The sequence below is a fragment of the Stenotrophomonas sp. JAG2 genome, from assembly GCF_041080745.1.
Lineage (GTDB): Bacteria > Pseudomonadota > Gammaproteobacteria > Xanthomonadales > Xanthomonadaceae > Stenotrophomonas > Stenotrophomonas maltophilia_AA.
The window spans coordinates 56,094-112,593 of the sequence record NZ_JBEUMH010000008.1; the positions used below are offsets into that span (position 1 = coordinate 56,094).

The window sequence follows — 56,500 nt, forward strand, 5'->3', positions numbered from 1 at the left end:
GATGCCCCAGAAGCCCGCGTACGAACCGGTGACCACCAGGCGGTGGCGCGGCGCGCCGTTGGAGCGGATGGTCGGATAGTCTTCGATCAGGCCGCGGTCGAACGCGTACTTCTCGTTGATGTCACGGTTGTGGCGCGCGGTGGTCCAGGTGTAGGCCACCGAGGTGCCCCAGCCGCTTTCCTGGGTGAACGGCTTCTGCGCCGACAGCAGGACCTGGGTCGCACGGGTCTTGATGCCCTGCTGGCCGATGATCAGGCTGCCGAAGCCCGGCACGTTGCAGCTCCAGGCCTGGCCCAGGCCCGGCTCGGTGCCGCCGCACAGGCGCGGGTCATCGAAGAACTGGCCGGTCGGGTAACGGTTGCCCAGGGTGAAGGCGAAGCCGTCGTAGCTCAGGGTGCGGGAAATGGTCGCATCGGTCAGCCAGTCACCGACCTGGTTGCTCATACCGAAGCTGAACTGATCCGAGTACGGCACCTTGAGGTTGTTGTTCAGCAGGTCGACTTCCAGGCCGGCATTGCTGGTCGAACCGACCAGGGCCTGCAGGTTGCCGATGCCGTTGAGCAGGTTCGGGTTCCAGTCATAGCAGGCGGCCTGGCCGTCGATGCAGGTGCCGGTGCCCGGGTTGCGGAAGTAGATGGTCGGCTGCGGCAGGGCCAGCTTGGTGGTTTCCAGCTGCAGGTTGTCGAACAGATCGCGGTCATACGAACGACCGGCGCCACCGTGGAACACGTGCTGCTCGTCGGCGTTGATGTCATACGAGAAGCCCAGGCGCGGCTGCCAGGCATCCTTGAACGCCTTGCGGTTGTGGCCGTTGCTGATGTAATCGCCGATGTTCAGGCCACCCAGCGCCAGCGAATCGGCGTAGGTCTGGCCAGCGGCCGCACGCGGATCCTGCGAGTAGATCGCGTCGACCACCTGCTGCGGGGTCACGAAGTCCAGGTAGGACGGAGTCTTCTCGTAATCCCAACGCAGGCCGAGGTTCAGCTGCAGATGGTCGTTGACCTGCCAATCGTCCTGGATGAACAGGCCGATCTGCTTGGACTTCGAGCGCACTTCGCCCGACACGCCCGACACGCCGGTCACCGGCTTGACGAACTGCGCCTTGTACGGAATGGAAGACGGGAAGTCCGGATCACCCAGGCTGTAGGTGAAGGTCGGGTTGATCTGCGCGGCATCGGATGCGTACAGATCAATCTGCTTGTACTTGGCACCCATCTTGATGGTGTGGTCGCCCTGCCACTCGATGCCGTCCAGGGTCAGGTTGTCTTCGATCGACCAGCCCTTCTGGCCCTTCACCTGCGAATCCAGCGCCGATGCGCCACCGATCTTCACCACGGTGCGGTCTTCGGTGCCGTCCGGTGCGGTGTAGGTGATGCCGTTGGCCAGGGTCAGCGGGGTCGGGTTGTTGAACGAATCTTCGTGGGTGACCATCAGTTCGTTGTAGTAACGCTCGCCGCTGTGGTTCCAGCGCAGGGCGTAACGACGGTCGGTGTTGACCACTTCACGGCCGGCTTCCGGCGCGGTCTGGCCACTGAACTGCGACTGGGTTTCATCGCGGTCCTGGAAGGTCAGCTCGATGCGATCGTTGTCGGTCGGCTCGAAGTCGATCTTGCCGAAGATCAGATCCTGCTGGAACGGCTGGCTGGCCGGGCCGAGGCCTGCGGCGCCGTCGGCCGGCAGCAGGCCGGCGGCACTGGTCACCGCGCCGTCCGGCGCGATGGTGACCGGCAGGTCGAAGCGCTTGGCTTCATAGGTCACAAAGAAGTGCGCCTTGTCCTGGATGATCGGACCACCCAGTGCGAAGCCGTATTCCTTCTCGGCCGAGACCATCTTGTCCTTGCCGCCCTGGCGCTCGGCCGGGGTCTTGGCACGCATGTCTTCGTTGGTGTAACGGTAGAAGGTTTCACCCTTGAACTCGTTGGTACCGGACTTGGTGGCCGCGGTCACGGCCGCGCTCGACACCTGGCCGTACTCGGCCTTGTAGTTGCCGCTGATGACCTTGTATTCACCGATCGCCAGCTGCGGGAACGGGTTGCCGGCGCTGCCGGACTGGCCGGCGACGCCGCCGCCCTTGACATAGCTCTTCTGGCCCACGCCGTCGATGTAGACGTTGGTGCCGTCGGAGTTGGTGGCACCGCCACGCAGGGAGGTGTTGCCCTTGGCATCACGGGTGAAGATCAGGCCCGGAACCGCGTCGGCGAATTCCAGGAAGTTGCGCGACACCTGCGGGGTGGTCTGGATCTGCTGCAGGCTGACGGTCTTGCCCACTTCGGAGGTGCGCACTTCCTGCAGCAGGGTCGGCGCGATGACGTTGACCGTGTCCAGGTTGGTGGCGTTGGCGGTGCTGCCGTTGGCCGGCGCGCCGCTGAAGTTCAGGGTCGCGGTCGAGGCCACGGTGACCGTCACCTTTTGCGTCTGGCCATTGGCCACGACGTTGTAGGTGCCCGGGTCCAGACCCATCAGCGAGTAGCTGCCATCGGCACGGGTGGTGGCGCGGCGCACGCTGCCGCTGGCCACGTTGGTGGCGGTGACTTCGGTGCCGGCGGCAGCCTCGGCGACCTGGCCGCGCAGCGACGAGGTGGCCGACTGCGCCATCACGGTCGGGGCGGCGCCCAGCATCAGGCAGGTGACCAGCGCGCTGGACAACAGACTGCGTGCGGGCGCGCGGTTGCGGTGATTGGAATACGTCATGTAACTCTCCGGGTGGTGGTGGCCGTCTTTGCGGCCCCTGTCATTGTTTTTTTACAGCGTGGTTTGAATGCGTCACGACCAACGGTCGTGACCTACAGCTCGCTTCTGGGCTTGCTTGAATCACGCACGATCAGGGTCGGCACGAGCGTCTGCTTGTCGCCGGCCCCTTCTGTGTTGTTGCCATCCATCAACTGCAACAGGCGCGTCGCGGCCTTATCGCCGAGGTCGGCGATACTCACCTGCATCGTCGTCAACGACGGGTGAACGAAACGTGCCAGCGGAATGTCATCGAAACCCGCCAAGGCGACATCGGTCGGCACACGGACACCTGCCTGCGCGAACGCATACAGACACCCCAGCGCCATCATGTCGTTGGCGGCGAACACCGCATCGGGCAGCGTGCCGGCTGCCAGCAACTCCTGTCCGGCGCGATGGCCGGAAGCTTCGTCAAAGTCACCGGGCAACTCGATACCTTGGGCAGCATCGCCGAAGGCCGCCAGCGCATCGCGGAAACCGCGCAGGCGCTCACGGGCGTCGTAGTTGAGGTCCGGACCGGAAATGAAGGCGATGCGCCGATGCCCGACATCCAGCAGGTGGCGGGTCATCGTCATCGCACCGGCATGATCATCGATGCTCAGCACCGGATGATCCTGCTCGGGCAGATAGGTGTTGATCAGCACCGTGGGCAGCGACTGCGGCAGGTTGTCGGTGAGGAAGCCCGGGCTCTCGGCATACGGCGAGAGCACCAGCAACCCATCGACACGACCGCGCATGGCACGCAGGGCCGCGCCCTGCTGCTCCTGGTCACCGTGGTAACTGGAGACGAGCAGATGCTGGCGACGCTCGCGGGCCACCCCGTCGATGCCGCGCATCAGTTCGGAGAAGAATTCGCCATAGAGATCGGGCAACACCACGCCAATGGTGTTGGTCCGTCGGCTGCTCAGGCTCCGGGCCGCTGCGTGCGGGGTGTAGCGCAGTCGCGCCGCTACCTCCAGCACCAGCTTGCGCACGGGCTCGGCAACATTTTCATGGCCATTGAGTGCGCGCGAGACCGTGGCAACAGAGACACGGGCCTCACGGGCGACATCTTTGATAGTGATCGCTGCCTTGTTCACTTCGCCGCCCTCCACGGCTTAGAGATCTGGGCTTGGCGCGGAATGTAAGCGTTTTCAAACCCGGATGTAAACACTACGTTAGCCTCATGTCGTACGGCGGTAACCAAAAGCTGTCCATGGCGGCCCCTTTCGGGACTGGCCAGGACAAGGCGGGACAAGGGTTTCAGCGGTTTTTGACCGGTGTCTCGGCACGGATGGACAACGCGTGGATATCGGTCTCCATCATCGTCCCCAGGGCCGCATAGACGGCCCGATGGCGCGCCAGCGGCAGCTTTCCTTCGAAGGCCGCGCTGACCACGTGCACCTTGAAGTGCCCCCGGCCGTCACGTGCGCCCTCATGGCCGGCGTGGCGGTGGCTGTCGTCCTTGACCTCCAGCAGTTCCGGATCCAGCGCCTGCTGCAGCGCCTCGCGGATGCGCTCGACCCGGTTCATGGCAGGACCTTGCGGAACGGGCGGACCTGGACGCGCACGTAGACGCCCGCCTCTACATAGGGATCGGCGGCGGCCCAGTCCTGGGCCTGGGTCAGCGAATCGAACGCGGCGATGACCACGCTGCCGCTGAAGCCGGCCGGGCCGGGGTCTTCACTGTCGATGGCCGGGCACGGGCCGGCCAGCAGCAGCCGGCCTTCATCCTGCAGGGCCTGCAGCCGGGCCAGATGGGCCGGGCGCGACGCCAGACGGGCGGCCAGCACATCGGTGCCGTCATAGCCTTCAATCACATACCACACGGGCAACTCCGAGGTCTTGTTGAATCGAACCCGGGCATTCTAGCGGGGCTGGCTGGACACTGGCGCGGCAACCCCGTAGTCTTATGTCCATTGCACGTGGCTGGACGCAGCGCCCCGTCGGCACCCGGCTCCACCGCCAGCCGACGACCGACCCACTGCCCCAGACCAGCACACGTAGACGACCTCCCCGTAGTTCTGTCGCTGCCCATCGCGGCGCGCCTTGCTGTTTGAAGTGTGGAATCGCGCCGACCAGGCGTGTCATGGCTTGCCATCCTGCCGCCCGGCACCGTTCCGGACGCTGGCATGGTGCGGCGACCGGTCCGTTGCAATACTGACGTCTATTTGATGACTGCCGAACTCGCGCTCGACGCGAACCCGCCAACCCGAGTGCCCGCCCCACAGCAGCAGGAAATGCCGCTGGCCGTGGTGCATGGACAGCCGGTCCTGCAGATTCCGCAGGACCTGTACATCCCGCCGGACGCGCTGGAAGTCATCCTGGATGCCTTCGAGGGTCCACTGGACCTGCTGCTGTACCTGATCCGCCGGCAGAACCTCGACATCCTGGACATCCCGGTCGCCGAGATCACCCGCCAGTACGTCGAGTACATCAACGTCATGCAGGAGCTGCGCTTCGAACTGGCGGCCGAGTACCTGGTGATGGCGGCGATCCTGGCCGAAGTGAAATCGCGGATGCTGTTGCCGCGGCCGCCCAGCATCGAGGGCGAGGAAGCCGATCCGCGTGCCGAGCTGGTGCGCCGGCTGCAGGAGTACGAACGTTTCAAGCAGGCCGCCGAAGACATCGACAGCCTGCCCCGCCAGGACCGCGACACCACCGTGGTCCACGCCTTCGTCCCCGACCGCGCGGCCGTCAAGCTGCCGCCGCCGGTGGACCTGAAGGAAATGCTGATGGCGCTGCACGACGTGCTCAAGCGCGCCGAGCTGTTCACCGGCCACGCGATCAAACGCGAGGCGCTGAGCGTGCGCCAGCGGATGGGCGATGTGCTGGGTCGTCTGGAAGACGGCAGGTTCTACCGGTTTGAAACGCTGTTCACCGCCGAAGAAGGCAAGCTGGGGGTGCTGGTCACCTTCCTCGCCCTGCTCGAACTGGCCAAGGAACAGCTGCTGGACATCGTCCAGGAAGCTCCGCTGGCGCCGATCTACGTCAAGTCCCTGGCCGCCGGCAACACCAACGAACCGCTGCAATTCAACAGCGAGTTCGACGACAACGACGCCGCCAACGAATCCGACTGAGCACCCGACCCACGCATGGATCAACCGCTGATCAACCGTATTGTCGAAGGCGCCCTGCTGGCGGCCAGCGAGCCGTTGACGCTGGCGCAGCTGCAGGGCCTGTTCCCGGAAGAGGAACCGGCCCCGCCGGGCAGCATCGAACGCGCGCTGGAACTGCTGCGCGACGGCTGCCAGGACCGTGGCGTTGAACTGGTCGAGGTGGCCTCCGGCTTCCGCTTCCAGGTCACCAGCGAAGTGCATGGCTACATCACCCGGCTGTGGACCGAACGCAAGACCCGCTACACCCGTGCCACCCTGGAAACGCTGGCGCTGATCGCCTACCGCCAGCCGATCACCCGCGGCGAGATCGAGCAGGTGCGCGGCGTGGCGGTCAGCAGCAACATCATCCAGGCACTGGAAGAGCGCGAATGGATCCGCGTGATCGGCCACCGCGACGTGCCCGGCAAGCCGGCGCTGTTCGGCACCACCAAGGGCTTCCTGGATTATTTCGGGCTCAAGCGCCTGGACGAACTGCCGCCGCTGTCCGAGCTGCGCGACCTGGGTGAGCTGGAGCCGCAGCTGCCGCTGGACAACGAAGGTCAACTGGCCGGTCGCCTGGCGGCCGGCGCTGCGGCACCGGATGCCGAGCTGGACAGCGACGCGGCCAATGACGATGCCACTCCGGCGCCGGCGGAGCCGGTAGATCCTGCAGGCCCGGTGGACCCTGCAGATCCTGCAGACCCGGTGGACCCGGGCGCCGCCCGGCTGGCTGCCCGCGTGGCGCTGGCCTCGGCGCGACTGGCGGAGCAACCGGCAGAACCGGACAATAACGAGGCTTCCGCCGATGCGGACGCCTTCGACACCCCATCCCATGCGCCGTTGTCGCTTGCCGACGACGACGCGGATACGACCGCCAGCGATGGCGAACCCGATACCGCGCCGGGAGAGCGCGCGGCGCCCCAGAACGAAACCGAAAACAACGCCGTCGCGAAGACGACCGTGGCTGTTGACGAAGCCGATCCCGAACCAGAGGCCGACGCACCCGTTGCCGGCCGGAGCCAAGTAAATGAGTGACACCCCCCGCAAGCCATCGTTGAACAAGCTTTCGCTCAAGCGCGAAACCGCCTCCGAACAGCCCAAGCTCGAAGAGCGCCTGCATAAAGTGCTGGCGCAGGCCGGCCTGGGTTCGCGCCGCGCGCTGGAACAGCGCATCGCCGATGGCCTGGTCAAGGTCAACGGTGAGGTCGCGCAGACCGGCCAGTCGATCAAGAGCGGCGACAAGGTCGAGCTGGACGGCCGTGGCTTCGTCGCCACCGCGCTGACCGAGACCTCCCGCGTGCTGGCCTACAACAAGCCGGAAGGCGAAGTGACCACGCGCGAAGATCCCGAAGGTCGCCCGACCGTGTTCGAAGCGCTGCCTGCCCTCAAGGGCGCGCGCTGGATCGCGATCGGCCGCCTCGACATCAACACCACCGGCCTGCTGCTGGCGACCACCGACGGTGAGCTGGCCAACGCGATGATGCACCCCTCCTACGAGGTCGAGCGCGAGTACGTCGTGCGCGTGCGTGCACCGGAAGGCGAAGAGAAAGTGCCGGACAGCATCGTCGACCGCCTCGCCCGCGGCGTGGCGCTGGAAGACGGCCCGGCCAAGTTCGACGAGATCGAACGCATCGGCGGCACGGATTCGCACGACTGGTTCCGCGTGGTCGTCAAGGAAGGCCGCAACCGCGAAGTCCGCCGCCTGTGGGAATCGCAGGGTTGCCAGGTCAGCCGCCTGAAGCGCACCCGCTACGGCAAGGTCAGCCTGCCGCGCGAACTGCTGCGCGGCCAGTCGGTCGAGCTGCCGGCCAAGCAGGTCGAAGCCCTGCGCGCCGAACTGAAGCTGGAAGAAGGCGCGCCGTCGGCGCTGACCCTGCAGCCGGTGATCGGCCAGCGTCGTGCCGCCAAGACCACCGTGCGCGTCTCGCGCGACGGCGGCCGTGGCAACGCCTACGTCAACGGCCACAACTCGGCCGATGAAGGCCGCGAACTGCGTCGTTTCGACAACGTGCGCGAAGAGCGCGGCCGTGGCCGCGGTGGCAAGGGTGGCGGCTTCAAGGGTGGCCTGACGGTCAGCGGCGAAGCCGCTGCCAAGCAGTCGCAGCGCCCGTTCAAGGCCCGCCCTGACAAGGGCAACCGCGCGCTTCCGGAAGGCAACCCGGCCGCGTTCCGCAGCTGGTACGTGCCGGACGGTGTCAGCACCGGCCCGAGCGGCCATCGCAATGCCGGCCCGGGTGCTGCCCGTGGTCCCGGCGCGCGTGGTCCGGGTGCCGGCGCCGGTGCCGGCGGCCAGGGCCGTCCGTATGGCAAGCCGAAGGGCCCGGGTGGCGCAGGCGGCCCGGGGCGTGGCAGCTACGGCGGCGGCGCTGAAGGTCGCGGCGGCTATGCCGGCGGTGGCGAAAGCCGCGGCGGTTACGGCGGCCAGGGCCGTCCGGCCGGTCCGGGCGGCGGTGGCAACCGCGGCGCTCAGGGTGGCCAGGGTCCGTCCCGCCATCCGTACGGCCATCCGGGCAATGCCCCGAGCTTCCCGTCCGATCACGCCAACCCGGGCGCCAGCCCGTACGGCAGCGCGCGTCCGGCGGGCAACCGCGGTCCGGGCGGTCCGGGTGGCAACCGTGGCCCGGGTGGTCCCGGCGCACGTGGTCCGGGTGGCGCCAGTGCGCGCGGCCCCGGCGGTCCCGGTGGCAACCGCGGTCCGGGTGGTCCGGGCGGCAACCGTGGCCCGGGTGGCCCCGGTGCTCGTGGTCCCGGCGGCCCGGGTGGTCGTCCCGGTGGCAATCGCGGCCCGGGTGGCGGCGGTCACCGTGGTGGCGGCCCGCGCGGCGGCTGATCGCTGATACGCTGAGATCAAAAAACCCCGGCTCAGGCCGGGGTTTTTCGTTGGGTCCACGCGGGCCGCGATCAACCCGGTCGTGTAGAGCCACCTCATGGGTGGCTGCGCGTCACGGGGTGGCTCTACCTTTCAGCGTCGTTCGATGGTGAAGCGGCCCACACCCACACCCAGGTCCCAGCCCTTGCCGGTGCCCGCCAAGGCGAGCGAGATATCGCCCTTGGTCATCACCTGGGCATTGCTGGATTTGTCGGCACCCGCGTGCGCTTCGACGGAGGCATAGGAACCGATCAGGTCGTTGACCGAGTAGGCGCCGGAGAACTTGCCCTTGCCGTCGACGATCTTGGACTTGCCTACGGTGAGGCCGCCGCCCTTGGCGGTGATCTTGACCGGAATGCGCGCGCCGTTGTCGCACTGGATGGTGCCGGTACCGGAAGCGGTCTTGTACAGCACCGACCAGCCCGCCAGGTTGTAGTGCAGCTCGCAATCAATATTGCCGGCGGCCTGCGCGGCCGGGACGGCCGAGATGCCGGCCAGTGCGATCAATGCCAGGGAGAACTTTTTCATGCAGGTCCGCTCGTACGCAGTGGGAACGCGCCGAATCTAGCAGCGTGCGCGTGTGGCGCGGATGATGCGCATCGCACGCATCCTGCGTCCGTTCAGCCCGAGCGGCCCGGGTAGTGCCGGCCGCTGGCCGGCTCCAGACAATCCTGCAACGCCCATGAGCGCCGGCCGCTGGCCGGCAGTACGCACCGCCAGCAGCGTGCAGAGCCGGCCGGCGGCCGGCACGACCGCTTCAGCTGCGTTCCTGCAGGCTGAAACTGTCCGCATCCAGCATCGCCGGGAAGCGCGCACGGTGGGCGGCCAGCGCCGCGGCGGAGATGGTGGTGGTGACCACCTGCTCGCGTTCGCGCACTTCCACCTGCGGCTGGCCGAGGAAATCGATCACGGCGCTGTCGCCGGCGTAGTGCAGGTCATTGCCGTCGACACCGATCCGATTGACCGCCGCCACATAGCAGAGGTTCTCGATCGCGCGCGCGCGCAGCAGCGTCTTCCACGCATAGGCGCGTGCCGACGGCCAGTTGGCGACGAAAATCTGCAGATCGAAATCCAGCTGGTCGGCGCGCTCCACGTTGTAGCGGTTGCGGCAGAACACCGGGAAACGCAGGTCGTAACAGACCTGCGGATTGATCCGCCACCCCTTCCACTCCACGCTCAGGCGCTCGCTGCCGGCGGCATAGCGCTCGTGCTCGCCACCGTAACGGAACAGGTGGCGCTTGTCGTAATACCGCAGCTCGCCATCCGGGGTGGCCCATAGCAAGCGGTTGTAGACGCCCTCGCCCACCCGCAGCTGCACGCTGCCGGTGACCGCCGCGCCCAGGCGCACGGCCTGCTCGCGGATCCAGGCCACGGTCGGGCCGTCCATGCCCTCGGCCTTGTCGATGGCGTCGTTGGAGAAGCCACTGGTGAAGGTCTCCGGCAGGATCACCAGATCGGTCTGCCCGGCCAGCGGCGCCAGCAGCGCGCCGTAATGCGCGCGGTTGCCGGCCGGGTCGTGCCAGCGGGTATCGCCCTGGACCAGGGAAATGCGCAGGTCCTGAAGATCGGTCGCGGTGCGCATCACAGGGCCCGCAGTCGTTCGATCGCCGCGTCCATCGTGGCGTCGTTCTTGGCGAAGCACAGGCGGACCAGACGCTGGCCCGCGGGCGCGGTCTCATAGAACGGAGACAGCGGGATCGCCGCCACGCCCTTCTCGATCGTCAGCCATTTCACGAACTCGTGGTCGGGCAGATCGCTGATGGCCGAGTAGTCCACCAGCTGGAAGTAACCGCCGGGCACCGGCAGAGGCTTCAGGCGCGTGGTCAGCAGCTGCTCGCGGAAGCGGTCGCGCTTGGCCTGGTAGAACGCGCCCAGTTCAAGGTGGTGTTCGGGCTCGTCACGGATCATCGCGGCGAAACCATACTGCGCCGGGCCGAAGCTGGTGAAGGTGTTGTACTGGTGCACCTTGCGGAACTCGGCGGTCATCGCCGGCGGCGCGATCGCGTAGCCGATCTTCCAGCCGGTGCAGTGGTAGGTCTTGCCGAAGCTGGAAATCACGAACGCGCGCTCGCGCAGCTCCGGATGGCGCAGCGAGGATTCGTGGCGGCGGCCGTCATAGATGATGTGCTCGTACACCTCATCGGAAATCAGGTAGATGTCGGTGCCGCGCAGCACATCGGCCAGCGCCTGCATGTCGTCGGCGGTCAGCATCGCGCCGGACGGGTTGTGCGGCGTGTTGACCATCAACAGCCGGGTGCGCGGGGTGATCGCGGCACGCACGCGATCCCAGTCGACCGCGAAGGTCTGCGGGTCCAGCGGCACGTGCACGGCACGCGCACCGGCCAGGTCGATCGCCGGCTCGTAGCAGTCGTAGGCCGGATCGAGCACGATCACCTCCTCGCCCGGGCGGACCACGGCGTGGATGGCGTTGAAGATCGCCTCGGTGGCGCCACTGGTGACGGTGATCTCGGTGTCCGGATTCACCTGCGCGCCGTACAGATCCAGCGACTTCTGCGCGATGGCCAGGCGCAGCGGCGCCACGCCGGTCATCGGCGGGTACTGGTTGAGCCCGCCCTGCATCGCGGCGATGGTTTCATCGATCAGCCGCTGCGGTGCGGAGAAATCCGGAAACCCCTGTCCCAGGTTGACCGCGCTGTGTTCGGCGGCGAGCTGGGACATCACGGTGAAGATGGTGGTGCCCACCTTGGGCAGCTTGGTTTGCGGTTGCATCGGCAGGCAGGATCGAGGGGGTGGATGACGAAGTGTACGAAATCCCCCGATGCGAGGTTGCCGGCCAGCGGCCGGCACTACGTCGCCTGTCCCCGATACAATGAACACTCCTCCCGGTGTGAAGCCTGAGCCCTTTGAACGCCCCTCCGTTGCTGGCCGCGCATGGCCTTGGCTTCAGTCGCAACGACGAACCCGTCTTCGGCCCGCTGGACCTGCACGTCGATGCCGGTGAAGCCCTGCTGGTGCAGGGCGACAACGGTGCCGGCAAGACCACCCTGCTGCGGGTGCTGGCCGGCCTGCTGCGTGCCGAGAGCGGGCACGTCGAGATCGATGGCAAGCGCGCCGGGCACAAGGAACGGGCGAACTACGTGGCCTACCTGAGCCACCTGCCCGCGTTGAAGCCGGACCTGGACACGCTGGAGAACCTGCATTTCCTGTGTGGCCTGCACGGTCGCCGCGCCCGCCAGATGCCCGGCAATGCGCTGGCGATCGTCGGCCTGGCCGGGTATGAGGACACGCTGGTGCGGCAGCTGTCGGCCGGCCAGAAGCGCCGCTTGGCACTGGCCCGCATCTGGCTCTCGCCCGCGCCGCTGTGGCTGCTCGACGAGCCCTACGCCAATCTCGACCTGGAGGGCATCAACCTGGTGAACCGCATGATTTCCGCGCACCTGCGCAGCGGCGGCGCTGCGCTTGTCACCACCCACGGTGCCTATGCCGCCCCGCCGGTGCGCACGCGCCTGCTGACCCTGGGCGTGGCGGCATGATCGCGCCGGGTACCGAACCGGGTCTGTGGCAGACCGCACGGGCGCTGGTCGCCCGCGACATGCGCCTGCTCTGGCGGCGCCGTGGCGATGCCCTGCAGCCGCTGCTGTTCGCGCTGCTGGTGGTGGTGCTGTTCGCGCTGGCGCTGGGCCGCGATCCGGAGGCGATGGCGCGCGTGGCCGCGGCGGTGATGTGGCTGGCGGTGCTGCTGGCCGGCCAGCTGGCGATGGATTCGCTGTTCCGCAGCGATGCCGAAGACGGCTCGCTGGAGCAATGGTTGCTGGCCCCGGTGCCGCTGGCCTGGCTGGTGCTGGTGCGGGTGCTGGTGCACTGGGTCACCACCGCCCTGCCGCTGATCGTGATGTCGCCGCTGCTGGCGGAAATGCTGCATCTGCCGCATGACCAGTTGCCGATGTTGCTGGCATCGTTGCTGCTGGGCACCCCGTTGCTGAGCCTGATCGGCGGGGTGGTCGCCGCGCTGACGGTCGGCATCCGGCGCTCTGGTATTCTCGTGGCGCTGCTGGCGCTGCCGCTTTACGTGCCGGTGCTGGTGTTCGGCGCAGGCAGCGTGGCGGCGGTCGCCCGCGGGCAGGACCCGATCGGCGCGCTGCTGATGCTGGGCGCCGGGCTGGTGGTCGCGCTGGTGCTGGCCCCGCTGGCCACGGCCGCCGCGATCCGCATCTCGCTGAGTTGAGCGGTATGGCGTACTGTCGGTGGCGTGAGCTGCGTTGTGAGCGTCACCTGCATCCGCGTCACCCGTTGCCGAGCCACTCCACGTCCGTTCCATCGTCGCCCTTCGTTGGATAGCCACTGCCGCATGCACCCGATCGTCCGCTGGTTCCACCAACTCGGTTCGCCGCCTACCTTCGACCGCTTTGCCGCGCGCTGGTCGCGTGTGTTCTACCTGGCGGCGGTGCCGGTGCTGCTGGTCGGCATCTGGCAGGCGCTGGCGGTGGTGCCGGCCGATTCCAAGCAGCTGGACAGCTTCCGCATCCTCTACATCCACGTGCCCAGCGCGTGGATGAGCCTGTTCGTGTTCGCACTGATGGCGCTGTACGCGGCAATCGCGCTGATCTGGCGGATCAAGACCTGCGAAATCCTGGCGATGGCCTGCGCCCCGCTCGGCGCCGGCTTCACCCTGATCACCCTGCTTACCGGCAGCATCTGGGGCAAGCCGACCTGGGGCACCTGGTGGGACTGGGACCCGCGCATGACCACCGAGCTGATCCTGCTGCTCCTGTACCTGGGTGTGATCGGCCTGTATTACGCCATCGAGGACCGCCGCAGCGCCGCGCGCGCGGCCGGCCTGCTGTCCATCGTCGGGGTGAGCCTGCTGCCGGTGATCCGCTATTCGGTGGAATGGTGGGGCAGCCTGCACCAAGGCCAGACCATCCGCCTGTTCGGCGACTCCACCCTGGATGCCAGCATGGCGCTGCCCCTGTGGCTGATGGTGATCGGTACCAAGCTGTGGTTCGCCGGCTCGCTGCTGGCCAAGGCCCGCGCCGACAACCTGCTGCGCGAGGCGGGCAAGGCCTGGGTCGCCGCAGGGACCCGCGCGCCCCTGGAGGACAGCCGCGCATGACCCACCTTCCCTATGTGATCGCCGCCTATGCGGTGTTCGTGCTGGTGCTGGGCAGTGATGCCATCGGCTCCTGGCTGCGGCTGCGCTGGGCACGCCGCCTGGCTGCACGCCGCCAGCAGCGCCAACAGGCCCGCGCGGCGGCGGGCAGCACGCCGCCAGTGGCGCCGGAGCTGACCCGATGAATCCGGTCCGGCGTCGCCGCCTGCTCTGGGTGATGCTGCTGGTGCTCGCCTCCGGCCTGGCGACCGCGCTGGTGGCGATGGCCCTGCAGCGCAATATCGCCTACCTCTACACCCCTTCCGAAGTGCTGCGCGGCGATGCCGGCGATCACGCCCGGTTCCGCCTCGGCGGCATGGTGGTCAAAGGGTCACTGCAGCGCGCGCCCGGTTCGCTGGATGCGCACTTCGTGGTCACCGATGGTGACGCCACGCTGCCGGTGATCACCTCCCGGATCCTGCCGGACCTGTTCGCCGAGGGCACCGCCGTGGTCGCCACCGGACGCCTGCAGGACGGTCGATTCGTCGCCGAGGAAGTGCTGGCCAAGCACGACGAGACCTACATGCCCAAGGAAGTGGCCGACAAGATGGGCCAGGCACATACCAAACACGATGTGCCCGTGCCGGCACCGGAGACGTACTGAGTGCTGCCGGAACTGGGGCAGATCCTGCTGGTCACCGCTCTGCTGATGGCACTGCTGCAGACGGTGCTGCCGCTGTGGGGTGCCCATCGCGACCGCGCCACGTGGATGGCGGTGGCACGTCCGGCCGCCTATGCCCAGCTGGCGTTGCTGCTGGGCGCGTTCGGCGTGTTGACGGTGGCCTTCGTGACTCAGGATTTCTCGGTGCGCTATGTCGCGGAGAATTCGAACTCGCTGCTGCCACTGGCGTACCGCTATTCCGCGGTCTGGGGCGCGCACGAAGGCTCGCTGCTGTTGTGGGCGCTGGTGCTGGCGATATGGTGCGGCGCGGTGGCACGGTGGTCCAAGCGCCTGCCCGCCGTCGTCTCCGCGCGCGTGCTCGGCGTGCTCGGCATCATCAGCATCGGCTTCCTCGCCTTCCTGATCTTCACCTCCAATCCGTTCGCGCGGCTGATCCCGGCGCCGCTGGAAGGGCGCGACCTCAACCCGCTGCTGCAGGATCCCGGGCTGATCATCCATCCGCCGATGCTGTACATCGGGTACGTGGGCTTTGCGGTGCCGTTCGCATTCGCGATCGCCGCCCTGCTGGAAGGCCGCGTGGATGCGCGCTGGCTGCGCTGGACGCGACCATGGACCAACGTGGCCTGGGGCTTCCTGACCATCGGCATCGCGCTGGGCAGCTGGTGGGCGTATTACGAACTGGGCTGGGGCGGCTGGTGGTTCTGGGATCCGGTCGAGAACGCCAGCTTCATGCCGTGGCTGGCCGGCGCCGCGCTGATCCACTCGCAGGCCGTCACTGAAAAGCGCGGCAGCTTCGCCAGCTGGACGCTGCTGCTGGCGATCGCCGCATTCGCGCTGTCACTGCTCGGCACCTTCCTGGTGCGCTCGGGCGTGCTGACCAGCGTGCATTCGTTTGCCGCCGATCCCTCGCGCGGCACCTTCATCCTGATCTTCCTGGCCCTGGTCATCGGTGGCGCGCTGCTGCTGTATGCGCTGCGGGCCGGCGCGCTGACCAGCGAGGATCCGCGCCGCGGCTTCCTGCCGACCTCGCGCGAAACCCTGCTGCTGGCCAACAACCTGCTGCTCGCCGCGGCCTGCGGCATGGTCCTGCTCGGCACGCTGTATCCGTTGCTGGCCGACGCGCTCGGGCTGGGCAAGGTCTCGGTCGGGCCGCCCTACTTCGGCACGTTGTTCGTGGTGCTGATGGCGCCGCTGGTGGCGCTGCTGCCGTTCGGGCCACTGGTCAACTGGCAGCGCGACCAGGCCTCGCGCCGCGTGGCGATGCTCGCGCCGTGGGCCGGGCTGGCCCTGCTGCTCGGCGTGATCGCCTACTTCATGGCGCCCCAGGGGGCGCTGAAGACCGCCGCTGGCGTCACCGGGGCGGCCTGGGTCGCGTTCGGTACCGGGCGCTTCGTCTGGACCCGCCTGCGCGGCAACGGCAGGTTCACCGCCGAGATGGTCGGCATGCTGCTCGCCCATGGTGGCGTGGCCGTGTTCCTGGCCGGTGCGTTGCTGGTCGAAGCCTTGAACGTGCAGCGCGAAGTCGCGCTCGCACCGGGACAGTCGCTGGTGGTAGGCACGTATGAAGTGCGCTTCGAAGGCGTGGACCATCAACAGGGCCCGAACTACGTCGCCGATCGCGGCCACCTGCGCGTGCTCCAGCACGACCGTGAACTGGCCCTGCTGCATCCGGAAAAACGCCTGTACGCCAGTGGCGGACAGGTGATGACCGAGGCCGGCATCCACGCCCGCCTCAACGGCGATGTTTACGTGGCACTCGGCGAGTCGCTGGGCAACAATGCATGGGCCGTGCGCGTGCACATCAAACCATTCGTCCGCTGGATCTGGCTGGGCGCGCTGCTGATGGCACTGGGTGGCTTCGTCACCGCCGCCGATCGTCGTTTCCGTCGTCCCTAGGAGTCCCCCGTGTCCGATCCCCGCCCTGCCTCCCGTCCGCTGCCGCCCGTGGCCATCGTCATCGGGGTGCTGTTCTTCTTCGGGCTGCTGGGGCTGATGATCTACGGGGTGATGAAATCCGGCGCGCCGGACCGCGACGTGCTGCCCTCGGCGCTGATCGGCAAGGCCGCACCGGCCTTCGAGCTGCCGGTGCTGCACGATCCGCACATCAAGGTCAGCAGTACTGAACTGCGCGGCGCGCCCTATGTGCTCAATGTGTGGGGCAGCTGGTGCGCGGCCTGCCGCGACGAACACCCGATCCTGACCAGGTTCGCCGAAACCAAGCGCGTGCGCGTGATCGGCTACAACTGGAAGGACGAGCCGGCCGATGCGCTGCGCTGGCTGGAACAGCTGGGCAATCCGTTCGTGCTGGTGCTGAGCGACATCGAAGGCCGCACCGCGATCGACTGGGGCGTCACCGCCGCGCCGGAGACCTTCCTGGTCGACGCCAGTGGCGTGGTGCGCTGGAAGTACAGCGGCGCGCTCAGCCAGCGCGTCATCGATACCCAGCTGATTCCGGAACTGGAAAAGGTGGAGCGTGCCCATGCCAATGCCCAGCCGCAGCTGCCGGCCTCGCCGTAACCGGATGATCCGCCGGGTCGGCGTGGCGCTGATCGCGCTGGCGCTGGCGCTGGCATTGGCCTCGCCGGTCATGGCGCAGGCCGTCTCCGATCCGACCCCGTTGCAGTACCGCGATGCCGCCGAGGAAGCCCGCTTCCATGCGCTGGCCGCCGAGCTGCGCTGCGTGCAATGCCAGAACCAGTCGCTGGCCGACTCCAATGCACAGATCGCGCACGACCTGCGCCGTGAAGTGCTGGTACTGATGCAGCAGGGCAACAGCGATGCACAGATCAAGCAGTTCCTGGTCGACCGCTATGGCGAGTTCGTGCTGTACCGGCCGCCGATGGAGGCCCGCAACGCACTGCTCTGGTTCGGCCCGCCGGTGGCGCTGCTGATCGGCGCGGGCGTGCTGATCTGGGTGGTGCGCCGCCGCAGCCGCGGGATCCAACCGATGGACAAGAGCGAGGAACGCTGGTGAGCCTTTGGATGGCCCTGAGTGCCGCCGTGTTCGCGGCCACCCTGGCTGCACTCGTACTGCGGCCGCTGCGTGCAGGCGGTTCGCACCGCCCCTTCGTGATCGCCATGCTGGCGCTGGGGTTGGCCGGTGGCGCGCTGTACCTGCTGGTCGGCACGCCGGATGCGGCCGAGCGGACGGCGGCCAGCGACGAACCCGCCACGCTGGAAGATGGCGTGCAGGCGCTGCAACAGGCGCTGGCGAAAGACCCACAACGCGCCGATGGCTGGGCCCTGCTCGGCCGCTCGCAACTGGCACTGGGCAAGCTGGCCGAGGCCACGGCCGCGTTCGACCGCGCGGTGCGGCTCGCGCCGGACGATCCCGGCATCCTGGTCGAAGCGGCGCAGGCGCGCGCGCAGGCCGCGCCGGGCAAACAGTTCGACGACCAGGCCCTGCAATGGCTGCGTCATGCGAACGCGCTTGCGCCGGAGAGCGAGCGCGCCGGCTGGCTGATCGGCATTGCCCTGCGCCAGCGTGGCCAGGACGCCGAGGCCGCGAAGGCCTGGGAAGCCCTGCTGCCGACGCTGGAACCCGGCGCGGCGCGTGCATTGCGCGAGCAGATCGCCATCGCACGCGGCGCTGCCGGTCTGCCGCCGCGGGTGGAAACACCTGCCCCTGCCGCGGCGGGCGACCACGCCCTCGCCGTGCAGGTGCGCTTCGCGCCCGGAACCGCGATGGATCCGGCCTGGGCCAACGCCACGGTCTTCGTGATCGCACGCGCGCCGGACGGCCCGCCGATGCCGGTCGCGGTGCAGAAGCATCCGGCCAGCCGGCTGCCGCTGCTGGTGACGCTCGGCGATGGCGACAGCCCGATGCCGACCAGCACGCTGTCCCAGCTGCAGGAGGTCGAGGTAGTGGCACGGCTGTCGCGCTCGGGCCAGGCCAACCGCCAGCCGGAGGATATGGAAACCTCGCCAGTACGGGTGCGCCTGCCCCATGCCGGGCCGGTGTCCCTGGTATTCGATCGCCCATGACCGGTGCGGGGCCGCGACGCAGCGTGCCGCCCACCACCACGGCGCCATCGCGGCGCCCGGCTAAAATGCGCGCATGACTGAATTCATTCCCCCCGGCACCCGCTACCACGCCCTGCCCTCGCCGTTCGCGTTCAAGCGCGGCGGTGCACTGCGCGAGGCGCATGTCGCCTACGAGACCTGGGGCACGCTCGACGCGGACGCCGGCAATGCGGTGTTGATCGTCACCGGGCTGTCGCCGGACGCGCATGCCGCGGCCAACGCCGACAATCCGGCCGCCGGCTGGTGGGAGGCGATGGTCGGCCCGGGCAAGCCGATCGATACGGATCGCTGGTTCGTGATCTGCGTGAACTCGCTGGGCAGCTGCAAGGGCTCGACCGGTCCGGCCAGCATCGACCCGGCCACCGGGGAGCTGTACGGCCTGCGCTTCCCCGAACTCTCGATCGAAGATGGCGCACGCGCAGCGGTCGAGGTGGTGCGCGCATTGGGCGTGGCCGAGCTGGCCTGCGTGATCGGCAACTCGATGGGCGGGATGACCGCGCTGGCGCTGCTGTTGCTGCACCCGGGCATCGCGCGCAGCCATATCAATATTTCCGGCAGTGCCCAGGCGTTGCCGTTCTCGATCGCGATCCGCTCGCTGCAACGCGAGGCGATCCGGCTCGACCCGCAGTGGAATGGCGGTCGCTACACCGACCAGGCGTATCCGGAATCGGGCATGCGCATGGCGCGCAAGCTCGGCGTGATCACCTACCGCTCCGCACTGGAATGGGATGGCCGCTTTGGCCGCGTGCGCCTGGATTCGGACCAGGCCGCTGACGATCCGTTCGGCCTGGAGTTCCAGGTCGAAAGTTACCTGGAAGGCCATGCCCGCCGCTTCGTGCGCTTCTTCGATCCCAACTGCTATCTGTACCTGAGCCGCTCGATGGATTGGTTCGACCTGGCCGAATACGCCGACGGCGACGTCATGGCCGGGCTGGCGAAGATCCAGGTGGACAAGGCGCTGGCGATCGGCGCGAACACCGACATCCTGTTCCCGGTACAGCAGCAACAGCAGATCGCCGATGGCCTGCGCGCCGGTGGCGCCGACGCACAGTTCATCGGGCTGGATTCACCGCAGGGCCACGATGCCTTCCTGGTCGACTTCGCCCGGTTTGGCCCGGCGGTCAGCGGCTTCCTGCAGGCGCTGTGAGGCACGCGCGCTGGTACCTGGCGCTGGCGGCGGCAGGCGCGTTGGTCGCGATGGCGATTACCGGGTTGTTACCGCAGTGGCTGGGCGCATGGTACGCACTCACCAGTGCTGTCGCCTTTGCGCTCTACGGGCATGACAAACGCGCCGCACGCCTGGGCAACTGGCGCACACCCGAGCGCACCCTGCAGCTGCTGGCCTTCGCGGGTGGTTGGCCTGGCGCGTTGCTGGGCCAATCCGTGTTCCGCCACAAACACCGCAAGAGCGCATTCCAGTGGGTGTTCGCCCTGTGCGTGCTGGCCAACGTCTCGGCGCTTGCGGTGCTGCTGCGGGCATGAGCCCAAGAGTATTCAGTGCATGTGGCGCTGCTTCACTGCGACTAGCGTAGCCACGCGGCCGCCATGTCGATGGCGTCCTGATCGCTCGAAACGCGTTCCTCGGGTTTTATCCCGTCCGGATAGGCCTCACCCGAGCGATCAACCATCACGGCCCTCGTCAACCGGAGCGCGCCACCGTCAGGCAGCGGATAGGAGCGGTTGGCTGTTGCGAGACCTGCCGTCGGCTGCCCGAAGAACCGGGTACCCGGGCGGGCTCTGAAGGCGACGGCAACGGCTTCTCCAGAGCTTGCGGTCTTCGGGCCGACGAGAACGGCCACGCGGCTGCTGGAAAGGTCGACTCCGCATGCACGGCGGGATTCTGGGCGCCAAGCGGTGGCAGTGCCGTTGCGGTCCCGGGATGCGCCAATATTTCCGTTACCCAGCAACGGTTGCAATCCGCTGAGCATCGGCCACATGTTGCCGCCCGTGTTCTGGCGCAGGTCGACGATCCAACCCTTGGCTGACGTCGGCGCCAATCGTTCGATCTGCTCACAGAGCTGGGAGGTAAAAGCTTCACCAGCACTTGCTTCGGTCCCGCGCAGGCCCGGCACCAGAACGTAACCGATGTCCTGCATCTGCCTGGCCTCGATGTCTCTCGATGCAACAGCGGTCTGGCGGTACGCGGCGGCTTCCCTGGGGTGTTGCAGGAAGCTGTGGCGATCTGCCAGCAGATCCAAAACCGCTCTGATGCTGCCATAGGCCTCTTGTGCGGGGAGGCTTTTCAGTGCCGGCGCCAAGCGCGCCTTCTCCTCGGCGGACCAGTCAACGTTCCCGGCGTTCAACGCATTGGCGCGGATGGTGGTGAGGGCATACTCGACCATGTCATAGGCGGACACGCCGCCCGACGTGGCAGCCTCGGCCGTCAACACGAGCCCTTGCACAGCGACATGCCCGGCGCTGTCGAGCGTGACACCGAGCTTGAGGGTGGTCGTTCCGGACGGAATGTAAAGACGGAGCTCTCTCGCCTGCGCGCCCACGCCGGCACGCACGGGCGCGCCAGCTGAACTCGCAAACGCCAATCGCCCGTTGGCGCCGTCCGCACGCACCCACAGCGCGGCACTGCCTGCGCCATCCTCGACCCGTAATCGTCCAGCTAAACGAACCTCTCGCCCCTGGAAAGGACGGGCGTCCATCGAGGTGATGGCGCCGACGAATTTCTCCGTGCCGGTCGATTCGGCGGACAAGCGCAGGTCCGCTCCGCCGTCCTCCAGAATGTCTCCCGTACCCGAGGTGATTGAGTTGACGCTGGTGCCTTTCCAGACCGTGTCGGCCGAGACCCCGCCGCTGAGGAGCCCCAGCATCAGGAGGAACGCTGCTCTGCACTTCATGCTCAACATCCTTGTTCACGTTGAGACACGATCCTAGTTCAAGCACATTGCATCCGCCAGACAGCCCGCAGGTGCTTTCTGCCGCCCCCCGATCTACTCCAACCGCCCCTCCCGCAGACGATGACTGCGATGCACGATGCCCTCCGGCAGTTCGTCGTGGGTGATCATCAACAGACTGCGCTTGCCCAGCGCATCCACCATGTCATGCAACAACGCATGCGCGGTGTCCACATCCAGGCCTTCGGTCGGCTCGTCCAGCACCAGGATCGGTGCGTCGCGCAGCAGCGCACGCGCCAGCGCCAGGCGCCGTGCCTGCCCGGCCGACATGGTCGCGCCGTTCTCGCCGACCCACGCCGACAAGCCGCCGATCTGCTCGGCCCACGCGTGCAGACGAACCTCCGCGAGCACCTGCCACAAGCGCGCGTCGCTGGCCTGTACATCGCCGAGCCGCAGGTTGTCGGCGACGGTGCCGGCGAACACCGGCGCATTCTGCGGCAGCCAGGCGATCTGACGATGCCAGTCTGCCTGGGCGAAACGGCGGATATCGGTATCGCCATAACGCACGCTGCCGGCCTCCGGATCCCATAGCCGCAGCAGCAGCGAAGACAGCGTGGTCTTGCCACTGCCACTGTCACCGCGGATCGCGATCCGTTCGCCCGGGGCGAGCTGCAACTGCACCTGGTCCAGCAGCACGCGCGCCTGGCCGGGCCAGCGGAACACCACCTGATCGAACCGCAGCGTCGCGGGCACCGACGGCACGGCCACGGGCGCGTCGGCTTCCACCACGCCCGGCGCCTGGTCCACGATGGCTTCCAATCGCACCGCGGCGACGCGGCCCGACAACCACGACTGCCAGGCCAGACCGATGCCGGCCCACAGCTCCAGCAGTGCAACGGTCAGGAACACCAGCGCAGCGGCCAGCGCGGCATCCACACTGCCGCGTTCGAAGGCATGCAGGGCCAGCCACAGCATCGCGACCAGGCCACCCGCGCCGCACAGACCATGCAGTGCGTTGCCACTGATCAGCCGCCAGCGGCGACGCTTGTCACGCGACTTCAGCTGCTTGGCCGCCACCAGCACGCGCTGGTTCCAATGCTCATGTGCCTGCAGCGCGGCGAGGTCGGCCGCGCCTTCCAGGCCTTCGAACGACTGGGTGCGCAGCTGCGCGCGGTGCAGCGCGCGGTCGCGCTCCTGGTCGGCGGCGCCACGCACGGTCAACCACGGCACGCCGATGCCGATCAGCACTGCGAGCACCGCCAGCAGACCGGCCGCAGGTGGATAGATGATGCCGGCCGACACCACCGCGACCAGCGAGATGCCACCGAGCGCCAGCAGCGGGCCGATCGCGCGCACCAGCAGACCGTCGACCTCGCCGATATCGGACATCAGCCGCGCCAGCAGCTCACCGGTGCGCACCCCTGCCAACCGCGCCGGTGCCAGCGGCAGCGCGCGACGGAAGAACCACACGCGCAGATCGCGGGCGATGCGCAGGGTGACATCGTGGCCCACCAGCTTTTCGAAGTAGCGCGACACGATCCGCGCCATGGTCAGCCCGCGGATGCCCGCCGAGGGCGAGAAGAAGTTGAAGCCATTGCCGAGCCCGGCCGCCCCAGCCAAGGCGGCGGCGGTCAGGAACCCACCGGACAGCCCGAGCAACGCGGTGCCGGCCAGCATCGTGGTCCACAGCAGCAGCACGGTCAGCAGCAGGCGGCCGCGATGCCGGGCGAACACACCTTTCAGCGAATCGATGTGGGCGGCCTTCATGGCGTCACCTCCGAAGCCAGCCGCGCGCCGCCGGCGGTCAGGGTCAGGCGGGTGTCGGCCCAGCGCATCGCGGTCTCGCTGTGGGTGGCGATCACCACGCTGCGCCCGCGTGCGAACGCCGCCAGGGTGCGCAGCAGATCGGCTTCGGTGTCGGGATCGAGGAAGGCGGTCGGCTCGTCGAGCAGCAGCAGGTGCGGATCGCGCAGCAGCAGCCGGGCCAGACCAATGCGGCGCGCCTCGCCGCCGGACAAGCCGAAGCCGCGTTCACCGATCACCGTGTCCAGGCCCTGCGGCAGTGCGGCCGCAAAGCGCATCACCTGAGCGGCTTCAGCCACGGCGCGCAGATGCGCATCGGTCGCGCCGGGCGCGGCCAGGCGCAGGTTGTCGGCGATGGTGCCGTGGAACAGATACGGGCGCTGCCCGGCATAGCCCACGTCCAGCCCCGGGCGCAGCACGATGCTGCCCTCGCGGGGTGGCAACCATCCGGCCAGTGCTTCCAGCAACGTGCTCTTGCCGCTGCCACTGGGGCCGACCAGCGCCACGCGTTGCCCCGGCTCGATCTGGAAAGAAAGGTGCTGCACCACATCGTGGTGCGCACCGAGCGGACGCAGGCTCACGTCGCGTACGACCACCGGCGGCGCGTGCTGTTCGAGCAGCTCCGGGACGCGCGCGGTGGCGGGCGGCGCGTCATCGATAACGGCGGCGGCAGGCAGTTCGCCGAGCAGGTGCTCCACTTCCGCCGCGGCGGCCAGCGCATTGGCGCGGTCGTGATAGTGCGCGGCCAATCGCCGCAGCGGCGCGTAGAACTCCGGTGCCAGCAGCAGACAGAACATGCCCACGCCCAGCGTCGGCACCTGCGCATGCAGCGACATCAGGCCGAGATAGCTCAGGCCCAGATACAGCGCGACCATCGCGACGCTGACCGAGGCGAAGAACTCCAGCACCGTCGAAGAGAGGAAGGCGATCCGCAGCACTTTCAGGGTGCGCTCGCGCACGCCCTCGGCCGCGCTCGCCACGCCGTCCAGCTCGGCCTCCCCTCGCCCGTAAAGACGCAGCAGGCCAAGTCCCTTGATCCGATCGGCGAAGTGACCGCTCATCCGCGCCAGCTCACCCAGCTGCGCACGGCCGGCGGCTTCAGCGCCCCAACCGACCAGCATCATGAAGAACGGCACCAGCGGCGCGGTGAACAACAGGATCAGCGCGATCACCCAATCGGTCCAGGCCACGGCGACGGCGATCAGCAACGGCACCACCACCACTTCGATGCGGACCGGCTGATAGCCGGAGTAATAATTCTCAATCGCATCGGCATGGGCGAGCATCAGTTCGCCGAGTTCACCGGTGCGTTGCTGGCGCAGCCACAGCGGACCGCGCCCCAGCAGTCGCTGATAAACCCGTTCACGCAGGGCCAGCCGCGCCGCATCGGCGACATCGCCGGCCGCGGCCTGGGTCGTACTGCCGAGCAACGTGCGGATGCACAGCACCGCCAGCAGTCCCAGCAGCACCGGCGTGGCCTCGGCCAACGGGCGATGATCGACCAGCACCGCCTGGATCAGCCAGGCGATTGCGGCGGCCTGCGCGATCAGCAACGCGCCGGACAGGCAGATGCAGATCGCCGCGAGGCGCTGCTTGCCGCGCGCGGCCGTTGCCAGCCCGCCCAGCCAGTGCAGGCGCTGACGGCGCAGGGCGGTTGTCTCACCAAGGGGCGCGTCGGGGGGTATGCTCAAAACAAGTCACTGGCGGCCACAGGGAGGTTCCGTCGATTGTAGTAGGTGCTGGCCCCGTCCCCGTGCGGCCAGCGGTCGCAGGGGTGGGAGCGCATACGATCCCCGCGTGAGTGTCTTTGTACATTGATCTGAATCAAGGCTGTTTGAAGTTGCTGGTCACAGAATTCACCCCGTAGACCCCCCTTCCCGCCACCTGAAACGGCAAAACCCAACGAGGTAGCCAGGCCATGATTGATCAGACAGTCGTAGAACTGTCGCGGCTGCAATTCGCTCTGACCGCGATGTACCACTTCCTTTTCGTTCCCCTCACGCTTGGCCTGTCGTTCATGGTGGCCATCATGGAGAGCGTCTACGTCATGACCCGGAAACAGGTCTGGCGCCAGATGACGCTGTTCTGGGGCACGCTGTTCGGCATCAACTTCGCCATCGGCGTCGCCACCGGCATCGTGATGGAATTCCAGTTCGGCATGAACTGGTCGTACTACAGCCACTATGTCGGCGACATCTTCGGCGCACCGCTGGCGATCGAAGGGCTGATGGCGTTCTTCCTGGAAGCGACCTTCATCGGTCTGTTCTTCTTCGGCTGGAAGCGGCTGACCCCGGTCAAGCACCTCACGGTGACCTGGCTGATGGCCCTGGGCACCAACCTCTCGGCGGTGTGGATCCTGATCGCCAACGGCTGGATGCAGAACCCGACCGGTGCGATCTTCAATCCGGAAACGATGCGCATGGAGGTGGTGGACTTCGCCGCCGTGCTGTTCAACCCGGTGGCGCAGGCCAAGTTCGTGCATACGGTCAGTGCCGGCTACGTGACCGGCGCGGTGTTCGTGATGTCGATCAGCGCCCTGTTCCTGCTGCGCAACAAGCACAAGGACATGGCCCGCCGTTCCTTCGCGGTGGCGGCGGCCTTCGGCCTGCTGTCCTCGCTGTCGGTGGTGGTGCTGGGTGACGAAAGCGGTTATGCCGCCAGCGAACACCAGAAGATGAAGCTGGCCGCGATCGAAGCGATGTGGGAAACCGAGCGTGCCCCGGCCGACTTCACCGCCTTCGGCATTCCGAACCAGACCACCCATACCAACGACTACGCGATCAAGATCCCGTACCTGATGGGCCTGATCGCCACCCGTTCGCTGGACCAGCCGATCCCGGGCATCCTGGAGCTGGTGGGGCGCGCCGAGAACCGCATCCGCGGTGGCCAGCTGGCCTACGGTGCGCTGGAACGCGTGCGCAAGGACAAGAACGACGTCGAAGCGCGCGAGATGTTCGACCGCCATTGGCAGGATCTGGGCCACGGCCTGCTGCTCAAGCGCTATCGCGAGGACATCCTCAACGCGACCCCGGAAGAAATCTCCAAGGCCGCGATGGATACCGTGCCGCGGGTCGCCCCGCTGTTCTGGACCTTCCGCATCATGGCGGGCCTGGGCTTCTATCTGATCGCCTTCTTCGCGCTGGCCTTCTACTACTCGTGCCGCCACAACTTCCAGGACAAGCGCTGGTTCCTCAAGCTCGCCCTGTGGTCGCTGCCGGCGCCGTGGATCGCGATCGAATGCGGCTGGTTCGTGGCCGAGTACGGTCGCCAGCCGTGGGCGGTGGACGGCGTGCTGCCGACCTTCTACGCCGCGTCGGGCCTGGCCCTGCATGAAATCCTGACCACGCTGGCGGTATTCACCGCGCTGTACACGGTGCTGCTGGTCATCGAAGTGAAGCTGATGCTCAAGGCGATCCGCAAGGGCCCGGACGACATCCTGCCGTCGCTGCAGGCTGCAGCCACGTCCCTTTCCCCCAATGCCGCTGCGCCGACCCACGGTCGGGCGTAAGGCAGGAGAACCCAGATGGAATTCATTGGACTCGATTACACCACGCTCCGCGTGATCTGGTGGCTGCTGCTCGGCATCCTGCTGATCGCCTGGGCGGTGATGGACGGTTTCGACCTCGGCGTCGGCACCCTGCTGCCGTTCGTGGCCAGGACCGATGACGAACGCCGGCTGGTGATCAACACCGTCGGCCCGGTATGGGAAGGCAACCAGGTGTGGCTGGTGCTCGGTGGCGGTGCGATCTTCGCCGCCTGGCCGCCGCTGTACGCGGTCAGCTTCTCCGGCTTCTACCTGGCGGTGTTCCTGATGCTGTTCGGGCTGATCCTGCGCCCGGTCGCCTTCAAGTACCGCAGCAAGATGCCCGGCAAGCGCTGGCGTGAGAACTGGGACCGTGCGCTGTTCGTCGGTGGCCTGCTGCCGGCACTGATTGCTGGCGTGGCGGTGGGCAACGTGCTGGTCGGCGTGCCGTTCCACTTCGATGACAGCATGCGCATCTTCTACACCGGCACCCTGATCGGCCTGCTCAACCCGTTCGCCCTGGTGGCCGGCCTGGTGAGCGTGGCGATGGTGGTCTCGCACGGTGCCGCGATGCTGGTGCTCAAGACCGATGGCCCGGTGGCCGAGCGCTCGGCCCGTTACGGCAGCATCGCGGCGGTGCTGACCTTCGTGCTGTTCGCCCTGGCCGGCGTCTGGGTGGCCTTCGGCCTGCCGGGCTATCAGATCACCTCGCAGGTGGTCACCGATGGCCCGACCAACCCGCTGCTCAAGACCGCTGCCGTCGGTGCGGTGGCCGGTGGCTGGCTGCGCAACTACCAGAGCATGCCGCTGACCCTGCTGGCCCCGATCCTCGGGCTGGTCGGTGCGCTGGCCAGCGCGGTACTGCTGCGGGCCCGCCGGGGTGGCCTGGCCTTCCTGGCCTCGGGTGCTTCGATCGCCGGCATCATCCTGACCGTCGGTTTTGCGATCTTCCCGTTCCTGCTGCCCTCCTCCAGCCAGCCGGGCTCCAGCCTGACGGTCTGGGACAGCTCCTCCAGCCACCTGACCCTGGGGATCATGCTGATCGCCACGGCCATCTTCCTGCCGATCATCATCGCCTACACCTCCTGGGTCTACCGCGTGATGAAGGGCAAGACCACGGCCGAAGAGATGGGCGACAACCCCAACGCTTACTGATGCGCCTCACGGCGCGATAGGAGACTTACCATGTGGTACTTCGCTTGGATTCTGGGTGCAGGGCTGGCTTCGGTCGTGGCCATCCTCAACGGCATGTGGTTCGAAGCCCGCGAGCAGAGCCGTACGGATCACGAAGAAGGCTAAAAAAAGGTTGCCGATCGGGTCTTCACACCGTATCCTTGTCGGCTCCTTCGGGGTGTAGCTCAGTCTGGTAGAGCGCTACGTTCGGGACGTAGAGGTCGCAGGTTCGAATCCTGTCTCCCCGACCACTTCGGTGGTCGTATTGAAGCCTGGGAACACGTTTCCAGGCTTCTTTATCAAGGGTCGTGGCAACACGGCACCGAAGGTGAAAAACGCGATCCCCCCTTGCCGCCGACCGGCGGGATCGATACAATAGGCGGCTCCTTACGGGGTGTAGCTCAGTCTGGTAGAGCGCTACGTTCGGGACGTAGAGGTCGCAGGTTCGAATCCTGTCTCCCCGACCATTTGATGGTCACAATCAAGCCTGGAAGACTTCAGTGTCCTCCGGGTTTTTTTGTGTCTGTTGATTGAGCCACTTCAGGAATCAGGACGATGGGCGGGCCTGACACGCCGGATAGCGGCTCGGAATGTCGCCTTCGCAGGTACCGGTGTAGCGGTAGCCTTTCCCCAACATGCAGCGCTGTGCCGTATAGAGCGTGTCGCGGGAAAGATCGGCCGTTTCCCTGCCCGTGGCACCTTGCCGGTCCGGCGAGATGTTCCCACTGCGTTGGCCCCCGCAGGCCTGCCAATCCATGTCACGCACCAGCGTGCCCGCGTCCGGCCTGTTCCAGTCGTGGCCCGGCGGGACCAGGTGCCGGGTCGCGGCGGGATGTCCATTCATCCACATGCCACCTGCGCCACAGGCGGTCAGGCCAGGCAGCACTCCCAGTACCGCCATCACACCAATGAAACCCCTTCGTACGAACAGCAGCCTCGTTGACATCGCTCCTACTCCACCGGGAATCCACGACGGACAAACTCGAACCCGTTGCCGATCATGCATGCGTCGTAAAGCTGGCCCAGCCGGGCGTTGATCTGTCTGTACCGCTTCTTCTGGGCAGCCGTGCGTTCGGCATGCCAGACCTTCGTGATCACAGCACCCTCCTTGAGCAGCCCCGCGTACTCTGCGTCGTTGCGCATCTCCTGACTGCATCGTTGCCGCACCCGGTCCGCGTCGGCCTTGCTGGTACCGGCCTTGCGCCAGTACTGCCGGGTGGGCATGACCCGGACGGAACCCGCCGGAATGGGTCCCCTGTCCGCCGTCGCTACCTGGTCAGGCACGGCAGGAGCAGTGGCGCAACCTGCCACCGTAAGAAGTAGAGTCGCCACCAGCAGCGAGGTGTACCCCCTCGCATGTCCTTGCCTCCGAACCTGCCTCATGCATTTCGTCCTGGTTGTCCGCAGCCGCCTTGCTTCTGGCATGCGGGATATCGACTGCGTATATCCCCATCCACATGCCGCCGATGCCACAACTGGCGAGCATCAACGTCGTACCGGCCAGTAGAAGCCTGTTTCCTGCACGCGGGACACTCATGGTACGGCCACGACGCGCACTGCCCGGCTCATCGTACAACCCTGCACGTTGCCCGCCACTCATGTCAGCCCCCCCGGCGGCTGCCGGCGCGACCTGCCGGGATCGAACCCGTACAATGGACGGTCCTGGCCTCGCCTTCGGCGCCGGCCCAGTCCCCTACCCCGCAGATGCCGGCCGCTGGCCGGTCTCTGCCGTTGCACCCGCGCGCCGGCATGGCCGCGGTGCGCCACCTGTCAGGAAACATGCTGATGACTCACCCCACCTCACCGTCCCAGTCCCTGCTGCACGGACGCCTGCTGGCGTTTGCCGCGATCCTGCTGGCCGCCTTGAACCTGCGCACTGCGGTCACCTCGCTGACCCCGCTGCTGGATGTGCTCGGCCAGACGTTCGGCTTCGGCACCACGATGACCGGCGTGCTCGGCATGCTGCCCACCGCGGCCTTCGCGCTGTTTGGCGTCACCACCCCGGCCGTGGCGCGCCGCCTGGGCCTGGAGCGCACCGCGCTGCTGGCGATGAGCCTGGCCACCGTGGGCCTGCTGCTGCGCTCGATGGCCGGCGGCGTGGGCAGCCTGCTGTTCGGTTCGGTGGTGGCGCTCGCCGGCATGGGCATCGGCAACGTGGTGGTACCGCCGCTGGTGAAGCGCTACTTCGCCAACCGCGTGGGCACCATGAGCACGCTCTACATCACCGTGCTGCAGATCGGCACGATGATGCCGGCACTGCTGGCGGTGCCGGTCGCGCAGCAGGCCGGCTGGCGCGTGTCGCTGGGCATCTGGGCGCTGATGTCGCTCGCCGCCGCGCTGCCGTGGCTGATGCTTTCGCGTGCGCGCCCGCATCCGGACACCATCAGCGCCGCCAACGACCCGTCCAGTGCGCCGCACGGCAAGGTCTGGAAGACGCCCCTGGCGTGGGGCATGACGCTGATGTTCGGCATGACCTCGCTGATGACCTATTCGATGTTCACCTGGCTGCCGCGGATCGTGGTCGAAGCCGGTGCCACGCCGGCCTTCGGCGGCATCATGGTCGCCATCTTCGCTGCCTGCGGCCTGCTGCCATCACTGACCATGCCGGCGCTGGCCGTGCGCCTGCGCAATCCCTTCGGACTGGTGCTGATCGGCTTCAGCGCCTTCCTGATCGCCTTCGCCGGCCTGTTGTTCGCCCCGATGAAGGCACCGTGGTTGTGGGCGGTGCTGCTCGGCATCGGGCCGTCGACCTTCCCGCTGGCGTTGACCCTGATCAACCTGCGCACCCGCACCCCGGCCGGTTCGGCCGCGTTGTCCGGCTTCATGCAGGGCGTGGGCTATGCGTTCAGCTGCCTGGGCCCGTTCCTGTTCGGCTGGCTGCATGCGGTCAGCGGCGGCTGGCACCTGCCGTTCGGCTTCCTGGTGGTGTGCGCGGTAGTCCTGTTGTGCGCCTCCTGGGTTGCCTGCAAACCGCAGAAGCTCGAAGACCAGTGGTGAGTGCCCCGCTGCGTCCATCTACACGCGCTGTGCGCAACAGCTGACGTAGCGTGTCGCTAACTGACCCGCTGCGCGGCAACGGGTGATGTTCGGGTCCGCTGGCATCGCCAGCGGGATGAACAGCTTCATCGCGACGGAGTGCGTTCCCCATGCTGGCGACATGGCGGGAATCTTCAGTATTTCAACGACTTGTTCCTCCCCTCCGGGTGCCACCCGGGGGCTGATCGGCCGTACCCGGTTCTTGGCGATTTGGCACCAAGCGCGCAGTCAGGCACGACTGGCATGTGATGTGCGTCACAGTTTATGACGCTAATGCCATTCGAAAGGATGCTCCAAGGGGGGTTCCATGTACGACCATCGGCCGCTGGCGCTCGGCGTCGGCCTGGCATGTGCCGCACTCGCTTTCTCCGCTCCGGCTGCCTCATCCGCCGAACCGCGGGCCGACGCCCTGGCCGAAATCGGCCAGTTCCGGGACCACGCCCAATGGCTGGATGCGCTGGCGGCGATCGAGCGGGCCCGGGTGCAGTCACCAGATGACACCCTGCTGTATCGCCTTCAGGTATTGACCCTCTCGGACATCGGCAACGCGTACCGCGCGTGGCAGCTGTATCTGGCCCGCCCCGACCTGTTCGACACCGCCCAGAAAGAACGGCTGGAAGGCAATTACCTGGCCAAGCTGGTGGGCTGGAGCCTGGCCTATGGCCCCAGCGAGGACACCCGCCTGGACGAAGCCGACGCCGCGCTGGTGCAGATGCAGCAGTATCTCGAACGCGATGGCACCACGGTGCAGCAGGCGCCGCTGCGGATCCGCCATGACCGTCTGATCCTGCTCAACCGGCTGGGGCGCCATGCACAGGTGCGCGATGAGTACCGCGGCCTGCTCGCCGAGGGTCACCCCGTCCCCAACTATCTGCTGGCAGCGGTCGGCGATTCGCTGATGGCCACCCAGCATCCGGACGAAGCGATCCCGGTGCTGGAGGCCGCGCTCAAGGCCGATCCGTCGCTGCCGCAGGCCCGCTCCGAGCTCGCGTATGCGTACCTGGAAGACGAGCAGGCCGACACCGCGATCGCCCTGCTGAAGCGCTGGCAGGCCGATGAGCCGGCCTGGCGCTGGGCCAACGGGGCCAAGGCGCCGTACCCCAACTGGCCGCGCTACGAGGCCGACCTCAACCTGGCCATGGTGCGCGCCTACAGCGGCGACCTGCCCACCGCACAGCGCGATCTGGAAAAGATGGTCGAGATCGGGCCCGGCAACACCGGCACGCAATCCTCGCTGGGCAACGTCTACCTGATGCGCGGCTGGCCACGGCGGGCGCTGGAGCGCTACAGCATGGCCAACACGCTGGACCCGCGCGATGTGCCGGCGCGCCTTGGGCAGTACGACGCCTACGTGCAGGTACAGCGCGATGATCTGGCGCGGCCGATCCACGACACCCTGCTTGCCGCCTACCCCAACCAGCCGTCCGTGCAGCGCATGGACCGCAGTTGGCGTGCGCACCGTGGCTGGCAGTGGCATGCCTACGCCGAAGGTGGCCGCAGCTCCGGCGGTGGCGGTGCTTCGCCGCTGGGCAACGATGACGGCCGCTACGGCGTGGAAGTGCAGTCGCCGGTGCTGGACGACCGCTGGCGCCTGGTCGCGTTCGCCGATCGGCGCAGCGTGGATTTCCAGGACCAGACCATCGACCCGCTGCGGCTCGGCGCGGGCACGCGCTACCGCTACGGCCGCGCGGATGCGGAAGCCTTCGTCAACCGCGCCAACGACCACATCGGCGAGACCGGTCTCAGTGCCGGGTTCGGCTGGCAGTTCAGCGATCAGTGGCATGCCGGCATCACCGCCGCGCGCAACGACCCGGAGGCCTCGATGCAGGCGCGCGCCTCCGGCATCACCGCCGACAGCATCGCGCTCGCGGCCGACTACCGGCGCGACGAGCGGACCCACTGGAGCCTGGGCGCCAGCCGGTTCCGCTACGACGACGGCAACCGCCGCGACACCGTCAGCACCGCCATCGAACAGCGCTTGATGACCCGGCCGACCGTGTTCGTGGACGGTCTCGGCAGTCTGTACGCCAGCCGCGGCAGCCGCGACGACGTGCCCTACTTCAACCCCTCCGAGGATCGGTCGGTGGAGATCGGCCTGCGCGTGGACCAGCAGCTGTGGCGCCACTACGAACGCCACTTCAGGCATCGCCTGACCGTTTCGGTGGGGCAGTACTGGCAGCAGGGCTATGGCAGCGCGATCGTGCCCTCGGCCGAGTACCGCCACGAATGGCAGCTCGGCGAAGGCCGCATTTTCGAGTACGGCATCCGCTGGTCGCGACCGGTCTATGACGGACAGCGGGAACGACACATCGGCCTGGATGCCGGCCTGCGGTGGGGAGAATGAGATGCGGCACATCGACATGAAGCGCTGGTCCCACTGGCTGTTGCTGGCCCTGCTCGCCGTGGTGCTGCCGGCACAGGCACAGCAGACACCGGCCGCACTCGATGCCGCCGACAACGGCCTGCTTGTGCTGAGCTATCACGACGTCCGCGAGGAGGTGGCCGAGCGCGGGGACCCGGATGCGTATGCGGTCAGCACGCAGAACTTTGCTGCGCACCTGGACTGGTTGTCCGCGCATGGCTACCACCCGGTCTCGCTGTCGCAGCTGATCTCCGCCTCACAGGGGGGCACGCCCCTGCCGCCCAAGCCGGTGCTGCTGACCTTCGATGACGGGTTGCGCAGCGTGTACAGCAAGGTCTTCCCGCTGCTGCGCGCCTACAACTATCCTGCGCTGGTGGCGGTGATCACCGACTACGTGGACATGCCGGCCGGGCGCCAGATCGACTACGGCTACCGCCCCTTCACCCGCGACGATTTCCTGACCTGGGCGCAGCTGCGCGAGATGCAGAAAAGCGGGCTGATCGAACTGGCCAGCCACACCGACAACCTGCACCACGGCGTGCAGTCCAACCCGCAGGGCAACCAGACGCCGGCGGTGATCACGCGCATCTACGACCCGACCCGCAGGACCTATGAAAGCGCGGCCGAGTACGAGGCCCGCCTGCGCGCCGATCTGGGCCGCAGCGTGGAACGCATCCAGCGCAATGTCGGTGTCAGCCCGAAGGCGATCGTGTGGCCGTACGCCGCGTACAACGCGCTCAGCAACGATATCGCCGAGCAGCTGGGCATGCCGGTCTCGTTCGATCTGGAAGGCCGCAGCACCCCGGTCAAGCGCGATCTGCACGGCTTGGCGCGCCTGCTGGTGACCAACAACCCGACCGTGGTGCAGCTGGCCTACGAACTGCGTCGCGATGTGGAACGCGATGGGATGCGTGCGCTGCAGATCGACCTGGATGCGGTCTACGATGCCGACCCGGTGCAACAGGGCAAAAACCTGGATGCGTTGATCGACCGGGTCAAGAAGATCGGCCCAACCCACGTGTTCCTTCAGGCGTTCGCCGATCCCGACGGCAACGGGTCGGCCGATGCGCTGTACTTCCCCAACCGGCATCTGCCGATGCGCGCGGACCTGTTCAACCGGGTGGCGTGGCAGCTCAAGACACGCGCCGGGGTCAAGGTGTTCGCCTGGCTGCCGGTACTGGGCTACGAGCTCAAGGATCCGGCCATCCGCAGGGCGCTGGCCATCGAGAGCCCGGAAAGCGACGGCATCTTCCGGCTGGACTTCACCCGGCCGCAGGTGCGTCGGATCATCGATGACATCTACGAAGACCTGGCGATCAACGCGTACTTCGAGGGCCTGCTGTTCCACGATGACGCCTACCTGCGCGACACCGAGCTGACCCGGCTGCCGCAGGAAGGCGATGACGGTGCACGTACCCAGGCGCTGATCGATTTCACCCTGGAGCTGCGCAATGCCGCCCAGCGCTGGCGGCCGAAGCTGGGCACCGTGCGCAACCTGTATGCCCAGCCCGTGCTGGAACCGCAGAGCGCGAGCTGGTTCGCCCAGCGCCTGGACCTGTTCAACAAGGCCTACGACCACACCGCGCTGATGGCGATGCCGTGGATGGAAGGCAGCCGCAGCCCGGAACGCTGGCTGGACCGGCTGGTGGTGGCGGTGAGGCAGCACGATCCGCAGTTGTCGCAGACGATGTTCGAGCTGCAGACGCTGGACTGGCGCACTGGCAAGCCGATCCCCGGCGACCGCCTGCGCGCGCAGATCCGTCGCCTGCAGGCGCAGGGCGTGCGCCATTTCGCCTCGTATCCGGATGACTTCATCGCCGGACGTCCCTCCACGTATGACGCCCGCGCGGCCATGTCGGCCCGCAGCTTCCCGTACGAGGAAAAGTGAGGTCGCCATGCATCCTCTTCTCTACATTCTGTTCCAGTTCGCCTTCTTCTACCCGATGGTGATGGCGTTCTTCTGGATGTCCGGCGGCCTGTACTACTTCTTCCGGCGCGAACGCAAGGCGCGCGACCGCAATGATCCGCCGCCGATGGCCGCCTACCCGTCCGCCTCGATCCTGATCCCCTGCCACAACGAGGCGGAGAACCTGCAGGACACGCTCGACTCCGCACTCAGGCAGAACTATCCGGACTTCGAAGTGGTCGCCATCAATGATGGCAGCAGCGACGACACCGGAGCACGCCTGGATGCCCTGGCCGCCCTGCATCCCCGGCTGCGTGTCGTGCACCTGGACCGCAACATGGGCAAGGCCAACGCGCTGCGCATGGGGGCGCTGGCGGCGCGCTCGGAGTTCCTGGTCTGCATCGATGGCGATGCGATACTGGAGGAGTACGCCACCCACTGGATGGTCTGGCACCTGACCTCCGGCCCACGCGTGGGCGCCGTCACCGGCAACCCGCGCATACGCAACCGGTCCACCCTGCTGGGCCGGCTGCAGGTGGCCGAGTTCTCCTCGATCATCGGCATGATCAAGCGTGCGCAGCGGGTGTACGGGCGCATCTTCACCATCTCCGGCGTGATCGCCGCGTTCCGTCGTACCGCCCTGCATCGCATCGGTTACTGGTCCGATGACATGGTCACCGAGGACATCGACATCAGCTGGCGGCTGCAGCTGGACCACTGGGACATCCGCTACGAGCCCAATGCGCTGTGCTTCATCCTGATGCCGGAAACGCTGAAGGGACTGTGGCGGCAGCGCCTGCGCTGGGCGCAGGGCGGCGTGGAAGTACTGCTGCGGCATGGCGGCTCGCTGTTCCATTGGCGCAAGCGGCGGATGTGGGGGGTGCTGATGGAGTACATCCTCAGCGTGCTGTGGGCGTACACGATGCTGGCGATCATCGTGCTGTGGGCGCTGGGCAAGTTCATGGAGCTGCCGCCTGATCTGTATATCGCCACGCTGCTGCCGCAGTGGCATGGCGTGATCCTGGCCCTGGTCTGCCTGCTGCAGTTCGCCAGCAGTCTGATCATCGACCGCCGTTACGAAACGCATATAGGACGTAATTACTTCTGGGTGATCTGGTACCCGATGGCGTACTGGCTCATCAGTCTGTTCACGACCCTGGTGGCGTTCCCCAAGACGATCTTCAAACGTCGTGGCAAGCGCGCGGTCTGGGTCAGTCCTGACCGGGGTATCCGATGAACACCGTCAAATCCACCCGCCGCTTCGACTCGCGGCTGATCCAGAAACCGCGCCAGCAGCCGCGCCTGCAGCGCACTGCCTGGGGCTTTGTCACCATCGCCTTCTGGGCGTTCTACTTCTACCTGTGGGCACCGCTGGTGACGTTGATCTCGTGGCTGCTGGGCGGGCAGATGGCCTGGGCGCAACTGTACGAACAGAAGCAGACGATCGACCCGTTCGTGGTGATCGCGCTGCCGGTGATGCTGCTCTGCTGCGCGGCGCTGCTGATCGCCTGGGCCGAGTACAACCGCATGCGCTTCACGGGCAAGGAACGTCGGCTGCCGCATGACGATGTGACCCGCGCCGAGATCGCGCACGACCTCGGCGCGAGTGCCTCCGTGGCCGCGTCGCTGGCCGATGGCAAGTCGGTGACGCTGCACCTGGATGAGCACGCGCGGCCGGTACGGGTCACCGCGCAGGCATTGGCGGTCGCGTACGGGTAATCGCGCGGGCGTTGGCGGACCGGTAATGCCGGCCGCTGGCCGGCTCCACGGATTGCCAGGATGCGAAGGAGGAGCCGGCCAGCGGCCGGCTCTACCGGGTCACGCGCGCGTCTGGCCTTCGCCGCGGACGACGAAGCGCTCGACGGTCAGTGCTTCCAGTCCCATCGGGCCATAGGCGTGCAGCCGGGTGGTGGAGATGCCGATCTCCGCGCCCAGGCCCAGCTCGCCACCATCGGAGAACCGCGAAGAGGCGTTGACCATGACCACGGCCGACCGCAGCGCCTGCACGAAGCGTTCGGCGGCGACCGCGTCCTCGGTGGCGATCACTTCGGTATGGTCCGAGCTGTACTGCTGGATATGCGCCAGTGCCTGATCGAGGTCCTTCACCACGCGCACCGCGATGATCAGGTCCAGGTACTCGGCGGCGTAATCGTCGTCGCTGGCCGGCCCGGCGTCGGGCAACCACTGCCGCGCCACCGCATCGGCACGGACCTGCACGCCCTGCCCGGCCAGTGCCTGCGCCACCAACGGCAGGAAGGTCGGCGCGATGTCGGCATGCACCAGCAGCGTCTCCAGCGAATTGCAGGCCGAGGGGCGGCTGCACTTGCCGTCCACCAGCAGGCCCAGTGCACGCGCGGGATCGGCGGCACGGTCCACGTACAGATGGCAGACGCCCTTGTAATGCTTGATCACCGGCACCCGTGCGTGCTCGGCCACGAAGCGGATCAGGCCTTCCCCTCCACGCGGGATCGCCAGATCGATCAGGTCGTTGAGCTGCAGCAGGGCCAGCATGGTCTCGCGGCGCAGGTCCTCGACCAGGGTCAGCGCGGCATCGGCGACACCGGCCTCGCGCAGCGCGCGCTTGAGCGACGCCGCGATGGCGGTATTGGAGTGGATCGCTTCCGAACCACCGCGCAGGATCACACCGTTGCCGGCCTTGATGCACAGCGCGGCCGCATCGGCGGTCACGTTCGGGCGCGCTTCGTAGATCATCGCGATCACGCCCAGCGGCACGCGCACCTTCTGCACGCGGATGCCATTCGGGCGCACATCGTCGCGGGTGACCTGCCCGACCGGATCGGGCAACGCGGCCACCTCGCGCAGCGCGGCGGCGATACCGGCCAGCCGCTGCGGGTTCAGGGCCAGGCGGTCCAGCATCGCGGTCCCGACGCCCTTCTCCGTCGCCGCGGCGAGATCGCGCGCGTTGGCGGCGAGGATCGCATCGGTATCGGCGTCCAACGCGGCAGCCATCGCCTCCAGCAGAGCGGCCTTGGCGGCGGAGGACAGCTGGGCGAGGTGCCGGGTAGCCTCGCGGCAGGCCAGCGCCTGGGTGCGGATGTCGGTAGTGGAGCTGGCGACCATCTCAATATCCTTGAAAAGACACGGTAGAGCCACGCCATGCGTGGCTGGGGGATGTCGAACAGACCCAGGTTGCGCAGCCACGCATGGCGTGGCTCTACCGTGGATGTTCTTACGCTTTACAGCAACACCAGATCGTCGCGGTGGATGACGTTGCCACCGTAGTTGTAGCCGAGCACGCTTTCGATGTCGCGCGAGTGGCGCCCGGCGACGCGGCGGATGTCGCTGGCCGAGTACTGGCTGACGCCACGGGCCAGGCAGACCTCGCCGGACTCGGTGCGTTGCCGGATCTCGATCATGTCGCCGCGGCGGAAGTCACCCTCCGCGCCGACCACACCGCCCGGCAGCAGCGAGGCGCCCTTGCCACGCAGCGCATCGGCGGCGCCCGCGTCGACCAGGATCGCGCCGGGCTCCAGCGGTGCGTGGCGCAGCCAGTACTTGCGTGCCGCCACGCGGGTCTGCGCGGCGTGGATGCGGGTGCCGAACAGGCGCCCCTGACTGAGCGCACGCACGACCTCGGCACTGCGCCCGTTGAACAGGCAGGTCTCGATGCCGACGCGGCCCGCCTTGGCCGCCGCCTCCAGCTTGGTATGCATGCCGCCGGTGCCGGCACCGCTGCCGGCCCCCCCGGCCATCGCCAGCACCTCGACGGTCAGCTCAGGCACATCGTGGATCGGCCGTGCCTGCGGATCGCGGCGCGGATCGGCGCTGTACAGGCCGTCGATATCGGTGGCGATGAACAGCACGTCGGCGTCGATCAACGCGGCCACGGTGGCAGCCAGATTGTCGTTGTCGCCCAGCTTGAGCTCATCCACCGAGACCGTGTCGTTCTCGTTGACCACCGGCAGCGCGCCCAGCCGCAGCAGCTCGTTGAGCGTGGCGCGGGCATTGAGGTAACGGCGGCGATTGCGCAGGTCGTCGTGGGTCAGCAGTACCTGGGCCACCGGGCGCTCGAAGAAGCGCTGCCACAGCCCGATCAGCTGCGCCTGGCCCAGCGCGGCAAGCGCTTGCCGCGCGGCCATCGCCGCCCCGGCTTCCAGCGCGCGGGGCACGATCGCCCGGCCGGCCGCGACCGCACCGGAGGACACGATCACCACCTCCCGACCGGCCAGCACATTGGCCGAGACGAACTGGGCCAGGCCGAGTGCGTGGCGCGGCGAGAGGCCGCCGCCATCGGCCGCCAGCAGGCTGCTGCCCACCTTGAGGACGGCACGTTTCCACTGCGGAACGGCTTGTTCGGTGAACGGCGAAAGCACGGACTGGTTCATGTGATCGGCGCGCTCAGCGCGTGCTCCATTCGTGGATGCGGGCGGTGGCACTGCCGTGCACCAGCAGCGGATCGGTGTCGACCAGCGCCTGCGCTGCGGCCAGGTCGGCGATGTCCTGCAGCACGTAGGCGCCGCCACTCTTGTCGGTGAAGCCACCGGTCAGCAGCAGCTGCCCGCGGGCCCGCACCTCATCGAGGAAGCGCACGTGCTCGGCACCGACCTCATCGCGGAAGTCGGGGGTGCGGGTGACCACTACCAGGTAACAGGTTTTCATGTGAGTCCTTTTCGCGGGCAGTGCCCGGCAAGACGTTACAAAAACGGCGGCCTTGCGGCCGCCGTCGTGATTACACCAGTGCGGCCCAGCGGGCGCGCAGCGCATCCAGCCGCAGGTCGGCCGCCGCGCCGGGCGACACGCGCGCGGCCAGGCTGCCTTCGGGGGTACGCCCCTGCCCGGCCGTATCCGCCGCGGCGGCCGCGGCCTTGTAGGCCTCGCGGAACGGCACGCCGGCCACCGCCGCTTCCACGGCGACATCAGTGGCGTACATGCCCGAGTCGATCGCCGCACGCAGCTTGTCGTCGCGCCATTCCAGGTTGGCCAGCAGCGCCGGCAGCAGTTCCAGCGCGGCCAAGCCACGGCCGAAACCATGGAAGATCGCGCCCTTGCTGCTCTGCAGATCGCGGTGGTAGCCCGACGGCAACGACAGCAGCTGCTCGATTTCGGTCCGTGCCGCGGCCACACTGGCGTGGGTAGCGCGCATGAGCTCGATCACATCCGGGTTGCGCTTGTTCGGCATGATCGAACTGCCGGTGGTGTACTGCGCCGGCAGCGCGACGAAGCCAAACTCGCCGCTGGTGAACAGCGACAGGTCCCAGGCAATGCGACGCAGATCCAGGGTGGCACCGCCAAGCGCTTCCAGTGCGGCCAGCTCGAACTTGCCGCGCGACAGCTGCGCGTAGATTGGCGAGATCTGCATCCGTGCGAAACCGAGCGCCTCGGTGGTGTGCGCGCGGTCGAGCGGCAGGTTCACGCCGTAGCCGGCGGCCGTGCCAAGCGGATTGGCGTCGACCAGGTTGAAGGTGTCGTGCGCGCGGATCGCATTGTCGATGAAGGCCTCGGCCCAGCCGGCCCACCACATGCCCGCCGAGGACACCACGGCGCGCTGGATGTGCGTATAGCCCGGCACCGGCAGGTCCTTCTCGGCCTCGGCACGGTCGAGCGCGACCTTGGCGATCTCGCGGCTCAACTCGGCCACGCGCAGCAGCTTGTCCTTCAGCCACAGCCGGGTCGCGACCAGGATCTGGTCGTTGCGGCTGCGGCCGGTGTGGATCTTGCGGCCGGCATCGCCGAGGCGCTCGGTCAGGCGCGCTTCGATCGCCGAGTGGCAATCCTCGAAGCGCTCATCCAGCACGAACGCGCCGCTGCGGAAATCCTCTGCAAGCACGTCCAGCTCGCGCTGCAGGCCGACGCGCTCGTCGTTGCCGAGGATGCCGATGTTCTCCAGGCCCTGCGCATGCGCCTTGCTGGCCGCCACGTCGTACAGGAAGAACTCGCGGTCCAGGATCACATCATCGCCGGCCAGGAAGGTCTGGATCTTGGCGTCTACCGCGACGCCGGGCTTCTGCCACAGAAGGTCTGCCATGTCTTGCTCCGTAGGCGGATTCGCTCCGCCGGGTTGTCAGGGCGCGCGCAGGGGCCGCGCAGCGCCGTGGGAATTCAGTGCGGGATCGAGGCCAGTTCGTCCAGGCCCAGCGCCAGGTTGAGGTTCTGCATCGCCTGGGTCGCCGCGCCCTTGAGCAGGTTGTCCAGGGTCGCCACGACCACCACGCGCTTGCCGCCCGGGGCCACGTCGAAGCCGCCGATCTGCACGCCATGCCGGCCGGCGATGCGGCTGACCCACGGTGCTTCGTCGAGCACTTCGATCAGGGCTTCATTGGCGTAGTACTTCTGGTACAGCGCGATCACGTCCTCACGCTTGACCACCGTATTGAGCCACAGGTTCACCGTCATGGTGATGCCGCGGAAGTGCGGCGCCACATGCGGCATGAACTCGACCGGCACGCGCAGGTGCGCGGTGACTTCGCGCTCGTGCACATGGTTGGTCAGCGCATACGGCATCAGGTTGTCGCGCAGCAGCTCGGGATTGTTCTTGTCCGAGGGCGTGGTGCCGGCACCGGAGTAACCGGAGACACCGAAGCACTGCGGCGGGCCGGCCAGCTGCTGCAGCAGCGGGCTGATCGCCAGCTGCATCGCGGTGGCGTAGCAGCCGGGGTTGCTGATGTGCTTCTGGCCCAGGTAGTCGCCACGGGTCAGTTCGGGCAGGCCGTAGTACCAGCTCGGCTCGAAGCGGTGATCGGCCGACAGGTCGACGATCACCGTCTCCGGCTTCGCCGCATCCAGCGCGGTGACGAACGGTGCGGACAGGCCATTGGGCAGCGCCAGGATCACCGCGTCCATGCCTTTGGCGGCGACCGCGTCGGCATCCAGGTTTTCGAACTGCAGTTCACCCTGCCAGTCGCTATGGTGGTCGCTCACGCGCTGGCCGGCCAGCTCGCGCGAAGAGACGAAGCCCAACTGCAGGTGGGGGTGTGCGGCAATCAGCTTGATCAGCTCCGCGCCGGTATGGCCGCGGGCGCCGACAATGCCGACGGTGAAGGTCGTGGTGCTCATGCGTGTGCGTCCAGGCGGTGCTGCAGGTGGCGTTTCACCCCCTGCCATTCCGCATCGATGATGGAAAAGATGACGGTGTCGCGCGGGGTGCCGTCCGGGTGGCGCTTGTGGTTGCGCAGCACGCCATCCTGCTTGGCGCCCAGGCGCGCGATCGCGGTGCGCGAGGTGAAGTTGAACCAGCTGGTCTCGAATACCACGCTCAGGCATTCCAGCCGCTCGAAGGCGTGGGTGAGCAGCAGCAGCTTGGTTTCGGTGTTGATCCCGGTGCGCTGGGCGGCCTCGCCGTACCAGGTGTAGCCAATGCTCAGGCGCGGCACCTCGGCTTCCAGGCTGTAGTAGCGCGTGGTACCGACGACCTCATCGGCCTCGTTGAGGACCACGAACGGCAGCACCTTGCCTTCGGCCTGCGCCTGCAGCGCGGCCTGGACGTAGCCGGTCATGGTCTTCGCGCTGGGCACCTGGGTGTACCAGAGCTTGGACAAAGTGCCATCCCCCAGTGCACCGCGCAGGCCATCGATGTGCGCCATCTGCAGCGGCTCCAGCCGGGCATGTGCGCCGGCCAGTGTGGGGACTTTGGTCCAATCGGCAAGATTCATCAGGTTCAGCCCTCCAGGCTGGGGGTGCGTGCGGCGCAATGCTCGACGTACGCTTTGATGCGGTCGAAGCCGTCGGCGCCGAACCAGAACACCTTCCAGTGGCCCTGCTTGTAGCAGCCATCGGATTCGGCGTAGTAGAAGTGATTGATCGGGTTGCCGTTGCGCGAACGCCAGAACAGCTGCGGGGTTTCGTCCAGCATGACATTCCAGACCGCGCGGCCCAGGCCTTCGCCCTGCGCGTCGTCGAGCACCGCGAACTTGTCCAGGTATACGCCTTCGGCTTCGTCGGTGAGGATCACTGCGGTGCGGTAATTCTCGCTGACATAGGCGCGCAGCAGCTTGGTTTTCTGGAAGTAGTCCGGCACCAGGGTACGGCCGAAGCTGGATTCGATCAGCTGCTTCAGGCGCGGCAGATCGAGTTCGTCCCACGCGGTGGCGCGCAGCACTTTCTCGCCCTTGCGCACCAGCGTGCCGGAGCCCTTGTGGGTGAACAGCTCCTTGGCCAGGTCAGCCGGCCGGGTGATCGACACCGAGGACTCCAGCGGCAGGCGATCCAGCAGGTCCTTGATCTGTTCGATCTTGACCCGCATGCCGCCATGGATCCACGGCTGCTGCATCAGCTGGTCGTACTCGGTGGAGAGGTTGATCGAGTCGATCACCTTGCCTTCTTCATCGAGCAGGCCGCCGGTGCCGGTCAGGAAGATGATCTTGTACGGCTGCAGTTCCTGCACCAGCTCGTTGGCGGCGAAATCGGCGTTGACGTTGAGGATCTGCCCGCAGCGGGTTTCGCCCAGGCTGGTGATCACCGGGATCGAGCCGGCGCGCAGGCTGGCTTCGATCGGGGCCAGGTTGACCTTCTTGACCTCACCGACCAGGCCGTAGGTGTCCTGGTCCAGGTACTCGGCTTCGAACACGCCGCCGGTGATCGAGGTCGCGCGCGCACCATTCTGCTGCAGGGCTTCGACCAGCTGCAGATTGGAGGCCTGGAACACCCGGCGCACGATCGCCAGGCCTTCGGCCGAGGTCACGCGCAGGCCGTTGACGGTCTGCTTCTCGATGCCGGCCGCCGATAGTTCGGCGTCCAGCTGTGGGCCGGCGCCATGCAGCACGATCGGGGTCAGGCCGACTTCCTGCAGGAACGACAGCGAGGAGGTCAGCGCATCGAGATCATCACGCAGCACCGCACCGCCGACCTTGACCACGGCGAAGCGTTTGGCGTCCAGCTGCGAGAAACGCTTGAGGTACTGGCTGATCTCCTTCGCGCTGGCCATGCTCGAGAGCAGGCGCACGATGGTCTGACGGGTCTGGCGGTGGGGCTGGGAAGAAGGCATTTCGATATCGTCGCAGGCGGCCGGGGCCGCGATGGGAGTTCCGTCAGTGGAGAGCCACGACGGCGTCATTGGATCACGCGCCGCGCGCGATGATGCGGTGCACGGACGCGGCGTAACGCTGCAGCTGCTCCAGCGTCACGAACTCATCGGCGGTGTGGGCCTGGGCGATGTCGCCCGGACCGTACACCAGGGTGGTGTAACCCCCGGCCGAGAACAGCGAGGCCTCGGTCCAGAAATCCACCGCGTTGCCGATCGGGATGTCCAGCGCATCGGCCACGTCACGCGCGGCCAGCCGGCGGTTTTCTGCTTCGGCAATATCGCCGGCCGGGAAGCTCGGCCCGCGGAAGGTCTCGGTGAACACCGCGGCCTCCGGTTCGGCGAAGCTGGCAAACGTGGCCAGCAGCGCATCGATGTCCATCGATGGCAGCGGCCGGAAGCCGAAACGCACCTCGGCCGCGGGCGCGATCATGTTGGCCTTGATCCCGCCTTCCACCCGGCCGATGTTGAAGCGCAGGCCGGTCAGCCCGCCAAAGCGCGCATGGGCCAGGGTGTCCACATGGTCCAGCGCGCGGTTGCCCCAGCGCATCGCCTGGTGCAAGGCGCTGGCGGCCGCATCCTGCTTGCCTGAAGCATGCCCGGCGCGGCCTTTGAACTGCATCAGCACCGAGCTGATGCCACGGTGCGCGAGCACCGCTTCGCTCATCGTCGGCTCGGCCACCAGCACCGCTTCATACGGAATGCCACGGGCGAGGAAGGCTGCGATGCAACGCGGATCGTTGGCCTCCTCGTCGCTGGAGAACAGGAACGCGGCGTCGCCATCGCTGGCGTTCGCAGCAGCCACCAGGGCGGCCGCGGCGCCCTTGATGTCGCACACGCCCAGGCCGATCACGCGGTCGTCCGTGCGCCGCATCAGGTGCGGGTCGGCCGTCCAGTGCGGCGAGTCGGGCACGGTATCCAGGTGCACGTTGAACAGGTACTTCGGGGTGCCACGCACCGCATACAGGCTGACTGCACCGTCGCCATGGTCGATCACCTCCACGTTGAACCCGGGCAGGTTCGCGCGCAGGTAGTCGAAGATGCCGCCGGTGGTGATCGCACGCGGCGGATTGCGCGTGTCGAAGGACACGAGCTGCTGCAGGTGATCGAGTGTCTGTTCCAACATGTTTCTGGATATCCGTAGGGTTCAAAATCGGTAGTGCCGGCCGCTGGCCGGCTCTGCAATGATCCAGCCGTGCCACGAGCCGGCCAGCGGCCGGCACTACCCTCCATCGGCCTTGCGAGGCGCCGGCCAGCGGCCGGCACCCCGGTGAATCGCCTTAGCGGTTTACCTGCGCGTACAGCGTGGAGCTCATGCCGAACAGCTTGATGAAGCCCTCGGCCTCTTCCACGCCCCAATCGGCCGACTGTGCATACGTAGCGCCCTTGGTGTTGAGCAGGTGCGGCGACTTCACCGCCACGGCATCCACACGGCCACCGCGGGTCTCCAGCACCACTTCACCGTTGACCTTGGTCTGCGAGGACTTCAGGAAAGCCTCGATGTCGGTCTTCAGCGGGTCGTGGTAGAAGCCTTCGTACACCAGCTCCACCCACTTGCGCGCCACGTCCGGCTTGAAACGGTTCTGCTGCTTGGTCAGCACCGCATCTTCCAGCGCGCGGTGCGCGGCCAGCAGCGAGACCAGGCCCGGCGCTTCGAACACGATGCGGCCCTTCAGGCCGATCACGGTGTCACCGGTGTAGACGCCACGGCCCACGCCGTACGCGGCGAACAGCTTGTTGAGCTTGGCCAGGATCTGCTCACCCGGCAGCGCCTTGCCGTCCAGCTCGACGGCTTCGCCTTCGACGAACTTCAGGGTCACGGTCAGCGGCTCGACCGGCCATTCGCTGCGCGGGGCGCACCAGCCGCGGGCACCCTCACCCGGCGCTTCCCAACGGTCGATCTCGCCGCCGGACATGGTCAGGCCGAGCAGGTTCTCGTTGATGGTGTAGGCCTGCTGTTTGGCGCGCACACCGAAGCCGCGCTCTTCCAGGTACTTCTGCTCGTAGGCGCGGGTCTGGGTGTGTTCCTTCTGGATTTCGCGGATTGGCGCGACGATCTGGTAATCGCCCAGTGCCTTCACGGCCAGATCGAAACGGACCTGGTCGTTGCCCATGCCGGTGCAGCCGTGGGCGATGATGTTGGTGCCCAGTTCGGCGGCGCGCTTGAGCGCGGCATCCACGATCAGGTAACGGTCGGAGACCAGCAGCGGGTACTGGCCCTGGTAGCCTTCGCCGGCCCACACGAACGGCTTGACGAAGCCACTCCAGATCGCCGGGCCACCATCGACGGTGACGTGGCTGGCGACGCCCAGCTCGGCGGCACGCTTCTCGATGAAATCGCGCTCTTCGTCATCCACGCCGCCGGTATCGGCGAACACGGTGTGCACGTTGTAACCGCGCTCCTGCAGGTAAGGCACGCAGAAGCTGGTGTCGAGTCCGCCGGAGAAGGCCAGGACGATGTCTTTCTTGCTCATGGGGGTCAGGTCCAAGTGGAATGCAATGTGGAATGCGTTTTTCGGGGCGGTAGAGCCACGCCATGCGTGGCTGCTCTTCGTTGGGCGCCGCGAAGCAACGCATGGCGTGGCTCTACGGCCGCCGTGCTGCTTATCGTCCTGCCAGCGCCGACATGATCGCCTTCTGCACATGCAGGCGGTTTTCGGCTTCGTTGATCGCGATGCACTGCGCCGAATCCATCACGCCGTCGGTGGCCTTCACGTTGCGGCGCAGCGGCAGGCAGTGGCTGAAGACACCGTTGTTGGTCATCGCCATCTTGGCTTCGTCGACGATGAAGTGCTTGTACTGGTCGCGGATCGGCTTTTCCGGTTCCCAGTTGCCGAAGAACGGCAGCGCGCCCCAGCTCTTGGCGTACACCACGTCCGCGCCGGCGTAGGCGCTGGCGATGTCATGGCTGACCTGCAGCGAACCGCCGCTCTCGGCGACGTTCTGCTCGGCCCACTCCATGTAGCGCTCATCCAGGATGTAATCCGGGGTCGGGCACAGCAGGGTCACGTCCATGCCCATGCGGGTGGCGATGGTCAGCGCCGAGTTGGCCACGGCGGTGTTGAGCGGCTTGGGGTGGTAGGTCCAGGTCAGCACATACTTCTTGCCGCGCAGGTCCTGGGTACCGAAGTGCTCCTGCAGCGCCATCACGTGGGCCAGTTCCTGGCACGGGTGGGTGATGGTTTCCATGTTGATGACCGGCACCGGCGAGTACTTGGCGAAGCTCTTGAGCACTTCGTCCTCGCGGTCCTTGGTCCAGTCGATGAATTTCGGGAAGGCGCGCACGCCGATCAGGTCGACGTAGCGACCCAGCACCCGGGCCACTTCGGCGATGTGCTCCTCGGTGTCCCCGTCCATCACCGAGCCCAGGTTGAATTCGATCGGCCAGGCGTCTTTGCCCGGCTGCAGCACGATCGCATGGCCGCCCAGCTGGAACGCGCCCAGCTCGAAGCTGGTGCGGGTCCGCATGGAGGGATTGAAGAACACCAGGGCAATCGACTTGCCCTTGAGCTCGTCGCCCAGCTTGTTGCGCTTGAACAGCGCGGCCTGGGTCAGCAGGGCATCCAGGTCGGTGCGGCTCCAGTCCTGGGTGTTCAGGAAGTGCTTCAGGGACATCGATCGATCCTTTGCGGCTGGTTTTCCACCGTTTCCGGCGGAGGTTGGGGGCGCCGGGGCGCGTTCAGGGCTCAACAAAACGTATACAGATGAAACTTTTCAGATCGCAGAAACGAAAAAACCCAGCGCGGGGGCTGGGTTTTCCGAACAGACAGCACGAAGCTCCGGTTACCCAGCGAAAATGTGGGGTTCCGGTCGGCGGGCACGCGACGTCATGCCCGTAGCCATACGGGCGGCGCTGGTGTCGTGCTGGAAGTCGGTGAGTTTCATGGCCGCCCATCTTTGCATGCACCCGGAGTGCGTGCAAGGCCTGAATGAAAATTCAGGTTGAAGCCATCCACCCCCGGGGCGATGCCGGGGGTCACGGGTTGGCGCCGCCAGCCTGCTCGTTGCCGATCCAAGGGGTGATCGAGACCCGGATCTTGAGCCGGTTGCCCGGATCTTCGGGCAGGCGGGAGCGGTACTTGGTGCCCTTGTAGACGTAGTCCACGTCGTAGGCGATCGGCCGGCGGAACTCGCGGCCGACCGGGATGATCTTGCAGTCACGGGTCAGCAGCGGGCCGGTATTGGCCGGCGCGGTCTCGACGACCACGGTCTCGGAATAGCCGTTCTCGTCCGTGCTGCCGTCTTCGCGGCGGAAGATCGAGCGCACCGAGTCCATGAAGCGGCCGAACCGACCCTTGTCTTCCTGCGGCTCCTCCCCCGTAACGTTGACCGGGGCCAGCGTGCGGGTCGAGATCGGCTCGCAGTGCTCCTCGGTGCGGGTGGCGCGCAGGGTCTGGAACACCGGCTCGACGTTGAGCACCTGGGCGTAGTCGAACTTGACGTTCTCCACGATCACCACCCGGTTGCGCACCTCACCGTCCTGGGCGCACGCCCCGAAGGTGGCACTTCCGAGCAGGCAGACCAGCGTCAACAACGAAGCGGATTTCATTGGCAACAAGGAAAAGGACAAGGGGGATAGTTTAGGCAGTGCCAAGCACAAGGGGCTGAACATTACCCTTCCGCGACGTTTCTGCCCATAGGCCGGACCCACCCGCGGCCCCGGAACCCGCCCCCACGGGCCGGATCGGCTGAAGCCTTCAGCGATCCCGCCGGCCGGCCCCGCCGCCCACCTGCCCTTCCCCGCATCCCCCCAAAGCCCCCGACACGTTCTAAAATCGACCGCTTACCCCCGCTCCCGACCCTCATGACCCTGCGCCTGCACAACAACCTGACACGCCAGCTCGAACCGTTCACCCCGCTCGATCCGACCTGTCCGACCCTGTATGTGTGTGGCCCCACGGTCTACAACTACGTCCACATCGGCAATGCCCGTGGCCCGGTGGTGTTCGGGGTGCTGGCCGATCTGCTGCGGCGCCGCTTCGGCGGCCTGCGCTATGCCCGCAACATCACCGACGTGGATGACAAGATCAACACGGCCGCGCGCGAGCAGAGCGTGCCGATCAGCACGATCACCGACCGCTTCGCCGCCGCCTACCGCGAGGACATGGCAGCGCTGGGCGTGGTCCCGCCGGACATCGAGCCGGAAGCCACCGCGCACATCCCCCAGATCGTCACGATGATCGAGCAGTTGATCGCCAACGGGCACGCCTACGCGGCCGAGGGCCATGTGCTGTTCTCGGTGGGCTCCTACGCCGACTACGGCAAGCTCTCGCGCCGCGACCCGGACGAGATGCTGGCCGGTGCACGCGTGGACGTGGCCCCGTACAAGCGCGACCCGGGCGACTTCGTGCTGTGGAAGCCCTCCAGCGACGACCTGCCCGGCTGGGCATCGCCCTGGGGCCGCGGCCGCCCGGGCTGGCACATCGAGTGCTCGGCGATGGCCGCCGCCCACCTGGGTCCGACCATCGACATCCATGCCGGCGGCGTGGACCTGCAGTTCCCGCACCACGAGAACGAGATCGCGCAGAGCGAGTGTGCGCACGGTGGGCAGACCTTCGCCCGGTTCTGGCTGCACAACGGCATGCTCAACTTCGGCGGCGCCAAGATGAGCAAGTCGATCGGCAACATCGAGCGGGTGCACGACCTGGTCCGCCAGCATGCCCCGGAGGCCCTGCGCTACGCGCTGCTGTCGGCCCACTACCGGCAGCCGCTGGACTGGTCCGATGCGCTGATCGAGCAGTCGGTGCGCACCCTGGACCGTCTGTACGGCACCCTGCGCGACCTGGTCGACGTGGAAGCCACGGCAGTGATCCCGGCCGAGATCGAGGCCGCGCTGGATGACGACCTCAATACACCGCAGGCGCTGGCCGAACTGGCCCGCATCGCCGGCGAGGCGCGCAAGGCCGCCGACGCCGACAAGGCGCACTGGAAGTCCACCCTGCTCGGCGCCGGCCTGGCGCTGGGGCTGCTGCAGCAGGATCCGGGCGCGTGGTTCGGCACGGCGGTCGGCCACGATGACGACGCCGCCATCCAGGCCCTGATCGACGCGCGTGCGGCGGCCAAGCAGGCCCGCGATTTCGCCCGCGCCGATGCGATCCGCGACCAGCTGGCCGCCGAAGGCATCGTGCTGGAAGACACCGCCCAGGGCGTACGCTGGTCGCGCAAGCGCTGAAAGACCGCCCGACTGACCGCCGGGCGCTGCCAGATACTGCCCGATCCATCGGGCGTTGCCACGACACAGACCCGGCCACGGATGGCCGGGTGCCTCCTTCGAACCATCACGGCCAGACCACGGAAGGCGCATGACCGGCCTGGAGTACCCCCATGACCCCTGCATCCCCGTTCCCGCTCGAACCCACCCCTGCCGAGGCCCAGGCCGCCATCGCCGAGGAATTCGCCTTCTTCGGTGACTGGTCCGAGCGCTACCAGTACTTGATCGACCTCGGCCGCAAGCTGCCGACCTTCCCGGACGAGTGGAAGACCGAGGAGCATCGTCTGCTCGGCTGCCAGTCGATGGTCTGGATCGTGCCGGAGGGCAATGCCGCGTCGCTGCGCTTCCACGCGATCAGCGACTCGGCGATCGTCTCCGGGCTGATCTACCTGGCCCTGCGCGTGTACTCGGGCCGTTCCGCGGCCGAAATCCTGGCCACCGAACCGAGCTACATCCAGGACATCGGGCTGTCGCGCCACCTCTCGCCAACCCGCAGCAATGGCGTGGCGGCGATGCTGGCCTTCATCCGCGACACCGCCCAAGCACAGTCGTGACGGTCTCTGCCGATCCGCAGGAGCCCGACAGCGCCCTGCAGCTGCTGGCCCGCCCGGGTTTTTCGCTGGTGCTGGCGTACCGCATCTTCGCGATGCTCTCCTACCAGATCGTCGCGGTGACGGTCGGCTGGCACATCTACGAAGTCACCCGCAATCCGTTCTCGCTGGGCCTGGTCGGCTTGGCCGAGGTGCTGCCGTTCTTCTGCGTGGCCCCGTTTGCCGGCTACCTTGTCGACCACCTGCCGCGCCGCCGGCTGGGCATGGTCGCGTGCAGCGGGCTGGTGATGACGGCCCTGGTGCTGACTGCGGTCGCCCAGGGCTGGCTGCCCTTCCACGGGGTATGGCCGATCTATGCGGCAATCGCGCTGACCGGCATGGTCCGCGCGTTCCTGTCGCCGATCTACAACGCGCTGTTCGCGCGCGTGCTCGAGCGCACCCAGTACGCGCGCGGTGCGGGCCTGGGCGCGGTGGTGTTCCAGGCGGGCATGGTGCTCGGCCCGGCACTGGGTGGCGCACTGGTGGCCTGGGGCGGCAAGGGCGTGGCCTATGGCGTAGCGGTCGGCGTGTCGCTGATCGCGCTGGGCTGCCTGGCGGCGCTGCGGGTCTCCGAGCCGGTGCACACGGGCCCGGCGGCCCCGATCTTCAAGAGCATCGCCGAGGGCGGTCGTTTCGTGCTGGGCAACAGGATCATGGTCGGGGCGATGGCGCTGGACATGTTCTCGGTCCTGCTCGGCGGCGTGGTGGCGATGCTGCCGGCGTTCCTGCACGAGATCCTGCACCACGGCCCGGAGGGGCTGGGCGTGCTGCGTGCGGCACCGGCGCTCGGCTCGGTATGCGTCGGCCTGTGGCTGGCGCGGCGGCCGCTGCAGCGCAATGCGGGGCGCGTGCTGTTGTTCGCGGTGGCGGGGTTCGGTCTGTGCGTGATCGGCTTCGGGCTGTCGTCGAATTTCTGGCTGTCGGCGGCGATCCTGCTGTTCTACGGTGCGTTCGACGGGGTGTCGGTGGTGGTGCGTTCGACGATTCTGCAGTTGGCGACGCCGGAGGAGATGCGCGGCCGGGTGTCGTCGATCAATGGCATTTTCATCAGTTCGTCGAATGAGCTGGGTGCGTTCTATGCGGGCACGATGGCGAAGCTGCTGGGGCTGGTCCCGGCGGTGGTGCTGGGTGGCTTTGCGGTGTTGAGCGTGGCGGGCATCACGGCCTGGAAGAATCCGACGCTGCGGCGGTTGAATCTGCGCGATCTGCATTGAGGATTTGGCCGGCTGGCCGCTTGGGGCTCCCCAGCTGGAGCCCGGGCTGGCTGGCAAGTTGGCTGGCGCTGCGCGGTTGGGTTGCGTGCGCTGTCGGCTCGGCGCCTTCCTGATCCTGCGGTTGGGCGGCCGGGCAGCGCAGTGCAGGACCCGCCGTAAACCCATCCATGGGGGCTCGTAGTGCGGCATCCATGCCGCACACGGTCCTTCACTGCGCTACCCGTCCACCCATGGACAGTAAGTTGCTTGCGCGGGATTGACGGCGAAGATCGACCGCACCCGCTACGCCTGTAGATCCACGCCATGCGTGGATGCCGCGCAAAGCGCGGGACAAACATCCGGACCAGCACCCGGCATGTCCCGACGATCCAACCGGCACTGGCAGCCGGCCGAAACCGTGTCGGACGCGGGAGTCCAAGCCCTTCCCTCCGCCGACCCATGAACCTGTCGGGAGTGGGTCGGGTGGCCCTGGCCGGGACCGTAGTGCGCCATGGATGGCGCACTACGAGCCCCCATGGATGGGTTCACGGCGGGTCCCGGACAGGGCTGCCCGACCCACTCCAAGCACGAGGCATCAAGGCGCCAGCGCTCTGCACGAACGGCCAATCCAAAAGCGAACAGCCACAAAAAACCCGGCCGAAGCCGGGTTTTCCGTAGAACAGCAACACCAACAGCGCGATCAGTCGCCCTGCTGCTTCTGCAGATGCTCCCAACGCTCCTGCGCATCGATCGTGCGCTCAGCGGTCAGGCGGGCTTCCAGACGATCCAGGCCGATTTCTTCGCCCGTATCGACACAGAAACCGTAGTCGCCGTCTTCCAGACGCTTCAGCGTGCTGTTGATCTTGCCGATCAGCTTGCGGTAACGATCACGGGTACGCAGTTCCAGCGAGTTCTCGGTCTCGCGGGTGGCGCGCTCGGCCTCATCGCCGATATCACGCACTTCTTCCTGCAGATTCGCGATGGTCTGCTTGGATTCTTCCACCAGATCATTGCGCCAGTGCTGCAGGCGCTGGCGGAAATACTCCAGCTGCAGCGGGCTCATGTATTCCTCTTCCGCGCTCGGCTTGTAACCGTCGGGCAGGATCGGACGACCGGTGGCTTCGTCAGTCTTGTATTCCACCACCTTCACCTTGGTGCGCGGGGCCGGGGCGGCCGAACGCGCTGCCACGGCAACGGCGACCTTGCCGACCGGACGGGACACCGGCTTGGGGGCGGACTCGGACTTGGCGGGGGTTTTTGCAGGCGATTTCGAAACGGGCACGGGATTCTTGTTTTGCGGGGCCTTGGAGGCGGGGGCGGCTGCGACCGGCGCCGGCGCGGAGGCCGGAGAGGTGACAGGTTTGGCCGCGCTCTTGGCCGGGACAGACTTGGCCGGCGCCGGCGATGCCGGCTTCGGTGCGGACTTCACTACGGGTGCTGCAACCGGCTTGGCAGCCGGCTTGGATGCCACGGGCTTGCTGGCGGTCTTGCTGGCCTTCACCGGCGTGGCCGGTGCCTGCTTGACTGCGGTCTTCTTCGCCGGGGCCGGCTTGGCCGCGGGTTTGGCGGCGGCAGGCGTCACGGTCTTTTTGGCCGCCGGCTTGCCGGCCGCGGTTTTTTTGACGGGCGCCTTGGTTACCGGCTTGCCTGCCGCGCGCTTGGCGGGCGTGGCAACCGGCTTGGCGACCGCCGACTTCTTGGCAACGACCTTCTTGGCGACGGTCTTCTTGGCCACCACCGTCTTGGCAGCAGGCTTCTTGGCGACAGCCTTCTTGACGGCCTTGGCGGGCGACTTGCTGGCCGCCTTCTTAACGGGTGCCGTCCTGGCCGCCGGTTGTTTGGATGCAGGCTTGCCGACCGGCTTGGCAGCCGGCTTCTTGGCAACGGTCTTGGCCGCCAACTTCTTTACAACAGGCTTGGCGGTTTTCTTGGCGGCCTTGACGGCCTTCTTTGCAGTTTTTTTAGCAGCCACGAAACGCTCTTCCTTGGATTCCCCGGGGCCCGGGAAAGCGGGCCTTTATAGCCTACCCGACCAGCAGCAGCAACCACACCGCCTACTCCGTTCAGCCCCGGAGTCGCAAGGCGTGCGACCGGTCCGCCTGGCAGGCGGGCCAACGTGCGCAGTTCGGTACCTGACCCGGCGACACCGCCGGGGCGGCCCGTCGCGCGCGTGGGTGCGGACGGGTCCAACGCCCCATCCTGCGACAAATGCGGCCTTCATGCCAACTGGAATAAGATTGGGGGGTGATCTCACGCCTGCTCATCGCCCTGCTGCGCTTCTACAAGCGCTTCATCAGCCCGTTGCTGGGGCCGCGTTGCCGCTTCATGCCCAGCTGTTCTGAATACGCCATGCAAGCCATCGCCACCCATGGCCCCGCGCGCGGCAGCTGGCTGGCCGCGCGCCGGCTGGGCCGCTGCCATCCCTTCCATCCCGGTGGTATCGACGAGGTGCCCCCGCGCGCCGCGCATGACGCCACCTGCCGCTGCACAGGAAAACACTGAATGTCCTCCACGCTCATCGTCAACGCCCGCCTCGTCAATGAAGGCACCATCACCCAGGGCGACCTGCGCATCGAAGACGGCCGCATCGCGCAGATCGGTCCTGGCCTGGAGGCACGTCCGGGCGAAACCGTCGTCGACGCCGCCGGCCGCTGGCTGCTGCCGGGCATGATCGACGACCAGGTCCACTTCCGTGAGCCCGGCCTGACCCACAAGGGTGACATCGCGACCGAATCCGCCGCGGCCGTCGCCGGGGGCCTGACCAGCTTCATGGACATGCCCAACACCAACCCGCCCACGCTGAACGCCGAGATCCTGCAGTCCAAGTACGACGCCGCCGCCGGCCGCGCGCGCGCCAATTACGGCTTCTACATGGGCGCCAGCAACGACAACCTGGCCCACATCCAGTCGCTGGATCCCAAGACCGCACCGGGCATCAAGGTGTTCATGGGCGCTTCCACCGGCAACATGCTGGTCGACAACCCCGAAACGCTGGACGCGATCTTCCGCGACGCGCCCACGCCGATCATCACGCACTGCGAAGACACCCCGATGATCGATGCCAAGGCCAAGGAGTACGCCGAGAAGTACGGCGATGCCCTCAGTGCCGAACAGCACCCGGACATCCGCTCGCGCGAGGCCTGCCTGAAGTCCTCCCAGCTGGCCGTGTCGCTGGCGAAGAAGCACGGTACCCGCCTGCACGTCCTGCACATCTCCACCGCCGACGAGCTGGCCCTGTTCGAACGTGGCCCGCTGATCCGCGCCGATGGCAGCCGCAAGCAGATCACCGCCGAAACCTGCATCCACTTCCTGCGTTTCGACCGCAGCGATTACGCGCGCCTGGGCAACCTGATCAAGTGCAACCCGGCGATCAAGGAAGCCAGCGACCGCGAGGCACTCACCCGTGCGGTGGCCGATGACGTGATCGACGTGCTCGCCACCGATCACGCGCCGCACACCTGGGAAGAGAAGCAGAAGCCCTATGCGCAGGCGCCGTCCGGCCTGCCGCTGGTCCAGTACGCACTGGTCGCCGCGCTGGAGCTGGTGCACGAAGGCAAGCTGGAGATCACCCAGGTCGTGCAGAAGTTCGCGCACGCGCCGGCCCAGCTGTTCGACGTCAGCCAGCGCGGATACCTGCGCGAGGGCTACTTCGCCGATCTGGTGCTGGTCGAGGACGTGCCCTTCACCGTCAAACGCGAAGACGTGCTGTCCAAGTGCGGCTGGTCGCCGTTCGAAGGCACCACGTTCCGCTCGCGCATCGCCTCGACCTGGGTCAACGGGCAGCTGGCGTGGGATGGCGAAAAGCTGGTGGGTTCGCCGAACGGCCAGCGCATGAGCTTCGACCGCTGATGCGGGCACGGCTGTTGAGTGCGGCCCTGGCGGCCGCAGGCGTCGCGGCGATGGGCAGCCTGCTGCCCTCGCCCGTCATGGCCCAGGCCGACGCGCGGGTCGTGTTTCCGGCCAGCGCCTCGCAGGGCGCGATGGTGATCGGCAAGGTGCCCGCCGGCAGCGTCGTGCAGTACGGCGGCCGCACCCTGCGCGTGAGCGGGTACGGCAGCGTGGTGTTCGGCATCGGCCGCGATGAAAAGGGCCCGCTGCAGGTCCAGGTGCAGCGGCCGGACGGCGGCAACGAAACGGTCAGCATCGCCGTCACCCCGCGTGACTGGCCGACCGAGCGTGTCAACGGCGTACCGCCGAAGACGGTCAACCCGCCGCCGGCGATCGCCGAGCGGATCAAGCGCGAGCAGGCCCAGGTCACCGCCGCGCGTGCCCGCGATGACAACCGCGCCGACTTCGCGCAGGCCTTCATCTGGCCGGTGCAGGGCCGCATCAGCGGCCGCTTCGGCAATGCGCGCGTCTACAACGGGCAGCCCGGTTCGGGTCACTCCGGCATGGACATCGCGGTCCCCACCGGCACGCAGGTCAAAGCACCGGCCGCCGGCGTGGTCACCT

At 67.3% G+C, this 56,500-nt stretch carries 52 protein-coding genes and 2 tRNA genes (2 of these 54 only partly in view); 30 read left to right on the plus strand and 24 right to left on the minus strand.

Translation table 11 applies throughout. The annotated features are described in order from the left end of the window. The 4 genes from AB9O74_RS12020 to AB9O74_RS12035 all read right to left on the minus strand — a co-directional run. Positions 1-2,691: the 5' portion of a TonB-dependent receptor gene (locus AB9O74_RS12020; protein ID WP_369349451.1), read on the minus strand. It extends 369 nt beyond the left edge of the window; only the first 2,691 of its 3,060 coding nucleotides appear in the window; its start codon is at positions 2,689-2,691; the stop codon falls past the left edge of the window. 92 nt (positions 2,692-2,783) lie between these two features. After that, positions 2,784-3,821 (minus strand): substrate-binding domain-containing protein, encoded by a 1,038-nt coding sequence (locus AB9O74_RS12025; protein ID WP_176989444.1) that lies wholly within the window; start codon positions 3,819-3,821, stop codon positions 2,784-2,786. A 148-nt stretch (positions 3,822-3,969) separates the two neighbouring features. Next, positions 3,970-4,239: a BolA family transcriptional regulator gene (locus tag AB9O74_RS12030; protein WP_070470362.1), complete on the minus strand. Its 270-nt coding sequence runs from the start codon at positions 4,237-4,239 to the stop codon at positions 3,970-3,972. After that, positions 4,236-4,535: a YciI family protein gene (locus AB9O74_RS12035; protein ID WP_088434706.1), complete on the minus strand. Its 300-nt coding sequence runs from the start codon at positions 4,533-4,535 to the stop codon at positions 4,236-4,238. Before AB9O74_RS12035 ends, AB9O74_RS12030 begins: the two co-directional genes overlap by 4 nt. A gap of 345 nt (positions 4,536-4,880) precedes the next feature. On the opposite strand from AB9O74_RS12035, the gene AB9O74_RS12040 reads away from it, so the two are divergent. Genes AB9O74_RS12040 through AB9O74_RS12050 form a run of 3 tightly spaced genes read left to right on the plus strand, consistent with a single transcriptional unit; the run spans position 4,881 to position 8,634 of the window. Continuing rightward, complete coding sequence (locus AB9O74_RS12040) at positions 4,881-5,786, plus strand: ScpA family protein (RefSeq protein ID WP_369349452.1); 906 nt, start codon at positions 4,881-4,883, stop codon at positions 5,784-5,786. Positions 5,787-5,801: 15 nt separating this feature from the next. Beyond that, positions 5,802-6,839, plus strand: coding sequence for an SMC-Scp complex subunit ScpB (scpB, locus tag AB9O74_RS12045; protein WP_369349453.1), 1,038 nt, complete (start codon positions 5,802-5,804; stop codon positions 6,837-6,839). Further along, positions 6,832-8,634 (plus strand): pseudouridine synthase, encoded by a 1,803-nt coding sequence (locus AB9O74_RS12050; protein ID WP_176989441.1) that lies wholly within the window; start codon positions 6,832-6,834, stop codon positions 8,632-8,634. The genes scpB and AB9O74_RS12050 overlap by 8 nt, the downstream gene beginning before the upstream one ends. 132 nt (positions 8,635-8,766) lie before the next feature. On the opposite strand, the gene AB9O74_RS12055 is transcribed toward AB9O74_RS12050, so the two are convergent. The 3 genes from AB9O74_RS12055 to AB9O74_RS12065 all read right to left on the minus strand — a co-directional run bounded on the left by AB9O74_RS12055 (position 8,767) and on the right by AB9O74_RS12065 (position 11,403). Next, positions 8,767-9,201 carry a hypothetical protein gene (locus AB9O74_RS12055; protein ID WP_346478192.1) on the minus strand — a complete coding sequence of 145 codons (435 nt, stop codon included), beginning with the start codon at positions 9,199-9,201 and terminating at the stop codon, positions 8,767-8,769. 229 nt (positions 9,202-9,430) lie between these two features. Then, positions 9,431-10,255 carry an amidohydrolase gene (locus AB9O74_RS12060; RefSeq protein WP_369349454.1) on the minus strand — a complete coding sequence of 275 codons (825 nt, stop codon included), beginning with the start codon at positions 10,253-10,255 and terminating at the stop codon, positions 9,431-9,433. Further along, positions 10,255-11,403: a pyridoxal phosphate-dependent aminotransferase gene (locus AB9O74_RS12065; protein ID WP_369349455.1), complete on the minus strand. Its 1,149-nt coding sequence runs from the start codon at positions 11,401-11,403 to the stop codon at positions 10,255-10,257. The genes AB9O74_RS12060 and AB9O74_RS12065 overlap by 1 nt, the downstream gene beginning before the upstream one ends. Before the next feature lie 134 nt (positions 11,404-11,537). On the opposite strand from AB9O74_RS12065, the gene ccmA reads away from it, so the two are divergent. The 11 genes from ccmA to AB9O74_RS12120 all read left to right on the plus strand — a co-directional run bounded on the left by ccmA (position 11,538) and on the right by AB9O74_RS12120 (position 19,910). Then, the gene (gene ccmA, locus AB9O74_RS12070) at positions 11,538-12,167 is read left to right on the plus strand and encodes a heme ABC exporter ATP-binding protein CcmA (protein ID WP_346478190.1); all 630 of its coding nucleotides are present in this window, start codon (positions 11,538-11,540) and stop codon (positions 12,165-12,167) included. After that, entirely contained in the window at positions 12,164-12,859 is a 696-nt protein-coding gene (ccmB, locus tag AB9O74_RS12075) for a heme exporter protein CcmB (protein WP_369349456.1), read from the plus strand. Before ccmA ends, ccmB begins: the two co-directional genes overlap by 4 nt. A 123-nt stretch (positions 12,860-12,982) precedes the next feature. Continuing rightward, on the plus strand, positions 12,983-13,747 hold the full coding sequence (gene ccmC, locus AB9O74_RS12080) for a heme ABC transporter permease CcmC (protein WP_346492327.1): 765 nt from the start codon (positions 12,983-12,985) through the stop codon (positions 13,745-13,747). Further along, positions 13,744-13,929, plus strand: a complete 186-nt coding sequence (gene ccmD / locus AB9O74_RS12085) for a heme exporter protein CcmD (protein WP_346478187.1) — start codon at positions 13,744-13,746, stop codon at positions 13,927-13,929. Before ccmC ends, ccmD begins: the two co-directional genes overlap by 4 nt. After that, positions 13,926-14,387: a cytochrome c maturation protein CcmE gene (gene ccmE, locus AB9O74_RS12090; protein WP_123730743.1), complete on the plus strand. Its 462-nt coding sequence runs from the start codon at positions 13,926-13,928 to the stop codon at positions 14,385-14,387. The genes ccmD and ccmE overlap by 4 nt, the downstream gene beginning before the upstream one ends. Further along, positions 14,388-16,301, plus strand: coding sequence for a heme lyase CcmF/NrfE family subunit (locus AB9O74_RS12095; protein ID WP_369349457.1), 1,914 nt, complete (start codon positions 14,388-14,390; stop codon positions 16,299-16,301). Positions 16,302-16,310: 9 nt separating this feature from the next. After that, positions 16,311-16,922, plus strand: coding sequence for a DsbE family thiol:disulfide interchange protein (locus AB9O74_RS12100; RefSeq protein WP_176989433.1), 612 nt, complete (start codon positions 16,311-16,313; stop codon positions 16,920-16,922). A 70-nt stretch (positions 16,923-16,992) separates the two neighbouring features. Then, positions 16,993-17,379, plus strand: coding sequence for a cytochrome c-type biogenesis protein (locus AB9O74_RS12105; protein WP_241696510.1), 387 nt, complete (start codon positions 16,993-16,995; stop codon positions 17,377-17,379). Then, entirely contained in the window at positions 17,373-18,389 is a 1,017-nt protein-coding gene (locus AB9O74_RS12110) for a tetratricopeptide repeat protein (protein ID WP_369349527.1), read from the plus strand. Before AB9O74_RS12105 ends, AB9O74_RS12110 begins: the two co-directional genes overlap by 7 nt. Before the next feature lie 73 nt (positions 18,390-18,462). Continuing rightward, positions 18,463-19,575, plus strand: coding sequence for a homoserine O-acetyltransferase (locus tag AB9O74_RS12115; protein WP_176989432.1), 1,113 nt, complete (start codon positions 18,463-18,465; stop codon positions 19,573-19,575). 50 nt (positions 19,576-19,625) lie between these two features. Continuing rightward, entirely contained in the window at positions 19,626-19,910 is a 285-nt protein-coding gene (locus AB9O74_RS12120; protein WP_346489956.1) for a DUF1294 domain-containing protein, read from the plus strand. Between the two features lie 41 nt (positions 19,911-19,951). Here AB9O74_RS12120 and AB9O74_RS12125 read toward each other — a convergent pair whose 3' ends face one another. From AB9O74_RS12125 to cydD, 3 genes are all read right to left on the minus strand, one after another. Continuing rightward, entirely contained in the window at positions 19,952-21,250 is a 1,299-nt protein-coding gene (locus tag AB9O74_RS12125) for a S41 family peptidase (RefSeq protein ID WP_369349458.1), read from the minus strand. 120 nt (positions 21,251-21,370) lie between these two features. Further along, positions 21,371-23,041: a thiol reductant ABC exporter subunit CydC gene (cydC, locus tag AB9O74_RS12130; RefSeq protein ID WP_369349459.1), complete on the minus strand. Its 1,671-nt coding sequence runs from the start codon at positions 23,039-23,041 to the stop codon at positions 21,371-21,373. Continuing rightward, the gene (cydD, locus tag AB9O74_RS12135) at positions 23,038-24,768 is read right to left on the minus strand and encodes a thiol reductant ABC exporter subunit CydD (RefSeq protein ID WP_369349460.1); all 1,731 of its coding nucleotides are present in this window, start codon (positions 24,766-24,768) and stop codon (positions 23,038-23,040) included. The genes cydC and cydD overlap by 4 nt, the downstream gene beginning before the upstream one ends. A gap of 227 nt (positions 24,769-24,995) precedes the next feature. Here cydD and AB9O74_RS12140 point away from each other — a divergent pair, with 227 nt between their 5' ends. The 5 genes from AB9O74_RS12140 to AB9O74_RS12160 all read left to right on the plus strand — a co-directional run bounded on the left by AB9O74_RS12140 (position 24,996) and on the right by AB9O74_RS12160 (position 28,240). Further along, complete coding sequence (locus tag AB9O74_RS12140) at positions 24,996-26,585, plus strand: cytochrome ubiquinol oxidase subunit I (RefSeq protein ID WP_176989428.1); 1,590 nt, start codon at positions 24,996-24,998, stop codon at positions 26,583-26,585. Positions 26,586-26,600: 15 nt separating this feature from the next. Further along, positions 26,601-27,755 (plus strand): cytochrome d ubiquinol oxidase subunit II, encoded by a 1,155-nt coding sequence (gene cydB / locus AB9O74_RS12145; protein WP_369349461.1) that lies wholly within the window; start codon positions 26,601-26,603, stop codon positions 27,753-27,755. A gap of 30 nt (positions 27,756-27,785) precedes the next feature. Further along, complete coding sequence (gene cydX / locus AB9O74_RS12150; protein WP_019182852.1) at positions 27,786-27,899, plus strand: cytochrome bd-I oxidase subunit CydX; 114 nt, start codon at positions 27,786-27,788, stop codon at positions 27,897-27,899. A 48-nt stretch (positions 27,900-27,947) separates the two neighbouring features. After that, positions 27,948-28,024: transfer RNA gene (locus tag AB9O74_RS12155), tRNA-Pro, on the plus strand. Between the two features lie 139 nt (positions 28,025-28,163). Further along, positions 28,164-28,240, plus strand: a tRNA-Pro gene (locus tag AB9O74_RS12160). 80 nt (positions 28,241-28,320) lie between these two features. On the opposite strand, the gene AB9O74_RS12165 is transcribed toward AB9O74_RS12160, so the two are convergent. Together AB9O74_RS12165 and AB9O74_RS12170 are read right to left on the minus strand one after the other, a co-directional pair. After that, complete coding sequence (locus tag AB9O74_RS12165) at positions 28,321-28,719, minus strand: hypothetical protein (protein ID WP_369349462.1); 399 nt, start codon at positions 28,717-28,719, stop codon at positions 28,321-28,323. Positions 28,720-28,724: 5 nt separating this feature from the next. Further along, positions 28,725-28,997, minus strand: coding sequence for a hypothetical protein (locus tag AB9O74_RS12170; protein ID WP_369349463.1), 273 nt, complete (start codon positions 28,995-28,997; stop codon positions 28,725-28,727). A gap of 561 nt (positions 28,998-29,558) precedes the next feature. On the opposite strand from AB9O74_RS12170, the gene AB9O74_RS12175 reads away from it, so the two are divergent. The 5 genes from AB9O74_RS12175 (at position 29,559) to pgaD (ending at position 36,796) form a co-directional block, all read left to right on the plus strand. Continuing rightward, a complete protein-coding gene (locus AB9O74_RS12175) occupies positions 29,559-30,770 on the plus strand; it encodes an MFS transporter (protein ID WP_176989424.1) in 1,212 nt (403 codons plus the stop codon). A 346-nt stretch (positions 30,771-31,116) separates the two neighbouring features. Then, positions 31,117-33,153, plus strand: coding sequence for a poly-beta-1,6 N-acetyl-D-glucosamine export porin PgaA (gene pgaA / locus AB9O74_RS12180; protein ID WP_369349464.1), 2,037 nt, complete (start codon positions 31,117-31,119; stop codon positions 33,151-33,153). A gap of 16 nt (positions 33,154-33,169) precedes the next feature. Further along, positions 33,170-35,059, plus strand: a complete 1,890-nt coding sequence (pgaB, locus tag AB9O74_RS12185; protein WP_369349465.1) for a poly-beta-1,6-N-acetyl-D-glucosamine N-deacetylase PgaB — start codon at positions 33,170-33,172, stop codon at positions 35,057-35,059. Between the two features lie 7 nt (positions 35,060-35,066). Then, entirely contained in the window at positions 35,067-36,314 is a 1,248-nt protein-coding gene (gene pgaC, locus AB9O74_RS12190; protein ID WP_369349466.1) for a poly-beta-1,6-N-acetyl-D-glucosamine synthase, read from the plus strand. Beyond that, positions 36,311-36,796: a poly-beta-1,6-N-acetyl-D-glucosamine biosynthesis protein PgaD gene (gene pgaD / locus AB9O74_RS12195; protein ID WP_346478174.1), complete on the plus strand. Its 486-nt coding sequence runs from the start codon at positions 36,311-36,313 to the stop codon at positions 36,794-36,796. Before pgaC ends, pgaD begins: the two co-directional genes overlap by 4 nt. 99 nt (positions 36,797-36,895) lie before the next feature. Here the strand turns inward: pgaD and AB9O74_RS12200 are convergent, their stop codons facing one another. The 11 genes from AB9O74_RS12200 to AB9O74_RS12250 all read right to left on the minus strand — a co-directional run bounded on the left by AB9O74_RS12200 (position 36,896) and on the right by AB9O74_RS12250 (position 48,603). Then, a complete protein-coding gene (locus AB9O74_RS12200; RefSeq protein ID WP_369349467.1) occupies positions 36,896-38,158 on the minus strand; it encodes a glutamate-5-semialdehyde dehydrogenase in 1,263 nt (420 codons plus the stop codon). 116 nt (positions 38,159-38,274) lie between these two features. Next, entirely contained in the window at positions 38,275-39,423 is a 1,149-nt protein-coding gene (gene proB / locus AB9O74_RS12205) for a glutamate 5-kinase (protein ID WP_369349468.1), read from the minus strand. Between the two features lie 13 nt (positions 39,424-39,436). Further along, complete coding sequence (locus AB9O74_RS12210; RefSeq protein ID WP_176989417.1) at positions 39,437-39,697, minus strand: YciI family protein; 261 nt, start codon at positions 39,695-39,697, stop codon at positions 39,437-39,439. Positions 39,698-39,767: 70 nt separating this feature from the next. Further along, entirely contained in the window at positions 39,768-41,063 is a 1,296-nt protein-coding gene (gene argH, locus AB9O74_RS12215) for an argininosuccinate lyase (protein ID WP_179458471.1), read from the minus strand. Between the two features lie 74 nt (positions 41,064-41,137). Then, positions 41,138-42,091 (minus strand): N-acetyl-gamma-glutamyl-phosphate reductase, encoded by a 954-nt coding sequence (gene argC, locus AB9O74_RS12220; RefSeq protein WP_176989415.1) that lies wholly within the window; start codon positions 42,089-42,091, stop codon positions 41,138-41,140. Then, positions 42,088-42,687: a GNAT family N-acetyltransferase gene (locus AB9O74_RS12225; RefSeq protein WP_369349469.1), complete on the minus strand. Its 600-nt coding sequence runs from the start codon at positions 42,685-42,687 to the stop codon at positions 42,088-42,090. Before AB9O74_RS12225 ends, argC begins: the two co-directional genes overlap by 4 nt. A 5-nt stretch (positions 42,688-42,692) precedes the next feature. Then, complete coding sequence (locus AB9O74_RS12230) at positions 42,693-44,018, minus strand: acetylglutamate kinase (RefSeq protein WP_176989413.1); 1,326 nt, start codon at positions 44,016-44,018, stop codon at positions 42,693-42,695. 73 nt (positions 44,019-44,091) lie between these two features. Then, the gene (locus AB9O74_RS12235; RefSeq protein ID WP_369349470.1) at positions 44,092-45,180 is read right to left on the minus strand and encodes an acetylornithine deacetylase; all 1,089 of its coding nucleotides are present in this window, start codon (positions 45,178-45,180) and stop codon (positions 44,092-44,094) included. A 154-nt stretch (positions 45,181-45,334) separates the two neighbouring features. Continuing rightward, positions 45,335-46,528: an argininosuccinate synthase gene (locus AB9O74_RS12240; RefSeq protein ID WP_369349471.1), complete on the minus strand. Its 1,194-nt coding sequence runs from the start codon at positions 46,526-46,528 to the stop codon at positions 45,335-45,337. Between the two features lie 130 nt (positions 46,529-46,658). Beyond that, complete coding sequence (locus AB9O74_RS12245; protein WP_369349472.1) at positions 46,659-47,669, minus strand: N-acetylornithine carbamoyltransferase; 1,011 nt, start codon at positions 47,667-47,669, stop codon at positions 46,659-46,661. Positions 47,670-48,030: 361 nt separating this feature from the next. Next, positions 48,031-48,603 (minus strand): hypothetical protein, encoded by a 573-nt coding sequence (locus tag AB9O74_RS12250; protein ID WP_369349473.1) that lies wholly within the window; start codon positions 48,601-48,603, stop codon positions 48,031-48,033. 255 nt (positions 48,604-48,858) lie between these two features. Between AB9O74_RS12250 and cysS the strand changes: the two genes are divergently transcribed. The 3 genes from cysS to AB9O74_RS12265 all read left to right on the plus strand — a co-directional run bounded on the left by cysS (position 48,859) and on the right by AB9O74_RS12265 (position 52,069). Then, positions 48,859-50,226: a cysteine--tRNA ligase gene (cysS, locus tag AB9O74_RS12255; RefSeq protein ID WP_369349474.1), complete on the plus strand. Its 1,368-nt coding sequence runs from the start codon at positions 48,859-48,861 to the stop codon at positions 50,224-50,226. A 152-nt stretch (positions 50,227-50,378) separates the two neighbouring features. Continuing rightward, a complete protein-coding gene (locus AB9O74_RS12260) occupies positions 50,379-50,819 on the plus strand; it encodes a SufE family protein (RefSeq protein ID WP_176989407.1) in 441 nt (146 codons plus the stop codon). After that, on the plus strand, positions 50,816-52,069 hold the full coding sequence (locus AB9O74_RS12265; RefSeq protein ID WP_176989406.1) for an MFS transporter: 1,254 nt from the start codon (positions 50,816-50,818) through the stop codon (positions 52,067-52,069). The genes AB9O74_RS12260 and AB9O74_RS12265 overlap by 4 nt, the downstream gene beginning before the upstream one ends. Positions 52,070-52,748: 679 nt before the next feature. Here the strand turns inward: AB9O74_RS12265 and dksA are convergent. After that, complete coding sequence (dksA, locus tag AB9O74_RS12270; protein WP_369349475.1) at positions 52,749-54,020, minus strand: RNA polymerase-binding protein DksA; 1,272 nt, start codon at positions 54,018-54,020, stop codon at positions 52,749-52,751. 272 nt (positions 54,021-54,292) lie between these two features. Here dksA and yidD point away from each other — a divergent pair, with 272 nt between their 5' ends. The 3 genes in view from yidD to AB9O74_RS12285 are tightly spaced (each overlapping or abutting the next) and all read left to right on the plus strand, a layout consistent with a single transcriptional unit that may run on beyond the window. Next, on the plus strand, positions 54,293-54,550 hold the full coding sequence (gene yidD, locus AB9O74_RS12275; protein WP_121038212.1) for a membrane protein insertion efficiency factor YidD: 258 nt from the start codon (positions 54,293-54,295) through the stop codon (positions 54,548-54,550). After that, entirely contained in the window at positions 54,551-55,897 is a 1,347-nt protein-coding gene (locus AB9O74_RS12280) for a dihydroorotase (RefSeq protein ID WP_176989404.1), read from the plus strand. Further along, on the plus strand, positions 55,897-56,500 hold the 5' portion of the coding sequence (locus AB9O74_RS12285) for a M23 family metallopeptidase (protein ID WP_369349476.1). Its footprint extends 242 nt past the window's final position; 604 of the gene's 846 nt are visible here — the first part of the coding sequence; its start codon is at positions 55,897-55,899; the stop codon falls past the right edge of the window. The genes AB9O74_RS12280 and AB9O74_RS12285 overlap by 1 nt, the downstream gene beginning before the upstream one ends.

Bases quoted from the DNA above. Each gene is read 5' to 3' on its own strand.
- AB9O74_RS12030 (WP_070470362.1), bottom strand. From the start codon at position 4,239: ATGAACCGGGTCGAGCGCATCCGCGAGGCGCTGCAGCAGGCGCTGGAT.
- AB9O74_RS12040 (WP_369349452.1), top strand. From the start codon at position 4,881: ATGACTGCCGAACTCGCGCTCGACGCGAACCCGCCAACCCGAGTGCCC.
- scpB (WP_369349453.1), top strand. From the start codon at position 5,802: ATGGATCAACCGCTGATCAACCGTATTGTCGAAGGCGCCCTGCTGGCG.
- AB9O74_RS12050 (WP_176989441.1), top strand. From the start codon at position 6,832: ATGAGTGACACCCCCCGCAAGCCATCGTTGAACAAGCTTTCGCTCAAG.
- AB9O74_RS12055 (WP_346478192.1), bottom strand. From the start codon at position 9,201: ATGAAAAAGTTCTCCCTGGCATTGATCGCACTGGCCGGCATCTCGGCC.
- AB9O74_RS12060 (WP_369349454.1), bottom strand. From the start codon at position 10,255: ATGCGCACCGCGACCGATCTTCAGGACCTGCGCATTTCCCTGGTCCAG.
- AB9O74_RS12065 (WP_369349455.1), bottom strand. From the start codon at position 11,403: ATGCAACCGCAAACCAAGCTGCCCAAGGTGGGCACCACCATCTTCACC.
- ccmB (WP_369349456.1), top strand. From the start codon at position 12,164: ATGATCGCGCCGGGTACCGAACCGGGTCTGTGGCAGACCGCACGGGCG.
- ccmC (WP_346492327.1), top strand. From the start codon at position 12,983: ATGCACCCGATCGTCCGCTGGTTCCACCAACTCGGTTCGCCGCCTACC.
- ccmD (WP_346478187.1), top strand. From the start codon at position 13,744: ATGACCCACCTTCCCTATGTGATCGCCGCCTATGCGGTGTTCGTGCTG.
- ccmE (WP_123730743.1), top strand. From the start codon at position 13,926: ATGAATCCGGTCCGGCGTCGCCGCCTGCTCTGGGTGATGCTGCTGGTG.
- AB9O74_RS12105 (WP_241696510.1), top strand. From the start codon at position 16,993: ATGGCGCAGGCCGTCTCCGATCCGACCCCGTTGCAGTACCGCGATGCC.
- AB9O74_RS12115 (WP_176989432.1), top strand. From the start codon at position 18,463: ATGACTGAATTCATTCCCCCCGGCACCCGCTACCACGCCCTGCCCTCG.
- AB9O74_RS12120 (WP_346489956.1), top strand. From the start codon at position 19,626: ATGGCGATTACCGGGTTGTTACCGCAGTGGCTGGGCGCATGGTACGCA.
- AB9O74_RS12125 (WP_369349458.1), bottom strand. From the start codon at position 21,250: ATGCTGGGGCTCCTCAGCGGCGGGGTCTCGGCCGACACGGTCTGGAAA.
- cydC (WP_369349459.1), bottom strand. From the start codon at position 23,041: ATGAAGGCCGCCCACATCGATTCGCTGAAAGGTGTGTTCGCCCGGCAT.
- AB9O74_RS12140 (WP_176989428.1), top strand. From the start codon at position 24,996: ATGATTGATCAGACAGTCGTAGAACTGTCGCGGCTGCAATTCGCTCTG.
- cydB (WP_369349461.1), top strand. From the start codon at position 26,601: ATGGAATTCATTGGACTCGATTACACCACGCTCCGCGTGATCTGGTGG.
- cydX (WP_019182852.1), top strand. From the start codon at position 27,786: ATGTGGTACTTCGCTTGGATTCTGGGTGCAGGGCTGGCTTCGGTCGTG.
- AB9O74_RS12165 (WP_369349462.1), bottom strand. From the start codon at position 28,719: ATGTCAACGAGGCTGCTGTTCGTACGAAGGGGTTTCATTGGTGTGATG.
- AB9O74_RS12170 (WP_369349463.1), bottom strand. From the start codon at position 28,997: ATGCCCACCCGGCAGTACTGGCGCAAGGCCGGTACCAGCAAGGCCGAC.
- AB9O74_RS12175 (WP_176989424.1), top strand. From the start codon at position 29,559: ATGACTCACCCCACCTCACCGTCCCAGTCCCTGCTGCACGGACGCCTG.
- pgaA (WP_369349464.1), top strand. From the start codon at position 31,117: ATGTACGACCATCGGCCGCTGGCGCTCGGCGTCGGCCTGGCATGTGCC.
- pgaB (WP_369349465.1), top strand. From the start codon at position 33,170: ATGAAGCGCTGGTCCCACTGGCTGTTGCTGGCCCTGCTCGCCGTGGTG.
- pgaC (WP_369349466.1), top strand. From the start codon at position 35,067: ATGCATCCTCTTCTCTACATTCTGTTCCAGTTCGCCTTCTTCTACCCG.
- pgaD (WP_346478174.1), top strand. From the start codon at position 36,311: ATGAACACCGTCAAATCCACCCGCCGCTTCGACTCGCGGCTGATCCAG.
- AB9O74_RS12200 (WP_369349467.1), bottom strand. From the start codon at position 38,158: ATGGTCGCCAGCTCCACTACCGACATCCGCACCCAGGCGCTGGCCTGC.
- proB (WP_369349468.1), bottom strand. From the start codon at position 39,423: ATGAACCAGTCCGTGCTTTCGCCGTTCACCGAACAAGCCGTTCCGCAG.
- AB9O74_RS12210 (WP_176989417.1), bottom strand. From the start codon at position 39,697: ATGAAAACCTGTTACCTGGTAGTGGTCACCCGCACCCCCGACTTCCGC.
- argH (WP_179458471.1), bottom strand. From the start codon at position 41,063: ATGGCAGACCTTCTGTGGCAGAAGCCCGGCGTCGCGGTAGACGCCAAG.
- argC (WP_176989415.1), bottom strand. From the start codon at position 42,091: ATGAGCACCACGACCTTCACCGTCGGCATTGTCGGCGCCCGCGGCCAT.
- AB9O74_RS12225 (WP_369349469.1), bottom strand. From the start codon at position 42,687: ATGAATCTTGCCGATTGGACCAAAGTCCCCACACTGGCCGGCGCACAT.
- AB9O74_RS12230 (WP_176989413.1), bottom strand. From the start codon at position 44,018: ATGCCTTCTTCCCAGCCCCACCGCCAGACCCGTCAGACCATCGTGCGC.
- AB9O74_RS12235 (WP_369349470.1), bottom strand. From the start codon at position 45,180: ATGTTGGAACAGACACTCGATCACCTGCAGCAGCTCGTGTCCTTCGAC.
- AB9O74_RS12240 (WP_369349471.1), bottom strand. From the start codon at position 46,528: ATGAGCAAGAAAGACATCGTCCTGGCCTTCTCCGGCGGACTCGACACC.
- AB9O74_RS12245 (WP_369349472.1), bottom strand. From the start codon at position 47,669: ATGTCCCTGAAGCACTTCCTGAACACCCAGGACTGGAGCCGCACCGAC.
- AB9O74_RS12250 (WP_369349473.1), bottom strand. From the start codon at position 48,603: ATGAAATCCGCTTCGTTGTTGACGCTGGTCTGCCTGCTCGGAAGTGCC.
- cysS (WP_369349474.1), top strand. From the start codon at position 48,859: ATGACCCTGCGCCTGCACAACAACCTGACACGCCAGCTCGAACCGTTC.
- AB9O74_RS12260 (WP_176989407.1), top strand. From the start codon at position 50,379: ATGACCCCTGCATCCCCGTTCCCGCTCGAACCCACCCCTGCCGAGGCC.
- AB9O74_RS12280 (WP_176989404.1), top strand. From the start codon at position 54,551: ATGTCCTCCACGCTCATCGTCAACGCCCGCCTCGTCAATGAAGGCACC.